Source organism: Streptomyces hokutonensis (assembly GCF_042751305.1).
GTDB classification, from domain to species: Bacteria; Actinomycetota; Actinomycetes; order Streptomycetales; family Streptomycetaceae; genus Streptomyces; species Streptomyces hokutonensis_A.
In genome coordinates, this window is sequence record NZ_JBHYWD010000006.1 from 10,939 (window position 1) to 64,615 (window position 53,677).

General features: G+C 70.0%; 56 protein-coding genes (1 of these 56 cut by a window edge). 28 read left to right on the forward strand and 28 right to left on the reverse strand.

Going from position 1 to position 53,677, the window contains the following annotated elements; all coding sequences use genetic code 11:
• Nucleotides 1–202: 202 nt before the first annotated feature.
• Together ACFXC1_RS17410 and ACFXC1_RS17415 are read right to left on the reverse strand one after the other, a co-directional pair.
• Nucleotides 203–1,564, reverse strand: a complete 1,362-nt coding sequence (locus tag ACFXC1_RS17410) for a S53 family peptidase (protein ID WP_381243583.1) — start codon at nucleotides 1,562–1,564, stop codon at nucleotides 203–205.
• Between the two features lie 406 nt (nucleotides 1,565–1,970).
• Nucleotides 1,971–2,597: a TetR/AcrR family transcriptional regulator gene (locus ACFXC1_RS17415; protein WP_381243585.1), complete on the reverse strand. Its 627-nt coding sequence runs from the start codon at nucleotides 2,595–2,597 to the stop codon at nucleotides 1,971–1,973.
• 89 nt (nucleotides 2,598–2,686) lie between these two features.
• Between ACFXC1_RS17415 and ACFXC1_RS17420 the strand changes: the two genes are divergently transcribed.
• Nucleotides 2,687–3,625 carry an oxidoreductase gene (locus ACFXC1_RS17420; protein ID WP_381243586.1) on the forward strand — a complete coding sequence of 313 codons (939 nt, stop codon included), beginning with the start codon at nucleotides 2,687–2,689 and terminating at the stop codon, nucleotides 3,623–3,625.
• On the opposite strand, the gene ACFXC1_RS17425 is transcribed toward ACFXC1_RS17420, so the two are convergent.
• Entirely contained in the window at nucleotides 3,588–4,202 is a 615-nt protein-coding gene (locus ACFXC1_RS17425) for a TetR/AcrR family transcriptional regulator (RefSeq protein WP_381243588.1), read from the reverse strand. The two genes, ACFXC1_RS17420 and ACFXC1_RS17425, sit on opposite strands and share 38 nt — an antisense overlap.
• 56 nt (nucleotides 4,203–4,258) lie before the next feature.
• Between ACFXC1_RS17425 and ACFXC1_RS17430 the strand changes: the two genes are divergently transcribed.
• Nucleotides 4,259–5,020, forward strand: a complete 762-nt coding sequence (locus ACFXC1_RS17430) for an SDR family oxidoreductase (RefSeq protein ID WP_381243589.1) — start codon at nucleotides 4,259–4,261, stop codon at nucleotides 5,018–5,020.
• 30 nt (nucleotides 5,021–5,050) lie between these two features.
• Here ACFXC1_RS17430 and ACFXC1_RS17435 read toward each other — a convergent pair whose 3' ends face one another.
• Together ACFXC1_RS17435 and ACFXC1_RS17440 are read right to left on the reverse strand one after the other, a co-directional pair.
• Entirely contained in the window at nucleotides 5,051–5,434 is a 384-nt protein-coding gene (locus ACFXC1_RS17435) for a VOC family protein (RefSeq protein ID WP_381243591.1), read from the reverse strand.
• Nucleotides 5,427–5,705 (reverse strand): DUF397 domain-containing protein, encoded by a 279-nt coding sequence (locus ACFXC1_RS17440; protein ID WP_381243593.1) that lies wholly within the window; start codon nucleotides 5,703–5,705, stop codon nucleotides 5,427–5,429. Before ACFXC1_RS17440 ends, ACFXC1_RS17435 begins: the two co-directional genes overlap by 8 nt.
• 190 nt (nucleotides 5,706–5,895) lie before the next feature.
• Here ACFXC1_RS17440 and ACFXC1_RS17445 point away from each other — a divergent pair, with 190 nt between their 5' ends.
• The 3 genes from ACFXC1_RS17445 (at nucleotide 5,896) to ACFXC1_RS17455 (ending at nucleotide 8,688) form a co-directional block, all read left to right on the forward strand.
• On the forward strand, nucleotides 5,896–6,684 hold the full coding sequence (locus ACFXC1_RS17445; protein ID WP_381243595.1) for a trypsin-like serine peptidase: 789 nt from the start codon (nucleotides 5,896–5,898) through the stop codon (nucleotides 6,682–6,684).
• Between the two features lie 180 nt (nucleotides 6,685–6,864).
• On the forward strand, nucleotides 6,865–7,809 hold the full coding sequence (locus ACFXC1_RS17450) for a C40 family peptidase (RefSeq protein ID WP_381244303.1): 945 nt from the start codon (nucleotides 6,865–6,867) through the stop codon (nucleotides 7,807–7,809).
• Between the two features lie 168 nt (nucleotides 7,810–7,977).
• A complete protein-coding gene (locus ACFXC1_RS17455) occupies nucleotides 7,978–8,688 on the forward strand; it encodes a phosphatase PAP2 family protein (protein WP_381243596.1) in 711 nt (236 codons plus the stop codon).
• A gap of 108 nt (nucleotides 8,689–8,796) precedes the next feature.
• Here the strand turns inward: ACFXC1_RS17455 and ACFXC1_RS17460 are convergent, their stop codons facing one another.
• The gene (locus tag ACFXC1_RS17460) at nucleotides 8,797–10,356 is read right to left on the reverse strand and encodes an FAD-binding oxidoreductase (protein ID WP_381243598.1); all 1,560 of its coding nucleotides are present in this window, start codon (nucleotides 10,354–10,356) and stop codon (nucleotides 8,797–8,799) included.
• Nucleotides 10,357–10,751: 395 nt separating this feature from the next.
• On the opposite strand from ACFXC1_RS17460, the gene ACFXC1_RS17465 reads away from it, so the two are divergent.
• The gene (locus ACFXC1_RS17465) at nucleotides 10,752–11,597 is read left to right on the forward strand and encodes an SCO4651 family lipoprotein (protein WP_381243600.1); all 846 of its coding nucleotides are present in this window, start codon (nucleotides 10,752–10,754) and stop codon (nucleotides 11,595–11,597) included.
• A gap of 105 nt (nucleotides 11,598–11,702) precedes the next feature.
• Nucleotides 11,703–11,882: a hypothetical protein gene (locus tag ACFXC1_RS17470; protein WP_019073694.1), complete on the forward strand. Its 180-nt coding sequence runs from the start codon at nucleotides 11,703–11,705 to the stop codon at nucleotides 11,880–11,882.
• A gap of 3 nt (nucleotides 11,883–11,885) precedes the next feature.
• Here ACFXC1_RS17470 and ACFXC1_RS17475 read toward each other — a convergent pair whose 3' ends face one another.
• On the reverse strand, nucleotides 11,886–12,239 hold the full coding sequence (locus ACFXC1_RS17475; protein WP_381244305.1) for a metal-sensitive transcriptional regulator: 354 nt from the start codon (nucleotides 12,237–12,239) through the stop codon (nucleotides 11,886–11,888).
• A gap of 197 nt (nucleotides 12,240–12,436) precedes the next feature.
• Between ACFXC1_RS17475 and ACFXC1_RS17480 the strand changes: the two genes are divergently transcribed.
• Nucleotides 12,437–13,057, forward strand: coding sequence for a DUF47 domain-containing protein (locus ACFXC1_RS17480; RefSeq protein WP_026151758.1), 621 nt, complete (start codon nucleotides 12,437–12,439; stop codon nucleotides 13,055–13,057).
• A 7-nt stretch (nucleotides 13,058–13,064) separates the two neighbouring features.
• On the forward strand, nucleotides 13,065–14,063 hold the full coding sequence (locus tag ACFXC1_RS17485) for an inorganic phosphate transporter (RefSeq protein WP_381243603.1): 999 nt from the start codon (nucleotides 13,065–13,067) through the stop codon (nucleotides 14,061–14,063).
• 192 nt (nucleotides 14,064–14,255) lie between these two features.
• On the opposite strand, the gene pstB is transcribed toward ACFXC1_RS17485, so the two are convergent.
• The 11 genes from pstB to ACFXC1_RS17540 all read right to left on the reverse strand — a co-directional run bounded on the left by pstB (nucleotide 14,256) and on the right by ACFXC1_RS17540 (nucleotide 26,260).
• Nucleotides 14,256–15,032 carry a phosphate ABC transporter ATP-binding protein PstB gene (gene pstB / locus ACFXC1_RS17490; RefSeq protein ID WP_381243605.1) on the reverse strand — a complete coding sequence of 259 codons (777 nt, stop codon included), beginning with the start codon at nucleotides 15,030–15,032 and terminating at the stop codon, nucleotides 14,256–14,258.
• A gap of 47 nt (nucleotides 15,033–15,079) precedes the next feature.
• Nucleotides 15,080–16,141 carry a phosphate ABC transporter permease PstA gene (pstA, locus tag ACFXC1_RS17495; RefSeq protein ID WP_381243606.1) on the reverse strand — a complete coding sequence of 354 codons (1,062 nt, stop codon included), beginning with the start codon at nucleotides 16,139–16,141 and terminating at the stop codon, nucleotides 15,080–15,082.
• Nucleotides 16,138–17,148, reverse strand: a complete 1,011-nt coding sequence (gene pstC, locus ACFXC1_RS17500; RefSeq protein WP_381243607.1) for a phosphate ABC transporter permease subunit PstC — start codon at nucleotides 17,146–17,148, stop codon at nucleotides 16,138–16,140. Before pstC ends, pstA begins: the two co-directional genes overlap by 4 nt.
• 108 nt (nucleotides 17,149–17,256) lie before the next feature.
• Nucleotides 17,257–18,387 carry a phosphate ABC transporter substrate-binding protein PstS gene (pstS, locus tag ACFXC1_RS17505; protein WP_381243609.1) on the reverse strand — a complete coding sequence of 377 codons (1,131 nt, stop codon included), beginning with the start codon at nucleotides 18,385–18,387 and terminating at the stop codon, nucleotides 17,257–17,259.
• Nucleotides 18,388–18,748: 361 nt separating this feature from the next.
• A complete protein-coding gene (locus tag ACFXC1_RS17510; protein ID WP_381243611.1) occupies nucleotides 18,749–19,189 on the reverse strand; it encodes an NUDIX hydrolase in 441 nt (146 codons plus the stop codon).
• 41 nt (nucleotides 19,190–19,230) lie between these two features.
• Complete coding sequence (locus ACFXC1_RS17515; RefSeq protein ID WP_381243613.1) at nucleotides 19,231–20,343, reverse strand: CHAD domain-containing protein; 1,113 nt, start codon at nucleotides 20,341–20,343, stop codon at nucleotides 19,231–19,233.
• Nucleotides 20,324–22,555 carry an RNA degradosome polyphosphate kinase gene (locus tag ACFXC1_RS17520; RefSeq protein WP_381243615.1) on the reverse strand — a complete coding sequence of 744 codons (2,232 nt, stop codon included), beginning with the start codon at nucleotides 22,553–22,555 and terminating at the stop codon, nucleotides 20,324–20,326. The genes ACFXC1_RS17515 and ACFXC1_RS17520 overlap by 20 nt, the downstream gene beginning before the upstream one ends.
• Before the next feature lie 310 nt (nucleotides 22,556–22,865).
• Nucleotides 22,866–23,825 (reverse strand): hypothetical protein, encoded by a 960-nt coding sequence (locus ACFXC1_RS17525; protein WP_381243617.1) that lies wholly within the window; start codon nucleotides 23,823–23,825, stop codon nucleotides 22,866–22,868.
• Nucleotides 23,822–24,844, reverse strand: coding sequence for an ABC transporter permease (locus ACFXC1_RS17530; RefSeq protein WP_381243619.1), 1,023 nt, complete (start codon nucleotides 24,842–24,844; stop codon nucleotides 23,822–23,824). The genes ACFXC1_RS17525 and ACFXC1_RS17530 overlap by 4 nt, the downstream gene beginning before the upstream one ends.
• A 151-nt stretch (nucleotides 24,845–24,995) precedes the next feature.
• Nucleotides 24,996–25,877, reverse strand: a complete 882-nt coding sequence (locus tag ACFXC1_RS17535; RefSeq protein ID WP_381243621.1) for an ABC transporter ATP-binding protein — start codon at nucleotides 25,875–25,877, stop codon at nucleotides 24,996–24,998.
• On the reverse strand, nucleotides 25,874–26,260 hold the full coding sequence (locus ACFXC1_RS17540; protein WP_019073708.1) for a GntR family transcriptional regulator: 387 nt from the start codon (nucleotides 26,258–26,260) through the stop codon (nucleotides 25,874–25,876). The genes ACFXC1_RS17535 and ACFXC1_RS17540 overlap by 4 nt, the downstream gene beginning before the upstream one ends.
• Before the next feature lie 124 nt (nucleotides 26,261–26,384).
• Between ACFXC1_RS17540 and ACFXC1_RS17545 the strand changes: the two genes are divergently transcribed.
• The 5 genes from ACFXC1_RS17545 to ACFXC1_RS17565 all read left to right on the forward strand — a co-directional run bounded on the left by ACFXC1_RS17545 (nucleotide 26,385) and on the right by ACFXC1_RS17565 (nucleotide 30,859).
• Nucleotides 26,385–26,927, forward strand: coding sequence for an RNA polymerase sigma factor (locus tag ACFXC1_RS17545; RefSeq protein ID WP_019064514.1), 543 nt, complete (start codon nucleotides 26,385–26,387; stop codon nucleotides 26,925–26,927).
• Nucleotides 26,924–27,760: a cupin domain-containing protein gene (locus ACFXC1_RS17550; protein WP_381243622.1), complete on the forward strand. Its 837-nt coding sequence runs from the start codon at nucleotides 26,924–26,926 to the stop codon at nucleotides 27,758–27,760. The genes ACFXC1_RS17545 and ACFXC1_RS17550 overlap by 4 nt, the downstream gene beginning before the upstream one ends.
• A gap of 68 nt (nucleotides 27,761–27,828) precedes the next feature.
• Complete coding sequence (locus ACFXC1_RS17555; protein ID WP_381243623.1) at nucleotides 27,829–28,689, forward strand: ABC transporter ATP-binding protein; 861 nt, start codon at nucleotides 27,829–27,831, stop codon at nucleotides 28,687–28,689.
• Complete coding sequence (locus ACFXC1_RS17560) at nucleotides 28,686–30,212, forward strand: ABC transporter permease (protein ID WP_381243625.1); 1,527 nt, start codon at nucleotides 28,686–28,688, stop codon at nucleotides 30,210–30,212. Before ACFXC1_RS17555 ends, ACFXC1_RS17560 begins: the two co-directional genes overlap by 4 nt.
• Nucleotides 30,203–30,859 carry an ABC transporter gene (locus tag ACFXC1_RS17565; protein WP_381243627.1) on the forward strand — a complete coding sequence of 219 codons (657 nt, stop codon included), beginning with the start codon at nucleotides 30,203–30,205 and terminating at the stop codon, nucleotides 30,857–30,859. The genes ACFXC1_RS17560 and ACFXC1_RS17565 overlap by 10 nt, the downstream gene beginning before the upstream one ends.
• A 9-nt stretch (nucleotides 30,860–30,868) precedes the next feature.
• Here ACFXC1_RS17565 and mshD read toward each other — a convergent pair whose 3' ends face one another.
• Nucleotides 30,869–31,798, reverse strand: coding sequence for a mycothiol synthase (mshD, locus tag ACFXC1_RS17570; RefSeq protein ID WP_381243629.1), 930 nt, complete (start codon nucleotides 31,796–31,798; stop codon nucleotides 30,869–30,871).
• 144 nt (nucleotides 31,799–31,942) lie between these two features.
• Here mshD and ACFXC1_RS17575 point away from each other — a divergent pair, with 144 nt between their 5' ends.
• Together ACFXC1_RS17575 and ACFXC1_RS17580 are read left to right on the forward strand one after the other, a co-directional pair.
• On the forward strand, nucleotides 31,943–33,751 hold the full coding sequence (locus ACFXC1_RS17575) for a bifunctional metallophosphatase/5'-nucleotidase (RefSeq protein WP_381243631.1): 1,809 nt from the start codon (nucleotides 31,943–31,945) through the stop codon (nucleotides 33,749–33,751).
• A 1,059-nt stretch (nucleotides 33,752–34,810) separates the two neighbouring features.
• Nucleotides 34,811–36,658, forward strand: coding sequence for an ABC transporter ATP-binding protein (locus ACFXC1_RS17580; protein WP_381243633.1), 1,848 nt, complete (start codon nucleotides 34,811–34,813; stop codon nucleotides 36,656–36,658).
• Between the two features lie 3 nt (nucleotides 36,659–36,661).
• Here ACFXC1_RS17580 and ACFXC1_RS17585 read toward each other — a convergent pair whose 3' ends face one another.
• Together ACFXC1_RS17585 and ACFXC1_RS17590 are read right to left on the reverse strand one after the other, a co-directional pair.
• Nucleotides 36,662–37,393 (reverse strand): response regulator transcription factor, encoded by a 732-nt coding sequence (locus ACFXC1_RS17585; RefSeq protein WP_381243635.1) that lies wholly within the window; start codon nucleotides 37,391–37,393, stop codon nucleotides 36,662–36,664.
• Between the two features lie 44 nt (nucleotides 37,394–37,437).
• On the reverse strand, nucleotides 37,438–37,989 hold the full coding sequence (locus ACFXC1_RS17590; protein WP_381243637.1) for a PH domain-containing protein: 552 nt from the start codon (nucleotides 37,987–37,989) through the stop codon (nucleotides 37,438–37,440).
• Nucleotides 37,990–38,168: 179 nt separating this feature from the next.
• On the opposite strand from ACFXC1_RS17590, the gene ACFXC1_RS17595 reads away from it, so the two are divergent.
• Both ACFXC1_RS17595 and ACFXC1_RS17600 read left to right on the forward strand, forming a co-directional pair.
• Complete coding sequence (locus tag ACFXC1_RS17595; RefSeq protein WP_381243639.1) at nucleotides 38,169–38,519, forward strand: hypothetical protein; 351 nt, start codon at nucleotides 38,169–38,171, stop codon at nucleotides 38,517–38,519.
• Entirely contained in the window at nucleotides 38,516–38,875 is a 360-nt protein-coding gene (locus tag ACFXC1_RS17600) for a hypothetical protein (protein ID WP_381243640.1), read from the forward strand. The genes ACFXC1_RS17595 and ACFXC1_RS17600 overlap by 4 nt, the downstream gene beginning before the upstream one ends.
• Before the next feature lie 315 nt (nucleotides 38,876–39,190).
• Here the strand turns inward: ACFXC1_RS17600 and ACFXC1_RS17605 are convergent, their stop codons facing one another.
• The 4 genes from ACFXC1_RS17605 to ACFXC1_RS17620 all read right to left on the reverse strand — a co-directional run bounded on the left by ACFXC1_RS17605 (nucleotide 39,191) and on the right by ACFXC1_RS17620 (nucleotide 43,234).
• Nucleotides 39,191–40,603 (reverse strand): sensor histidine kinase, encoded by a 1,413-nt coding sequence (locus tag ACFXC1_RS17605; RefSeq protein WP_381244306.1) that lies wholly within the window; start codon nucleotides 40,601–40,603, stop codon nucleotides 39,191–39,193.
• A gap of 62 nt (nucleotides 40,604–40,665) precedes the next feature.
• A complete protein-coding gene (locus ACFXC1_RS17610; RefSeq protein ID WP_200713942.1) occupies nucleotides 40,666–41,403 on the reverse strand; it encodes a response regulator transcription factor in 738 nt (245 codons plus the stop codon).
• A gap of 311 nt (nucleotides 41,404–41,714) precedes the next feature.
• The gene (locus ACFXC1_RS17615) at nucleotides 41,715–41,921 is read right to left on the reverse strand and encodes a hypothetical protein (protein ID WP_381243642.1); all 207 of its coding nucleotides are present in this window, start codon (nucleotides 41,919–41,921) and stop codon (nucleotides 41,715–41,717) included.
• A 47-nt stretch (nucleotides 41,922–41,968) separates the two neighbouring features.
• On the reverse strand, nucleotides 41,969–43,234 hold the full coding sequence (locus tag ACFXC1_RS17620) for a S1C family serine protease (RefSeq protein ID WP_381243644.1): 1,266 nt from the start codon (nucleotides 43,232–43,234) through the stop codon (nucleotides 41,969–41,971).
• Nucleotides 43,235–43,601: 367 nt separating this feature from the next.
• On the opposite strand from ACFXC1_RS17620, the gene ACFXC1_RS17625 reads away from it, so the two are divergent.
• Nucleotides 43,602–45,359 (forward strand): trypsin-like serine protease, encoded by a 1,758-nt coding sequence (locus ACFXC1_RS17625; RefSeq protein WP_381243646.1) that lies wholly within the window; start codon nucleotides 43,602–43,604, stop codon nucleotides 45,357–45,359.
• A 27-nt stretch (nucleotides 45,360–45,386) separates the two neighbouring features.
• Here ACFXC1_RS17625 and ACFXC1_RS17630 read toward each other — a convergent pair whose 3' ends face one another.
• Both ACFXC1_RS17630 and ACFXC1_RS17635 read right to left on the reverse strand, forming a co-directional pair.
• Entirely contained in the window at nucleotides 45,387–46,412 is a 1,026-nt protein-coding gene (locus ACFXC1_RS17630; protein WP_381243648.1) for a LacI family DNA-binding transcriptional regulator, read from the reverse strand.
• 138 nt (nucleotides 46,413–46,550) lie between these two features.
• Complete coding sequence (locus ACFXC1_RS17635) at nucleotides 46,551–47,351, reverse strand: response regulator transcription factor (RefSeq protein ID WP_381243650.1); 801 nt, start codon at nucleotides 47,349–47,351, stop codon at nucleotides 46,551–46,553.
• A 193-nt stretch (nucleotides 47,352–47,544) separates the two neighbouring features.
• On the opposite strand from ACFXC1_RS17635, the gene ACFXC1_RS17640 reads away from it, so the two are divergent.
• The 9 genes from ACFXC1_RS17640 to ACFXC1_RS17680 all read left to right on the forward strand — a co-directional run bounded on the left by ACFXC1_RS17640 (nucleotide 47,545) and on the right by ACFXC1_RS17680 (nucleotide 53,005).
• Complete coding sequence (locus ACFXC1_RS17640; protein ID WP_381243652.1) at nucleotides 47,545–48,429, forward strand: alpha/beta hydrolase; 885 nt, start codon at nucleotides 47,545–47,547, stop codon at nucleotides 48,427–48,429.
• 37 nt (nucleotides 48,430–48,466) lie between these two features.
• Nucleotides 48,467–48,721 carry a MoaD/ThiS family protein gene (locus ACFXC1_RS17645; RefSeq protein WP_019073733.1) on the forward strand — a complete coding sequence of 85 codons (255 nt, stop codon included), beginning with the start codon at nucleotides 48,467–48,469 and terminating at the stop codon, nucleotides 48,719–48,721.
• 8 nt (nucleotides 48,722–48,729) lie between these two features.
• Nucleotides 48,730–49,845, forward strand: coding sequence for a hypothetical protein (locus ACFXC1_RS17650; protein ID WP_381243654.1), 1,116 nt, complete (start codon nucleotides 48,730–48,732; stop codon nucleotides 49,843–49,845).
• A 131-nt stretch (nucleotides 49,846–49,976) separates the two neighbouring features.
• Complete coding sequence (locus tag ACFXC1_RS17655; RefSeq protein WP_381243656.1) at nucleotides 49,977–50,717, forward strand: LmeA family phospholipid-binding protein; 741 nt, start codon at nucleotides 49,977–49,979, stop codon at nucleotides 50,715–50,717.
• Nucleotides 50,718–50,915: 198 nt separating this feature from the next.
• On the forward strand, nucleotides 50,916–50,996 hold the full coding sequence (locus ACFXC1_RS17660) for a putative leader peptide (protein WP_353963781.1): 81 nt from the start codon (nucleotides 50,916–50,918) through the stop codon (nucleotides 50,994–50,996).
• 114 nt (nucleotides 50,997–51,110) lie between these two features.
• Entirely contained in the window at nucleotides 51,111–51,950 is an 840-nt protein-coding gene (locus ACFXC1_RS17665) for a sulfurtransferase (protein WP_093628219.1), read from the forward strand.
• Between the two features lie 34 nt (nucleotides 51,951–51,984).
• The gene (locus ACFXC1_RS17670; protein ID WP_019064558.1) at nucleotides 51,985–52,272 is read left to right on the forward strand and encodes a DUF1416 domain-containing protein; all 288 of its coding nucleotides are present in this window, start codon (nucleotides 51,985–51,987) and stop codon (nucleotides 52,270–52,272) included.
• A 78-nt stretch (nucleotides 52,273–52,350) separates the two neighbouring features.
• Complete coding sequence (locus tag ACFXC1_RS17675) at nucleotides 52,351–52,611, forward strand: DUF3099 domain-containing protein (protein ID WP_381243659.1); 261 nt, start codon at nucleotides 52,351–52,353, stop codon at nucleotides 52,609–52,611.
• Between the two features lie 10 nt (nucleotides 52,612–52,621).
• Entirely contained in the window at nucleotides 52,622–53,005 is a 384-nt protein-coding gene (locus tag ACFXC1_RS17680) for a VOC family protein (protein ID WP_381243661.1), read from the forward strand.
• A 9-nt stretch (nucleotides 53,006–53,014) separates the two neighbouring features.
• Here the strand turns inward: ACFXC1_RS17680 and ACFXC1_RS17685 are convergent, their stop codons facing one another.
• A protein-coding gene (locus ACFXC1_RS17685) for an MBL fold metallo-hydrolase (RefSeq protein ID WP_381243663.1) crosses the window boundary here: on the reverse strand, nucleotides 53,015–53,677 show its 3' portion. 15 nt of this gene lie beyond the right edge of the window; the window shows 663 of its 678 coding nt (coding positions 16–678); the start codon falls outside the window, past its right edge; the stop codon is at nucleotides 53,015–53,017.

A 53,677-nucleotide genomic window follows, 5' to 3' on the forward strand; every position in this document is an offset into this window, starting at 1 on the left:
TTTTTCTCATTTTTTGTTTTGACATAAAACACACCCCATTTGTTTTCGTGGGGGGGGGGGGGGGGGGGGGCCCCCCCCCCGGGGGGGGGCGCGGGGGGGGGGCCCCCCCCCCCCCTTCGCCACTTGCTCCGCCGAGGGGACCCCACGTCCCCCTCTGCCGGCGGCTCCCCGTGACCCGACGGGGAGGCTCTGCGGGAGTGCCTCAGCCGGTGAAGGCCGAGATGCCCTCCGGGGTGCCCCAGCCGGTCGGGCCGTCGTAGCCCGACTTCGCGGTGCAGTAGTACGAGGTGGAGCAGGTGCCGTTGTTGCCGCTGGTCACGTCGTTCAGCGCGGAGGTGCCGGCGGAGGCGTAGGGGAAGCTGGCCGGGTAGGAGCTGCTGGACGGGGTGCCGGCCAGGGCGTAGACCGAGGCGATGATCGGGGACGAGGCGCTGGTGCCGCCGTAGGTGCCCCAGCCGGTGCCGTCGGCGCCGTAGGTGTCGTAGACCGAGACGCCGGTGGCCGGGTCGGCGACCGCGGAGACGTCGGCGATCATGCGCTTGGTGCAGGTGGTGTCGGTCTGCCAGGTGGGCTTCGCGTCGTAGGCGGAGCAGCCGGAGCCGGTGCCCTCGGTGCTGCTGGTCTTCCAGACGCTCTCGGTCCAGCCGCGGGAGTTGGAGGACGTGGAGAGCTTGGTGCCGCCGACGGCGGTGACGTAGCGGGAACCGGCCGGGTACTCGGCGCCGTAGGCCTCGTCGCCCGCGCTCGCGGTGATGGCGACGCCCGGGTGCTTGTAGTACGAGGTGTCGTACGACGTGTCCGAGGAGGACTCGGAGCCGCCGTAGGAGTTGGAGACGAACTTGGCGCCCAGCTTGACGGCCTCGTTCACCGCGGTGCCGAGGTTGGCGTCGCTCGCGGACTTGGCCTCGACCAGGAGGATGTTGCAGTTCGGGCAGGTCGCGCTGACCATGTCGAGGTCGAGGGACTCCTCACCGGCCCAGCCGCTGTCGGCGGAGGGGAGGGAGGTCGTCGAGCCGGTCTGGCTGACCTTGGTGAAGCAGCCGTTGTCCGTGGTGCAGTCCGAGAGGCCGTAGTACGACCGGTACGTCGCGAGGTCGGCCTCGGCGTTCGGGTCGTCGTAGGCGTCGACGATCGCGACCGTCTCGCCGGAGCCGTCGGAGGCGGCGGCGTCGGCCAGGCCGTAGGCGGACTGGATGTCCGAGGGGCCGTAGCCGGTCGGGTCGTCGGTGGCGGCCTTCGGGGAGATGGTCTTGGGCGCGATGCCCTTCAGCGCGGCCTGCTTCTCCATGAAGGCGGTGGTGCCGCCGGTGACGCGGAGGGCGTTACACGCGGCGAACCCCTTCTTCGGGGTGGCGCCGCAGGCGGCCTTCTCGTACTGCACATGGGCCTTGGCGACCTGGGCGGCGATCGTCTTGGCGGTCACCTTGTGGGGGCTGGTGGCGGCGCTCGCGTGGGCCGCGGTGCCGAGTCCGGCGATCAGGAGCGCGGCGGTCGCGGCGGCGGCAGAACCGATTCTGCGCCAGTTGCCGCGTATGTGGGGGGAGTTGGGGGGTGACGTACGCAACGTACAGCCTCCAGGGAGAGGTGGGCAGAGGCCTGCGGGTGGGGGATCCACCGGTGAGGTTCCCGGTGGGGGCGGCGGCCCGTGACGACCTTCTCTTGTTGAGTACGTGACAACAAGGAGCATTCCGGAACTCTGACTTCCGCGTTACTCAAGGGGGTTGGGGGATTGCTGATCAATGGCGCCGGGATGGCGTGGCAATGGGGCGGGCTTGACTCTCTCCACGGAAAATCCACAGCGTGACGCGCGTTGACAAGGGGGGATGGCCGGATTGGGGGTGGGTGGTGCGGGTTGGTCGCGCGGTGCGGGTGGATGGGGGCTGGTCGCGCAGTTCCCCGCGCCCCTCGGGGTATCGGGGCGGGGCGGGGTGAAGGGGGGGTGCCCCTACACGACCCGGCCGGAATCACCGTCAAGTAGTTGTCGCTCGCCGCTCGTTCTCGCGGGGCGTGAGGCCGTTCAGCAGATGGTGGATCAGGGTCGGGATGCCCGCGACCGCGGCCTCCGGGGTGAGGGTGCCCTGGGCCGCGAAGGAGGCCGTGCCGTGCAGGGCGGCGCCGACCACCAGGCTGACGGTCCACGGGTCGCCGGCGACGATCTCGCCGCGCTCCTGGGCGTCGGCGATGATCCGCACGAAGGGGACCGTGGTGCTCTCGACGGCCGCGCTCAGCTGCTCGGAGATGTCCGGGTCGTGCTTGCGGGTGTACATGACCTCGAGCAGCTCGGCGTTGGACGCGGCGAAGTGCACATAGGTCGTCGCCAGCGCGACGAGGCGGTCCTCCAGCGGTGCCTGCGCGTCGTCGGCGCCGTTCAACACCTGGGCCATGCGCTCGAAGCCGGACAGGGCGAGCGCGTCGACGAGGGCCTGCTTGTCCTTGAAGTGGCGGCCGGGCGCGGCATGGCTGACCCCGATGTCCCGGGCGAGCTCACGCAGGGACAGGGCCGCGACGCCCTTCTCCAGCAGGGTGCGCTCCGCGCTCGCGAGCAGGGCGGAGCGCAGGTCTCCGTGGTGATAGGGGCGTGCAGGCATGCGAACCATCGTATCCCGATGTAGACGACGGCAGCATTGTTGCTACCGACATCATTGTTGTCATTGACAGCATTGTAGCCGTTGCCTACATTGGGGGCATGGACAACACGGACAAGACCATCAGTGGCAAGGGCCCCGGCAAGGCGCCCAAGTGGGACGCGAGCCGGATCCCCGACCTCTCCGGGCGGACGGCGGTCGTCACCGGCGCCAACAGCGGCATCGGCTTCGCCGCCGCCGCCGAGCTGGCCCGCGCGGGCGCGCACGTCGTGTTCGCCGTACGGGACCCGGAGCGCGGGCGGGCCGCGGCGGCGAGGGTCGGCGGCAGCACCGAGGTGCGCCGGCTGGACCTCGCGGACCTGGCGTCCGTACGGGAGTTCGCCGAGGCGTGGGACGGCCCGCTGGACCTGCTCATCAACAACGCGGGCGTGATGATGCTCCCCGAGGGACGCACCCGGGACGGCTTCGAGACCCAGTTCGGCACCAACCACCTGGGCCACTTCGCCCTCACGAACCTGCTGCTCCCGCACATCACCGACCGCGTGGTGACCGTCTCCTCCGGCGCGCACAAGATGGGCGACGGCTACATCCACTTCGAGAACCTGAACCTCGACGGCATCTACGGCCCGCAGCGCGCCTACTCCCAGTCCAAGCTGGCCAACCTGCTGTTCACGCTCGAACTCCAGCGCAGGCTCGCCGAGTCGGGCTCCCGCGTCCGCGCCCTGGCGGCCCACCCGGGCTGGGCGGCGACCAACCTCCAGAGCCACACGGCGAACCCGGTCGGCCGCGCGCTGATGGCCGTCGGCAACAGGGTCATCGCCCAGGACGACAAGGGCGGCGCCCTGCCGACGCTGTACGCGGCGACCCAGGACCTGCCGGGCGCGAGCTACGTCGGCCCGAGCGGACTGGGCGAGATGCGCGGGGCGCCGACGCTGGTCGGGCGGAGCGCGGAGGCGAGTGACGTGGAGGCGGCCGGGCGGCTGTGGACGGCTTCGGAGGACCTCACCGGGGTGCGGTTCCCGGTGGGGGCGGTGGCGTAGCGGGTACCGGCTCCTGGGTGCCGAAGGTGAGCGCCGACCGCACCCGCTCCGGTTCCTCACAGGCCAGGAGGTCCAGCAGGAGGCCCCGGACCAGTGCCAGGGCCCGTGTCGCCCGGGCCTGTGCGAGGGCGGGCGGGGTGCCGGGCGGCTGGGCGCGCGCGAGGAGGTCGAGCCACTCCCGGGCCGCCTCGCCGGCGAAGCCCGCCCACGGGCCGGGATCGTGACTCAGGGACATCAGGAAGGCCTCGTACGTCAGCCGCACCATCGGGCGTTGCTCCGGCTCGGAGAGAAAGGCCCAGAGGCGGTCCACGAGGGCGTCGAAGTCGTCGCCTCCGGCCTCGGTGAGCACTACGGCCATCGTCCCGACCTGCTCGTGCCGTGCCCTGGCGAGCAGTTGCCGCAGCAGCTCGTCCTTGCTGCCGAACAGGTAGAGCAGGACGCGCGGGCTGGTGCCCGTGGCGGCGGCGAGGGGGCGCAGGGACAGACCGGTGAGGCCGTGTTCGAGGAGGTAGGCGTAGCAGGCGTCGAGGAGTTCGGTGCGCCGCGGAGAAGGCGCTGATGACGGTGTCGTGCCCACTGCGCTACCGTAACTGAAACGAGTGTTTCAGTGCCAACCGTGGTGGAGGTCGCGGGATGGGTGCTCACGACGCCTTCTCGCTCGCCGGCCATACGGCCCTGGTGACCGGCTCGGTGCGCGGACTGGGCCTGGAGATGGCCCGGGGACTGGCCCGGGCGGGCGCGCGGGTACTGGTCAACGGGCGGGACCGGGCCACCGTCGGCGCGACCGTGCGGGCGCTGCGCGACGAGGGGCTGGACGCCTCGGCCGCGGTCTTCGACGTCACCGAGCGGGCGGCGGCGCGGGAGGCGGTGAGCGGGCTCGGGGACATCGACGTCCTGGTCAACAACGTCGGCCGGCGCGACCGGCGAGGGCTGTACGACATGACCCCGGACGCGCTGGCGCACATGCTGGACGTTCACCTCACCTCGGCGTACGCGCTGAGCCGGACCGTCGCCGAGGGCCTGGCCGCCCGTCGCACCCCCGGCCGCATCATCAACGTCTCCTCCGTCATGGGCCAGTTGGGCCGCACCGGGGACATCGCCTACGCCACGGTCAAGGCCGGCCTCGACGGGCTGACCCGGGCCCTCGCCGCGGACCTGGGGCCCAGCGGCACGACCGTCAACTCGGTGGCTCCGGGGACGTTCGCGACCGAGGTCAACGCCGGTCTCGCCGACGACCCCGAGTGGGGCCGGTGGCTCAAGACCCGTACCGCCCTGGGGCGTTGGGGGCGGCCGGCCGAGATCGCGGGAATCGTGGTGTTCCTGGCGGGCGACACGGCATCGTTCATCACGGGGCAGACGATCGCGGTGGACGGCGGGATGACGACGACGTTCTGAGCGGTTCCGGGCCCGTCAACCCCGGTCCCGTCAACTCCAGCTGCGTGCCCCGGCGTTGAAGACGTCGGCGTCGCTGTGCACCGGCAGGACGCACAGCAGGTGGCCGCCGGGGGCGCGCAGGGTGCGGCACTCCAGCCAGCGGGAGACCGGGGTCGCGCCGAGGGCGAGAAGGCGGGCCGTCTCCGCCTCCACGTCGTCGGTCTCGATGTCGATGTGGAAGCGGGGGTTGGGATCGTCGATCGACTGAACCGCCGTCACCAGACCGGGGATTGCCTCGTGGAGGGAGATGAACTGCTCCTCCGAGGGGACCGGCGTGGCGGGGGCGCCGAGGGCCGCCGACCAGAAGGCCGCAGCGGCGGCGGCCTCCGGACCGGGGGTGTCGATCAGGAGGGCGAAGACGCGGCTTCTATGCATGGGGCCCGTTTCCCGGGGCTGTTGGGTCCGCCGCCTCCTCCACGCCCTCCACGAAGTGGTCGAACTCGCCTGCCTGGACGCCCAGCACGAAGGCGTCCCACTTGCGGCGGTTGGTGGTGACCACGTTGTCCGGGTCGCTGGTCTCGCGGATGTAGACCGGGGCCTCGCCGTCGTCGCCCTCGCCGAAGGCGATTTCGATCCAGGGGCCGGGTCCGGTGGCGTCCGGTGGGGCGGCGCGTTCCCAGGTGAGGTCGGGGGGGATGTCGGACACGGGAGATTCCTCTTTCTGGCAGCCGGGGGCGGCATCGAGTATCGCTCAGGGGGCAGAAGAGACGGGAGGACAGTACGGTGGACTGACCGCCGAACGAAGCGCCGAACGAGTCGTTGCACGAGCCGTTCACAGCGAAATCTCAGCAAACGTCGACGTCCTTTCTCACCTTCGTGGGACAAAGTGGGGGCCGATGAAGCGCAGCTCACGCATCTCCCGTTCCGCTCGCCTCGCGGGCAACCGCCGGTACGCGCTGTTCGTCGCCGTGGTGACGCTGGCCCTGACCTCGGCGTCCGTGGCGACCGCGGACGACGGCCCGGGGCCCTTCGGCGTGACCACCGTGACCGAGGTGAACAAACAGAGCGTGCGGGTCGGAGCCCTGTTCGGGTCGGACCACGCCACCAGCCTGGCCGGCGGCCACCACTGCACCGCGTCCGTGGTGCACAGCGCGGGGCACAACCTCATCGTCAGCGCGGCCCACTGCCTGGACGGCGACCCCGGCGACGTCTTCGTGCCCGGCTACCGGGACGGCAAGGCGCCGTACGGGGTGTGGAAGGTCCTGCAGCGGTACCTGCCGGACGGGTGGAACCAGGGGCAGGGCGAGGACAGCGACATCGGCTTCGCCACGGTCGCCGAGGTGGACGGCAAGAACATCGAGGACGTGGTCGGCGCCGACCGGTTCACCACCGGGACGGAGACCGGGGCCACCGCCGTGACCATCACCGGCTACCCATCTGCGACCGACCAGCCCATCAGCTGCACCAACAAGCCCACCCAGCACAGCGCCACCCAGCAGCGCATCGACTGCCCGGGCTTCACCGGCGGCACCAGCGGCAGCCCTTGGGTGAACGGCGACCAGCAGGTCGTGGGCGTCATCGGCGGACATGAACAGGGCGGACTGACGCCCGATATCTCCTACAGTGTCGTGCTCGGTAAAGAAGCGGCCGAGTTGTACAAGGACGCCACGAGCGACCCGGAATAAAGGCCGCCGCGCCATCCGGCCCGCTCGCTGAATACGCGTCACATCCGGCGGAAACACAGCGAAATGCCGCCACCCTGCCCCGAAATGGCCTTGAACAGGGCTGACATGGGGGAGGGTTGAGCCGTGCGAAAAGTATGGGTGATCGGTGGGATCGCGGCCGGGCTCGGGCTCAGCTTCGTGATGCTGCTCGTCGTCGGGGTGTACCTCGTCGCCGGGAACCTCGCAGGCGGAGCCGGCGGAGGCAGCATCGCGCTCGCCAAGGGCGCGGTGCCGGCGGCCTATTCGTCACTCGTGCAGAAGTGGGGCAACCTCTGCCCCGCCCTCAACCCCGCACTGCTCGCCGCCCAGCTCTACCAGGAGAGCGGCTTCAACCCGAACGCGAAGAGCCCCGCGAAGGCGGAGGGGATAGCGCAGTTCATCCCCGGGACCTGGGCCACGCACGGGATCGACGGCAACGGCGACGGCGTCCGCAACGTATGGGACCCGAACGACGCGATTCCCTCGGCCGCGAGCTACGACTGCCAGCTCGCCTCCTATGTGAAGGACGTGCCGGGCAACCAGAGCGAGAACATGCTCGCCTCGTACAACGCGGGCGCGTACGCCGTCATCAAGTACCAGGGTGTGCCGCCGTATGCGGAGACCAAGAACTACGTGAAGACGATCACGTCCCTGGAGCAGAGCTTCGCCGCGCCGGTCAGCCGGGTCGATCCCTCGCAGCAGGCCGCCACCGCCATCAACTACGCCCAGAAAAAGCTCGGCACCCCCTATCTGTGGGGCGGGAACGGCACCGCCGACCAGGGCGGGCGCTTCGACTGCTCGGGGCTGACCAAGGCCGCGTTCGAGAGCGCGGGAATCACGCTGCCGCGCGTTGCGAACGACCAGTACAACGCGGGACCGCATCCGCAGCGGTCCGAATTGCTGCCGGGAGATCTGGTGTTCTTCTCGGACGACCTCACCAATTCCCGCGCCATCCGGCATGTGGGGATTTATGTCGGCGGCGGATACATGATCGACGCGCCCCGGACGGGTGCTGTGATCCGGTTCGACCCCATTGACACCCCCGATTACTTCGGCGCCACCCGGGTCACCGAAGATGGCGCGAAAGCACTCCCCACGACGGTGTGAACCGAGCGTGAACCCACCCCCTGAGCTGGGGCGATGAGTCTCTCTTCGATAACGTCTGCGTGATCATTCGGTGGAGTGTGGAACGTATGAAGTGAGGCCGTGCGTTCCTGTTTCAGTGATGCGCACGAGAGGGTGCGCCCGGAACAACGACGAAGGAGCCGCAGCATCATGGCTGTACTCGCCGAATCCGGGTCCAACCCCGACGTCGATCTGCTCTACGACATCAATGGCCTCGCCAAGGACGCGCCGCACTGGTTCGACCGGATCGTGGAGTTCGTCGGCGAGTACGGACTGCTGATCGCCATGGTGCTGCTCGTGGTGTGCTGCTGGTGGTCCGTGCGACGGCGCGCGGACGAGGACTCCGCCCAGTCCGTCGCGGCGCTCGTCTGGACTCCGCTGGCCGCGGCGGTCGCCGTACTTGTGAACGTGCCCATCCGCGGGTTCGTGGAGCGGCCCCGGCCCTTCGTCGACCACACCGGCATCGATGTCCTCGTCTCCGGGAAGACCGACTACTCCTTCGTGAGCGATCACGCCACGATCACCATGGCGATGGGCGTCGCGCTGTTCGTCGCCAACCGGCGGTTCGGGTTGCTGGGGATCGGGCTCGCGCTGGTGGAGGGGTTCTGCCGGGTCTATATGGGCGTGCACTATCCGACCGACGTGATCGGTGGGTTCGCGCTCGGTACGGCTGTTGCCCTTCTGCTGTCTCCGCTGGCGATGGCTCTGCTCACGCCTGTGCTGAAGGCTGTCGAGAGCTCGCGGTGGGGTGCGTGGCTGGTGCGGTCCGGTGACGCTCGGCGGCTGGCCCGGGACGCGGTGATCCCGGGGGCTCGGACGGAGGCTTCGGGGACGACGGAGGAACGGGACTTGGCGGCGTAGGCGTCGTGTTTCGTCTGCGGGCTCGTTGTGGCTGGTCGCGCCCACGCGGCGGAGCCGCAAATGGATACAGCCCCGCGCCCCTCAGGGGCGCCCTGCAGAACTGCCTGTTTACAAGCCCTGTGGGTATGTGAAGAACCGGTTCGGGTCGTACTGCTTCTTCAAAGTCGTCAGGCGGGTCGCCGCGTCGCCGTAGTACGCCTTGCGCCAGTCGGTGAGGGTGGGGTCGGTGTAGTTCTGGTAGGCGGCGCCCGAGGCGTACGGCTTCATCGCGGTGTGGAAGCGGGTCAGCCAGGACTGGGCGGCGGTGCCCGCCGTGCCGGCCGGCCAGGAGACGAGGTACTGGGCCAGCATGCGGGAACGGCGGTGCACGAAGGCCGTCGCCGTGGGGGAGACCCGGTTGACCGCGCCGCCCAGCGCCGTGAGCGCGATGTCGCCGTTGCCGCTGACCGACCGCATCTGCGCGAGCATCGTCTGGATGCCCGCGTCGGAGATCGAGCGGTCGAAGAAGTCCGAGCGGCCCGTATAGGTCTCCCTGGACAGCGCGCCCTGCGGGTTACGGCCCGGGGTCGTACCCGGCAGATGGCACTGGGCGTCCGTCGAGAACGACGAGCAGCCCGCGTAGGCGTTCATCGACTCCTCGTACGTGTGCCGCTTGAGCGAGACGCTCGACGCGTTGCCGCCGACGAGGTGGGCCAGTTTGTCGACCGCGTTCTGGAGTTCGTTGTAGGTGCCCAGGGAGAAGGCGGCGACGGAGACCCTGGGGGTGCCGCCGGGGGTGTTCGAGAGATGGCAGGACGACCAGATCTCGTCGGGCTGGTCCGGGCCCCACTCCTGCCAGGCCTTCACCACGGCCGCCGCCATCGACGACGGCCAGGTCAGATAGCCGGATACGGCCTGGGGTGCGGGGTGTGTCTTGAACTGCAGCTCCGTGACGACGCCGAAGTTGCCGTTGCCCGCGCCGCGCAGCGCCCAGAACAGCTCCTTGTTCTCGCTCGCGTTGGCGATCAGCTGCTTGCCGTCGGCGGTGACGAGGGTGGCCTGGGTGAGGCTGTCGCAGGTCAGGCCGTACGCCCGGGAGACCACGCCGTGGCCGCCACCGAGGGTGAGGCCGGAGACGCCGACCGTGGGGCAGGAGCCGGCGGGTATGGTCACGCCCTTCGCGGCGAGGCCCCGGTAGACGTCGATCAGTTTGGCGCCGGCGCCGACGACGGCGCTGTTGCCGCTCGCCCGGATCTTGTTCAGCTTCGACACGTCGACGATCAGCCGGTTGTCGCCGGAGGACCAGCCGGCGTAGGAGTGGCCGCCGTTGCGGATCGCGACCTTGACGCTGTGGGCGCGGGCGTAGGAGAGGACGGAGCGGATGTCGTCGGCGTTGGCGACATAGGCCACCGCGGCCGGCTTCAGGTTGTCGAAGCGGGTGTTGTAGAGCTGGTGGGCCGTCTTCCAGGAGGCGTCACCGGGGCGCACCAGGGTGCCGTCCAGCTCCCGGGCCAGGGCGGCCCAGTTGGCTGCGGCGGCGGGCAGCCTGCCGATGCCCGTGGACTTGGCGGCGTTGGCCACGGTGGAGGTGTCACCACTGCCGATGCCCGGGCTGCCGCCGCTGCATCCGGCCGTGGCCACCGCCGCTATCGCGGCCGCGCCGCCGCCTATGAACGTACGCCGTTCCATTTCGCCTCCTGTGGGGGTTCCGTGAGGTGAGATACGTCCGGCGCCCCACAAGTTCTCGCGTTCATGTCACGGGTTCGGAACAGAGAGATGTCCCGCCGCGTCCGTTCTGGCCTGGCTTCTCGCCCGTCTCGCCGGGCCGCGCCAGCCGCATATGCACCGGCCGAAGCAGAAAGGACCCTGCTCGATCAGCGTCGTGCGGTGTTCCGGATGTACGGGGGGAGCCTCTCGGCCGTCCTGCTGCGCCACTCCGACAACGTTACCGAGGTTCCGTAAAGGGTTCGTATGGCGGCCGGAAGTCGTTGTACCCGGCCCGGATACGCGTGACGGGGCCACCCGCCCGCTCGTTAGGCGCAGCGACAGGGGGCCCGTGACGACGTACCGGGGGTACGGCAGCGATGGAGGAGCGGCAGCGCAGGCGAGCCGGTGGGGCGGTCGTCGCGGCGGGGCTCGTGGTCGGGGTCTGTGCCGGGACCGGTGGGTGCGGTGGTGGCGACGGGGCGGCCACGGCGGACGCGCGCGGTGGCGGGGACGCGGTCGCGGTGGTGCGGCGCGCGGCCGACACCCTTGTCGCGGCGGGGAGTTCACAGGCCCGTACGTCCATGGAGATGGCCACCGGCGGCACCCGCGTGACCATCCGGGGCGCGGGCGGCTACGACTTCCGGCGCCGGCTCGGCCGGCTCACCGTGCAGTTGCCGCAGGATCCCGCCGGTGCAAGTGAACACCGGCCGATCACCGAACTCCTCGCGCCGGGCTCCCTGTTCATGAAGAACCGGGGCGCCGGGGTGCCCGCCGACAAGTGGGTGCGGGTCGACACCGGGACGCTGTCCGACGGCAACCTCGTGACCGGCGGGGCCACCGACCCGTACGCCGCCGCCGAGGTGCTGCGCGGGACGACTGCGGCGACGTATCTGGGGAAGACGGAGGTGGCCGGGGCCCTGGTGCGTCACTATCGGGGGGTCGCCGATCTCTCCGTCGCCGCGAGGAGTGCTTCGGCGGGGAACGAGGCGGCCCTGCGGTCGGCGGCGAAAGGGTTCGCCACTTCCCGGGTGCCCTTCGACGTCTACCTCGACGACCAGGGGCGGATCCGCAAGCTCCGGCAGCAGTTCAGCTTCGTCAACGGGCAGCGCCGCAGCACCGTGGCGGTCGCCTCGACGACGCTGCTGTACGACTTCGGGGCCCCCGTGGACGTACGGCTTCCGGTGTCGAAGGACATCTACGCCGGGCAGATCGCCGAGAAGTGACCTGAACCGATCGGTGACGAGTCGGTGTGAGAACTAGCCCGTCCGTGCCATGCGCGGTGTGTAGACCGCTCCCTACTCTAGGAAGTCGGTGACGGCAGAGAAGAGGTGACGCACGTGGCTCCGGTCGGCGGTACGGCAGTTCAGGACCACGTGGCACTCGCCGAGATCGAGCTGTGCGGAGACCTGATCATCGCGGCCTCGGCCGCCCAGGACCGGCTCAGCCTGGAGAGCATCGACGAGGTGCTGAAAGTGGCCGAGGAGCGGGACGCCTCCAACAGGGCCTAGTCGCTAGGTACGCAGGAGTCGGGCGATCGCCTTCGTCGCCTCTTCGACCTTCGCGTCGATCTCCGCGCCGCCCTTGACGGCAGCGTCGGCGACGCAGTGCCGCAGGTGCTCCTCCAGGAGCTGCAGTGCGAACGACTGCAGGGCCTTCGTGGAGGCGGACACCTGGGTGAGTATGTCGATGCAGTAGACGTCCTCGTCGACCATGCGCTGCAGTCCGCGGATCTGGCCCTCGATCCGGCGCAGGCGCTTGAGGTGCTCGTCCTTCTGGTGGTGGTAACCGTGCGTCACCGGTTCGGTGGCCGGTTCGACGGCCGGCTCGGAGGGCGTCGTCGCCGCGCCGGCCTCGGTGGTCGTCATCGCGTCCATGGCGTCCTCCAGACATATACCCCTAGTGGGTATATCGTAACGAACTTTGCTGGGTATAGGGCCCTTGGTACGCCCCCGTGCGGATCACTGTGCCTCATGGGCGACACTGGGGGACGGCCCATTAGCCGTGGCCGGATGATGCACTTAGCATCAGCCTGACCGAAACCGATGCATCCCGAGGACCCCTTGTGCGCTTTCGTCTGACCCCCAGGGAGACGAGCTTCTACGACATGTTCGCCGCGTCCGCGGACAACATCGTCACGGGCTCGAAACTCCTCATGGAACTGCTCGGGGCGGACACCGCCGGCCGGGCCGAGATCGCAGAGCGTATGCGGGCCGCTGAACATGCCGGTGACGATGCCACGCACGCGATCTTCCATCAGCTGAACTCCTCGTTCATCACGCCCTTCGACCGCGAGGACATCTACAACCTCGCTTCCTGCCTCGACGACATCATGGACTTCATGGAGGAGGCCGTCGACCTGGTCGTCCTCTACAACGTGGAGGAACTGCCCAAGGGCGTCGAGCAGCAGATCGAGGTACTGGCGCGGGCGGCGGAGCTCACCGCGGAGGCCATGCCGAACCTGCGCACGATGGACAACCTCACCGAGTACTGGATCGAGGTCAACCGGCTGGAGAACCAGGCCGACCAGATCCACCGCAAGCTGCTGGCCATGCTCTTCAACGGCAAGTACGAGGCCATCGAGGTGCTCAAGCTCAAGCAGATCGTGGATGTGCTGGAGGAGGCGGCGGACGCGTTCGAGCACGTGGCGAACACGGTGGAGACCATCGCCGTCAAGGAGTCCTGACCTCTCCATGGACACCTTTGCTCTGGTCGTGACCATTCTGGTCGCGCTCTTTTTCACGTACACGAACGGTTTTCACGACTCCGCCAACGCCATTGCCACGTCCGTCTCGACGCGGGCGCTGACGCCGCGCGCGGCGCTGGCCATGGCCGCCGTCATGAACCTCGCCGGTGCCTTTCTCGGTTCCGGGGTCGCCAAGACGGTGAGTGAGGGGCTGATCGAGACGCCCGACGGGTCGAAGGGGATGGGGATCCTCTTCGCGGCACTGATCGGCGCGATCACCTGGAACCTGATCACCTGGTACTTCGGGCTGCCGTCCTCGTCCTCGCACGCGCTGTTCGGCGGGATGGTGGGGGCCGCGCTGGCCGGCGGTACCGATGTCATCTGGCACGGGGTCGTCGACAAGGTCATCGTGCCGATGTTCGTGTCGCCGGTCGTCGGTCTCGTCGCCGGTTATCTGGTGATGACCGCGATCATGTGGATCTTCCGGAAGGCCAATCCGCACAAGGCGAAGCGGGGATTCCGTATCGCGCAGACGGTGTCTGCGGCGGGGATGGCTCTTGGCCACGGCCTCCAGGACGCGCAGAAGACCATGGGTGTCGTGGTGATGGCACTGGTGATCTCCGGGCATTCGACCTACGGCGATCCGATCCCGGTGTGGGTGAAGATCGTCTGCGCGCTGATGCTGTCGCTGGGGACGTACGCGGGTGGGTGGCGGATCATGCGGACGCTGGGGCGGAAGATCATCGAGCTGGATCCACCGCAGGGGTTTGCCGCGGAGACGACCGGCGCGGCGATCATGTTCACCACGGCGTATCTGTTCAAGGCGCCGGTTTCCACTACGCATGTCATCACCTCGGCGATCATGGGTGTGGGGGCGACGAAGCGGGTGAACGCGGTGCGGTGGGGTGTCGCCAAGAACATCGTGCTGGGGTGGTTCATCACGATGCCGGCGGCTGGGCTGGTCGCCGCGGCGAGCTTCTGGGTCGTGAACCTGGCGTTCCTGTAGGGCGCCGTACCAAGGGGCTCCGCCCCTGGACCCCTGTTTCCACCCTCCCACCCGTTTACGGTGGGTTGAGGGGTGAGCGATTCAAGACAGAACGAACGGGCCCGCCCCCGGGAGCCAGGGGCGGGCCCTTTTCGTCCTCGCGGTGGCACCGCCATGCAGCACCGCGAGGGGTTTCAGAAGAGGACTCCCGGTTTAGCCGAAGCGGCCCGAGATGTAGTCCTCCGTGGCCTGGACCGACGGGTTGGAGAAGATGCGCTCCGTGTCGTCGATCTCGATGAGCTTGCCGGGCTGGCCGACCGCCGCGAGGTTGAAGAAGGCCGTACGGTCCGAGACGCGGGCCGCCTGCTGCATGTTGTGCGTCACGATGACGATCGTGAAGCGTTCCTTCAGCTCGCCGATCAGGTCCTCGATCGCGAGGGTGGAGATGGGGTCGAGGGCCGAGCAGGGCTCGTCCATCAGCAGGACCTTCGGCTCCACCGCGATCGCGCGCGCGATGCAGAGGCGCTGCTGCTGACCACCGGACAGGCCCGAACCGGGCTTGTTGAGGCGGTCCTTGACCTCGTTCCAGAGGTTCGCGCCCTTGAGGGACTTCTCGACGACGTCCGACAGCTCGCTCTTCTTGTAGGAGCCGTTCAGACGCAGGCCCGCCGCCACGTTGTCGAAGATCGACATGGTGGGGAAGGGGTTCGGGCGCTGGAAGACCATGCCGATCTCGCGGCGCACGGACACCGGGTCGATGGCGTGGCCGTAGAGGTCCTCGTCGTCCAGGAGCACCTTGCCCTCGACCCGGCCGCCGGGCGTGACCTCGTGCATACGGTTGAGCGTGCGCAGGAAGGTCGACTTGCCGCAGCCGGAGGGGCCGATGAAGGCCGTCACTGTGCGGGGCTCGACCGTCATCGAGATGTCTTCGATTGCCTTGTGGGAGCCGTAGTAGGCGGTGAGCCCACTGACGTCGATTCGCTTGGCCATGACTGCTTCACTTCCAGAGATTCAGAACGGTCGCTGAGGGGGTCGCGTCAGCGACCGGTCTTGGGGGCCTTCCAGCGGGCGATGCCGCGGGCCACCAGGTTGAGGATCATCACGAAGGCGATCAGCGTGAGGGACGCGGCCCAGGCACGGTCGTAGGCCGCACCGGAACCCGCGCTCTGCGCGAACTGCTGGTAGATGTACAGCGGCAGCGACGCCTGCGCCCCGTGGAACGGGTCGTTGTTGATGAACGGGTTGCCGAACACCAGCAGCAGGACGGGCGCGGTCTCACCGGCGATGCGTGCCACCGACAGCATGATGCCCGTGGTGATGCCGCCGATAGCCGTCGGGAGGACCACCTTCAGGATCGTGCGCCACTTCGGGATGCCCAGGGCGAGGGACGCTTCACGCAGCTCGTTCGGGACGAGCTTCAGCATCTCCTCGGTGGAGCGGACCACGACCGGCATCATCAGGATGGCCAGGGCGCAGGAACCGGCGAAGCCGGAGGGCCCCATGTCCCACATGAGCATGAGGGACAGGATGAACAGACCCGCGACGATCGACGGGATGCCCGTCATGACGTCGACGAAGAACGTGATCGCCTTGGAGAGCTTGCCCTGCCCGTACTCGACCAGGTAGATCGCGGTGAGCACCCCGATCGGGGCGCCGATCAGGGTGGCGAGGGCGACCTGCTCCAGGCTGCCGATGATGGCGTGGTAGATACCGCCGCCGGGCTCGGTGTCGCCGACCACACCCATCGAGTGGGTCAGGAAGTAGACGTTGAGGACCTTCACACCGCGCGCGATCGTCGTCCAGAGCAGGGAGACGAGCGGGATGACGGCGAGGAGGAAGGCGACCCAGACGAGGCTGGTCGCGACCCGGTCCTTGGCCTGGCGGGTGCCCTCGATGCGGGCGGCGATGACGTACGTGCCGAGGACGAAGAGGATCGCCGCGATCAGGCCCCACTGGATCTTGCTGTCCAGGCTGCCGACCAGTCCGATGAGGACGGCCACCACGATGGAGCCGCCGGCGATGGCGTACGGCGACCACTTGGGGAGGGTCGCGCCCTGCAGGGTGCTCACGGGCTTGTCGGCTACGGCTGCGTTGCTCATGCGTTGGCCCCCGAGTACTCCGCACGGCGGGCGATGATGAGCCGGGCCGCACCATTGACCAGCAAGGTGATGACGAACAGGACGAGACCGGACGCGATCAGTGCGTCACGGCCGAACGGTGTCGCCTCGCTGAACTTGCTGGCGATGTTCTGGGCGAAGGTTCCGCCGCCCGGGTTGAGCAGGCTGGCGTGGATGATGAAGTCCGGGGAGAGCACGGTGGCGACGGCCATCGTCTCGCCGAGCGCGCGGCCGAGGCCGAGCATCGAGGCGGAGATCACGCCGGAGCGGCCGAAGGGGATCACCGCCATGCGGATGACCTCCCAGCGGGTGGCGCCGAGGGCGAGGGCCGCCTCCTCGATCATCTGCGGGGCCTGGCGGAAGACCTCACGGCTGACGTTGGTGATGATCGGCAGGATCATGATCGCGAGCAGGATGCCGACGGTGAGCATCGAGCGCGGGGCGCCCTCTTCCCAGGAGAAGATCCCGGTCCAGCCGAAGTAGTCGTTCAGCCAGCCGAAGAGGCCGATCATGTGCGGTACGAGGATCAGGGCGCCCCAGAGGCCGTACACGATGGACGGTACGGCGGCCAGCAGGTCGATCACGTAGGAGACCGGGCCGCGGAGCCTGCGCGGGGCGTAGTGCGTGGTGAACAGGGCGATGGCGACCGCGATCGGGACCGCGATGACCATGGCGATGATCGAGGACACCACGGTGCCGAACGCCAGGACGGCGATGCCGAACTTCGGCGGGATCAGGCCGGTGTTCCACTCGAAGGTGGTGAGGAAGTTCGCGTGGTCCTTGCTGATCGCGAGCGAGGCGCGGTAGGTGAGGAAGACCGCGATGGCGGCCATGATCACCAGCAGCAGGATGCCCGACCCGCGGGAGAGACCGAGGAAGATCCGGTCACCGGGTCGGGTGGCGCCGCGGGCGGTGCGCTTCTGCTCCGCGGCGGAGGGCTCAGGGGTGGGAGGGGGTGCTTCTGCAGGGTTCTTTGTCGATATATCCATCGGGATTCTCCGGTCTGCGGGTCCACACGTGCGGTGTGCGGTCCGTGGCGGCGGTGCACCGGACGGTGCGGCCGGGCCCCTGGAACGGGACCCGGCCGCACACTCGGACTAGCTGATGCTCGCGATGGTGGTGCGAACCTTGGCGATGATCGCGTCGGGGATCGGCGCGTAGTTGATGCCGGAGAGGACCTTCTGGCCGTCCTCGCTGGCGATGTAGGTGAGGAACGCCTTCGTGGCGGGCAGCGTGTCGGCCTTGTTGCCCTTGTCGCAGACGATCTCGTACGTCACCAGGGTGATCGGGTACGCGCCCTCGGCCTTGGTGTTGTAGTCCAGCTGCAGCTTCAGGTCGTTGCCGGTGCCGACGATCTTGGCGGCGGCGATGTCCTTGGTGGCGCTGTCGGTGCTGGGCGCGACCGGGGCCGAGGCGCCGGTGTTGATGCTGACGGCCTTGACGCCGTCCGCGACGTAGGAGAGCTCGAAGTAACCGATGGCGCCGGAGGTCTGCTTGACGCCCGCGGCCACACCCGCGGAGCCGGCGGCGGACTGGCCGCCCTTGGCCTGCCAGGCCTTGCCGCCGGAGTACTTCCAGTTGTCCGGGGTGGTGGCGATCAGGTACTTGGTGAAGTTGTCCGTGGTGCCGGACTCGTCCGAGCGGTGGAACGCCTGGATCTTGAGGTCGGGCAGCGTGGCGGACGGGTTCAGCTTCTTGATCGCCGCGTCGTTCCACTTGGTGATCTTGCTGTCGAAGATCTTGGCGAGCGTCGGGGCGTCCAGGACCAGGTTGTCGACCCCCGGGACGTTGTAGCCGAGCGCGATCGGGCCGCCGACCATCGGGAGGTCGATGCCCTGGCCGCCGGAGCAGACCTGCTTGGAGGCGGTGACCTCTTCGGGCTTCAGCGCCGAGTCGGAACCGGCGAAGGCCAGCTGACCCTGGTTGAAGGAGGTGACACCGGCGCCGGAGCCGCCGCCCTTGTAGTTGATCTGGACGCCACAGGCCTGGCTGAACGCCTTGACCCACGCGTCGATCGCGTTCTTCTGCGCGGACGAGCCGTCGGCGAGCAGCTGCTGGCCCTTCTTCGCGTCGCCGCAGATGGCCGAGCTGGCGTTGGTCGTCGAGGAGCTGCTGCTGCTCGACGAGCCACCGTTGTCGTCCGAGCCGCACGCCGTGAGGGCCAGGGCGCCGGAGACCGCGAGAGCACCGAGGGTGAGGGCCCGCCGGTTCATGCGCTGAAGCTTCACTTGAGGGAGTTCCTTCCAGGAGCCGCCGGCCTGAATAACGGCGGCGTGCGAAGACGAAGACTGGGTGACGCGGGTAGCGACCCCCAGGTCGCGGCTCGCATCGCGTAAGGCCGAAAGTAGGCAGAACAGGTGAAGGCGCCTATGGGCATAAGTGAACGGAGGGTGAACCCCTGTGGGCGGTGCGGTTAGGTCACGGAACGCTCACGTCGAGGACACGACCCGATTCCGGACTATGCCAGGTTCGGCGGGCCCGGAAGCGCGTCCACGAGCGGGCGTTCCCTCGGTTGGGCGACGGCCCTGCTGCGGCCGTCTTCTCGCAACGTAACGCGAGGTGGGCGGCACGGCAGCCCAGGAGACGGGGTCAGCCGGGCGGGTCCTCGTCCGTCCCGACGGCCATCAGCGCGAGGGAGATCAGGTCCCGGTCCCGCTCGTAGGTGAGCCGCTCGCGGGCCTCGGCCGGCCTCAGCCAGACGACCGCGTCGACCTCGTCGTTGGGCTCGAAGGCCCCGCCGGTCGCCTCGGCCGCCCAGTAGCGGACCTCCTTGGGCCGCCCGTGGTGGTCGGTGTACCGGGCCGACGGGAGCCCCGTGCCCAGCCGGCAGGTGTGGCCGGTCTCCTCCAGGACCTCGCGGCGGGCCGCCTCCTCGAACGTCTCGCCGCGCTTGAGCTTGCCCTTGGGCCAGGACCAGTCGTCCCACTTGGGCCGGTGGACCAGCGCCAGTTCGAGGTCCCCGGCGGACCGGTGCCGCCACAGGACGCAGCCGGCCGCCTGGACGATGGTGTCGTTCGTCGAGGAAGTCACTGAAGGTTCACCGTCTCCTTCGCGCGGGTTGGTGCAGGGCGTCAGGCGGTCCCCACTGCCCGTTTCTGCCACGACTGCTGGAAGGCGAAGCGGGCCGCCTCCACCTCGTGGCGCTGGTCGGCGTGGAGCACCCCGAGCGCGTACGCGGTCGCCGGGGCGATGCGCGGGGTGCGGGCCGCGGAAGCCGCCGCGGCGGCGGCCTCCGAGGCGTCCCGGTGCAGATTGAGGGCCTGGCCGGCCGCGAGCAGCCGTACGTCCAGGGGCGGGTCGTCGCCGTGCAGGACCTCGACGGCGTAGCGGTGCAGCCGCAGCAGCAGACGGACCTGGTGCCAGGGGCCGTCCTGGGGGTGCGGGGCCGGGTCGGGGGAGAGGCCGTGGATGAGGGCCTCCGCGTTGTACGGGTGCCCGGCGGTGACCAGCGGCAGCGCGGCGACCGCGTCGTTCAGGCGCTCCCCGGCCGCGGCGGCCAGCGGGCGCAGGTCGGCGCCGCCGGCGGTGGGGGTGAGAGGGACCTCGCTGGCCAGTACGGCGACCTTGTCGGCGACCGCGTGGAAGCGGGAGGAGCCGAGGGCCTGCAGCGCGGTGGAGTGGGCCCGGGTCCGGGCCAGGGTGAGCTGGCGCTCCAGGAGGGCGCCCGCCTTGGCCGCGCCCACGGTGAGGTTGCCGCGCTCGGCGGTGGCGGAGGGGGGCGCGGCCGGGCCTGTGCCGCGGCCGTTCGCGGGCGCCGGTACGCCCCGGCCCGCGCCGGTGACCCGGCCGCCCACGGCCGAGGCCGCCGACTGCGCGGGGAACGCGGCCGAGCCGGAGAGCCGGTGCAGGGCGAGCAGCAGCCGCTCGAGCCGGGCCGCGCACGCGTGCTCCAGCGCCAGCGTGCCCGACAGCCACGCCAGTTCGGGGCGCATCTCCTCGGACCAGCCGGCGTCCAGGAGCGGCCGGAAGGTGTGCAGGCTGCCGCTGATCCGGCGGGCCGAGTGGCGCAGGGCGCGCGCCGCGTCGACGGATTCCTCCGTGCCGTTCTGGCCGCCCCCGGTCTCCCGGTGCAGTCGAAGTGCCCGGAGGAACTCCGTGGCCTGGCCGCGCAGGTAGTCCGCCAAGGCGTCACCTGTCACGGCCCTGGCCGTGGGATCCGTCGGGTCAAGGTGTTGCTGTGCCACGCCGGCGCCTCCGGGCGTCTATGAGCATCTCCTGGACGTTGCGCAGGGGTTGGCCTTCCGCGTCGGTCGCGTGCCGGGTCCACTCGCCGTCCGGGCCCAGGTGCCAGGACGAGGTGGTGTCCGACATGCCGGTCTCCAGGAGCCGGCTGATCGTGGCGCGGTGGGCCGGGTCGGTGACCCTGACGAGGGCCTCGATCCGTCGGTCGAGGTTGCGGTGCATCATGTCGGCGCTGCCGATCCACACCTCGGGCTCGCCTCCGTTGCCGAAGACGAAGACACGGGAGTGTTCGAGGAAGCGGCCGAGGATGGACCGTACGCGGATGTTCTCGGACAGTCCCGGGACGCCGGGCCGCACTGCGCAGATGCCGCGCACCCACACGTCGACCGGGACGCCCGCCTGGGACGCGCGGTAGAGCGAGTCGATGATCGCCTCGTCCACCATCGAGTTGACCTTGATGCGGATGAACGCGGGGCGTCCGGCACGGTGGTGCTGGACCTCCTTGTTGATCCGGGCGATCAGGCCGTCGCGCAGGGACTTGGGGGCGACCAGCAGGCGGCGGTAGGTCTCGCGGCGCGAGTATCCGGACAGCCGGTTGAAGAGGTCCGAGAGGTCGGCGCCGACCTGGGGGTCCGCGGTCAGCAGGCCGAGGTCCTCGTAGAGTCGGGCCGTCTTCGGGTGGTAGTTGCCGGTGCCGACATGGCTGTAGCGGCGGAGCGTGTCGCCCTCCTGGCGGACGACGAGCGACAGCTTGCAGTGGGTCTTGAGTCCGACCAGGCCGTAGACGACATGGCAGCCCGCCTCCTCCAGCTTGCGCGCCCACTTGATGTTGGCGTGCTCGTCGAAGCGGGCCTTGATCTCGACCAGGACGAGGACCTGCTTGCCGGCCTCGGCCGCCTCTATCAGCGCGTCCACGATCGGGGAGTCGCCGGAGGTGCGGTACAGGGTCTGCTTGATGGCGAGGACGTCGTCGTCGTTGGCCGCCTGCTCCAGGAACCGCTGCACGGACGTGGAGAACGAGTCGTACGGGTGGTGCAGCAGTACGTCCTTGTTGCGCAGGGCGGCGAAGATGTCCGGCGCGGACGCGGTTTCGACCTCGGCGAGGTCGCGCTGGGTGCCCGCGATGAACTTGGGGTACTTCAGCTCGGGCCGGTCGAGGGAGCCGATGCGGAAGAGACCCGTGAGGTCGAGCGGGCCCGGCAGCGGGTAGACCTCGGCCTCGCTGATCTTCAGCTCGCGCACCAGCAGGTCGAGCACCTCGCGGTCGATGGACTCCTCGACCTCCAGGCGCACCGGCGGCCCGAAGCGGCGCCGCATGAGCTCCTTCTCCAGGGCCTGGAGCAGGTTCTCGGCGTCGTCCTCCTCGACCTCGAGGTCCTCGTTGCGGGTCAGCCGGAACGCGTGGTGCTCCAGGATCTCCATGCCCGGGAAGAGTTCCTCCAGGTGGGCGGCGATGACGTCCTCCAGGGGGACGTACCGGCCCGGCGAGGACTCCAGGAAGCGGGAGAGCAGCGGCGGCACCTTGACGCGCGCGAAGTGGCGGTGGCCGGTGACCGGGTTGCGGACGACGACCGCGAGGTTCAGCGAGAGGCCCGAGATGTACGGGAAGGGGTGCGCGGGGTCGACGGCCAGCGGGGTCAGCACGGGGAAGATCTGGTGCCGGAACAGGGTGAAGAGGCGGGCCTGTTCCTTCTCGGTCAGCTCGTTCCAGCGGACCAGGTGGATGCCCTCCTCCGCGAGCGCGGGGGCGACGTCCTCGTGGTAGCAGGCGGCGTGCCGGGCCATCAGCTCGCGCGAGCGGGCCCAGATCATCTCCAGCACCTCGCGCGGCTGCAGGCCGGACGCGGAGCGGGTGGCGACACCGGTGGCGATACGGCGCTTGAGGCCCGCCACCCGGACCATGAAGAACTCGTCCAGGTTGCTGGCGAAGATCGCGAGGAAGTTCGCCCGCTCCAGGAGGGGCGTGTTCGGGTCCTCGGCGAGTTCCAGGACTCTCTCGTTGAACGCGAGCCAGCTCCGCTCCCGGTCCAGGAAGCGGCCCTGCGGAAGCTGGGGCCCGTCGTACGGCGACTCCTCGTACTCGTCGAGGTCGGCGTCGATGTCGGGTTCCAGATCGGAGACCGCCGCCGACACGGTGTGCGGGCGGTGGGCGGCTATGGAGCCCACGGAGGGCTGCGCGTGCTGGACCTGTGCCTGGGCGTTGGGCTGACTCATGGAGCCATTCTTCCGCGTCACGGGCGAAACGGGCGCGTCGGAGAGGGCCGGGGGGAGCGTGGGGGACGTGGAGAACGCCCCGGTCGTGTGCAGCCGGGACTGCGGGAGGGCGGTCCCGTTCTCCCCGTTCACCTCGGGAGGCGGCGAAGGCTCTGGCACGACGGGTTTCATTCGCCGAGCGTCGCAAGCCCGTCTGAACCAATGGTTACGGGGACATGGCGTGCGGGATATCGGGGGGCGGCTCCCGGACGTCTACGCCACCGAAACGAACGTAACGGATGCCCGGGAGCCACCGTGAGGCGGGATCCGGTCAGGAGGTGCGGCGGCGCAGCAGGGTGAAGGCGGCGGCGGTGGCCAGGGCGGCGACCGCGAGGATCAGGGCGGTCTGGGTGAGCTGGAGGGACCAGAACTGGGAGGAGGGGTGGTACTCGCTGTAGTAGCCGACGATGTCGTGCGCGGCCGGGCAGGCCTTTCCGGTGCCGACGCACGGGTCGGCGATGTGGGCGCCGGTGGAGGTGACAGCGCCCTCGCCGCCGTAGATGACGTCGGCCGGTGCCGCGTAGCCCTCCTTCAGGTCGCCGACGCTGGTCTTCCACGGCACGAGGTGCGGGCCGGCCAGGCCGATGAGGGTGGTCGCGCTCGCCGTGGCCAGGAAGCCGCCGATGAGACCGGGCACCGCCCGGCCCGCGATCAGGCCGGAGAGGGCACCTACGGCGAGGGCGAGCAGCGGGAACGCGATGGCGATCGTGCCGTTGGCGTAGAAGGTCTCACTGTCGTTCCAGGACCAGCTGTCCTTGATCCGGTGGGCGTCGAACAGCAGGCGGTGCAGCAGCACGAGCAGGGTGCTGCCGGCGGTGATCACCACGGCCGGGAGGCTGAGCTTGGCGGCGAGCCAGCGGGCCGGTGAGACGGACTGGGTCCAGGCCAACTGGGCGGTCCCGCGCTCCAGTTCACGGCCGATCAGCAGCCCGCCCGCCCAGAGGGCGACGACGACCGGCACGAAGTGGATCAGGGCCTCGCTGACCGAGTGGACGAGGTCGTACCCGGTGAGGGCGTCGCTCCAGTCGCACACGTCGTCCGTGGTGCACTCTCGCTCCCACGCCGAGTGCGCCGCGTCGCCGAGCGGGCCGTAGGCCCACAGGAGCGCCGCCGAGACCACGGCGACGAAGGCCCCCCAGGAGATCAGCGCCGGCCGGTGCAGCCGCAGCACGGCACGGCCGGCGCGGGCCGGTCTCGGGTGGGCCGTCGGGGTGGCGGCCAGGGCGGTCATACGGCGGCTGCCTTTCGTGCGGGCGTCGAACCGGTGCGGCGCTTGAGGAGGTGGAAGGCGGCCACGGTGAGGGCGGCGGTGACGGCGAGGATGAACGCGGTCGCGGTCAACTGGAGTGGCCAGTAGTGGGATTGGGGGTGGTAGTCGTTGTAGTAGCCGACGGCGTCGAGCTTCTCGTAGCGGATCCGGCACTGGGCGTTGGTGTCGCTGCCGCACAGGTGGCCGGAGAGGTGCTTGCCGGTGGAGGTGACCAGGCCCTGGTCGACGACGATGCCGGACCCGGCCGGGACGCTGTGCTTGAGGCTGCTGACCGTGGTGACGGTGGGCCACAGGTGGGGTGTGGCGATGGCGACGACGCTCCACAGGAAGCCGGTGCTCGCCAGTGAACCGACCAGCGCGCCAAGGGAGTTGTGCTTGAACAGGCCCCAGAGGACGCCGCTCGCCAGTCCGGCGAGGGCCATCGCGGCGGTGGCCGTGCCGTTGGCGGCGTAGGTGCCGAGGTCGTGCCAGCCCTTGACGGTGTCGATCCGGCCCTGTCCCGTCGACCAGGCCCAGTGGTGCAGTCCCGCGAGGAGGCCGGAGCCGGCGGTGATCAGCACGGCCGGGACGGCGAGCTTGGCGGCGAGCCAGCGGGCCGGGGAGACCGCCTGCGTCCAGGCCAACCGGGCGGTGCCGCTTTCCAGTTCGCGGCTGACCAGCGCGGCACCGGACCAGGCGGCGACCAGGAACGGGGCGGCGATGACGGCGATGGTCGTGTAGTTGTACCAGTCCTTGTAGCGGCCGATCGCGCCCGCGTCGTAGGAGCAGCCTTCCGCCCCGCAGGCGCGGTACTGCTTCCAGGCCTCGGCCGACGCGTCGGTGAGCGGGCCGCCCACCCACAGCAGGAGCGCGCCGACGACGAGTACGAAGGCGATCCAGGAGAGCAGGGCCGGCCGGTGCAGCCGGACCAGCCAGCGCAGCAGTCGCGGTGACCGGGCCGGGCGCGAGGTGAGCGTCGGCGGGGTGGCGAGGGCGGTCATGCGGCGGTCTCCGGGGTCTCGGGGGTGGGTACCTGCTGGAGGCTGGGGGTGGATCTAACTGCTGTACCGGCCGGTGAATGGTTAGAAAAGACCCCACACTCCAGAAGGTGCATGGCCGGGCGCAGGGCGGCTGCCCGTGTGGCGAGGGCGGTCACGCGACGGTCTCCGGGGTCTTGGTGGTGGGGGCCTGGGGGTTGCGGAGGTAGGAGAGGACCAGCTCCTCCAGGGTGGGTGTGCCGGTCTGCCAGTCGGCGGTGAGGGGGGCCAACGGGCGGATCAGGGCGGTGAGTTGGCGGCCGGTGGTGCGGGACTCGACGACCGTGTGCGGGTCGAGGACGGTGTCGGCGGGGGCGGACACGCGCCGGTGCGCGGCCAGCAGTTCGTCGATCTCGCCGGCGATCCGGACCTGGCCGCCGTCGACCAGGAGCAGGTGGTCGCAGGAGTCCTCCAGTTCGGCCAGCACGTGCGAGGACATCACGATCGTGGTGCCGTACTCGGCGGCCTGCGCCATGAGGAGGCCCATCATCCGGTGCCGGGCGAGCGGGTCCAGGTCGGCCATCGGCTCGTCCAGGAGCAGCAGTTCGGGCCGCTTGGCCAGCGCGAGGGCGAGTGCGACGCGGGTGCGCTGGCCGCCGGAGAGGGCGCGGATGCCGGACTTCGGGTCGAGGTCGCCGTCGGCGACGATCCGCTCGGCGACGGAGGCGTCCCAGCGGTCGGTGTTGAGGTCGGCGCCCATGCGCAGCGTCTCGGCGACCGTGAGCTGCGGGTAGAGGGGCTTGTCCTGGGCGACGTAGGAGACCCGCTCGCGGGCCGCGCCCGGGCGTCCGCCGAGGACGGTGATCTCGCCCTCGGTGGGGGCCAGCAGTCCGGCGGCCAGGGCGAGGAGCGTGGACTTGCCTGCGCCGTTGGGGCCGACGACCGCGCAGACGCGCCCGGCGGGCAGCCGGAACGCGCAGTCCCGCAGCGCCCAGCCTCCCCGCCGGCCGAACCGCTTGCCGAGCGCGGCGGCCTCTATCGCGGCGGTGCCTGTCATGAGGGTTCTCCTTGGAAGTGCTTTTCGAGTACGGCGGTGAAGAGCGCGGCGATGTCGTCCCGGCCGAGCCCGGCTTCCCGGGCCCGCTCGGCCCAGTCGTCCAGCTCCAGGCGCAGGGGCGAGTCGGCGGGCGTGGTGCTCAGCCCCTTGCGGACGAAGGTGCCCAGGCCCCGGCGGGCCTCGACCAGTCCCTCGCGCTCCAGCTCGCGGTAGGCCTTGAGGACGGTGTTGGGGTTGATGGCGGTGGCCTCGACGACCTCGCGGGCCGTGGGCAGCTTGTCGCCGGGCTCCAGCATGCCCAGGCGCAGCGCCTGCTTGGTCTGCTGGACGATCTGGACATAGGTGGCCACGCCGCTGTGCCGGTCGATGCGGTACTCGACCACTGGGGTTCCACCACCCTTTCACTAATTAAGTAGTGAAAGGGTGGTGCAGAGGGGCTGAGAAAGTCAAGAGAGATCTGTGCGCCGATCCGTGAACCGGTCGGCGGGGCTCGTGCGATGAGGAGATGTGAGCGATACGGGAAGCGACGGGGAGCTGCTGCGGGCCATCGCGGCGGACGGTGACCGGCGCGCGTTCGAAGAGCTGTACCGGCGGTACGCGCCGTGGCTGACCGCGCGGCTGCGCGGCCGGTGCGCCGACGCCGGGATGGTCGACGACGTCGTACAGGAGACGTTTCTCGCGGTGTGGCGGGGCAGTGCCCGCTACCGGGAGGACGGCGATGTGGCCGGGTGGCTGTGGCGGATCGGGTCGCGGCGGCTGATCGACGTGCTGCGCGGCGACGGGGCGCGCGGCCGGATGCGGCAGGCGCTGGCGCGGCTGCGGCACCGGGACGAGGCGTCGGCGGAGGAGCGCGTGCTCGCGGGGGTGGAGCACGGGGACCTCGCCGGCGCCCTGGTCCGGCTCTCGCCCGAGCTGCGGGCGGTCCTCCAGGCCACCGTGATCGACGGGCTGACCACCCGGGAGGCGGCCGTCCTGCTGGGCATCCCGGCCGGCACGGTCAAGACACGGGCCATGCGCGCCCGTAAGCAACTGCGGGAGGAGCTGGCATGACCTGGCATGTGGCCGAAGACGACGTACGCGCCTATGCGCGGGGCGAGTTGGCACCGCCCATGCTCTGGTCCGCCGACACGCACCTCGCGGGCTGCGCCGAGTGCCGCGACCTGTTGGCGTCCGTCACCGACCCCGTCGCGCTCGACGCGGGCTGGGAGCGGCTCGACGCCGAACTCGACGCTCCCAAAAGGGGGTTGGTGGAGTCGCTGCTCGTGCGGATCGGTGTCGCCGACCACACGGCACGGCTGCTGGCGGCGACGCCGGTGCTGCGCCGCTCGTGGCTCGGCGCGGTGGTCGCGCTGCTGGTGATGACGGTGCTCGTCACCAACTCCCTGAAGACCGCGGCCTCCCCGACCCTCTTCCTGGGCCTGGCCCCGCTGCTCCCCCTCGCGGGCGTGGCGCTGTCCTACGGCCCGAAGTTCGACCCGACGTACGAGATGGCGGTCGTCGCCCCGCTGCACGGCTTCCGGCTGCTGATGATCCGTACGGTCGCCGTCCTGGTCGCCGGGCTCGGCCTCAACGGCCTGGCCACCCTGGCCCTGCCGGAGTACGGGCTGCGCGCCCTGGCCTGGCTGCTGCCCGCGCTGGCCCTGACCACGACCGGTCTGGCGCTGATCCCGCGCCTCGGCCCGGTGCTCGCGCCGTCCCTGGTCGGCGGCGGCTGGGTGGCGTGCCTGGTGGTGGCCAACAACGTGCACGGCGGCACGCTCGCGCCGTTCACCCCGGCCGGGCAGGGGGTGGCCGCGGCGGTGGCCGCGCTCGCGGCCGGACTCCTGTACCTGCTGCGGGACCGCTTCGACGCCCGCCCGACCGCCTTCGGCGACCTCGCCTGAATCCCACGCGTTCCGTCACCTTCGGGCCCCTCGTCCGAACCTCTCGAACCCTGACTGGAGTTCCGTACATGACCACCACCGTCTCCGCGGCCGGGCTCAGCCTGCGCTACGGCTCGACGCACGCCCTCGACGACGTGTCGCTGCGGCTCGGCGAGGGCGTCACCGGACTGCTCGGCCCCAACGGGGCCGGCAAGACCACCTTGTTGAGGGTGCTCGCCACCGCGCTGCCAGCCGACTCCGGCGCGTTCACCGTGCTCGGCCACGACCCCGGCACCATGGCCGGACGCCAGGCGGTGCGGCGCGTCCTCGGCTATCTGCCGCAGACGCCCGGCTTCCACCCGGACTTCACCGCCTTCGAGTTCGTCGACTACGTCGCGATCCTCAAGGAACTCACCGACCGCGAGGGACGCCACCGCGAGGTGCGGCGGGTGCTCGCGGAGGTCGACCTCTCCGACGTGCGCGGCAAGCGCATCAAGAAGCTGTCCGGCGGCATGCGGCAGCGCGTCGCGCTCGCGGCGGCCCTCGTGGGCGACCCGGGCTTCCTCGTCCTCGACGAACCGACCGTCGGCCTCGACCCCGAACAGCGCATGCGCTTCCGGGAGTTGATCGCGCGGGCCGGCGAGGGCCGTACGGTCCTCCTCTCCACCCACCAGACCGAGGACGTCGCGATGCTCTGCAACCGCGTCGTCGTCATGGCCGGCGGCACCATCCGCTTCGAGGGCACCCCGGCCGAACTCACCGCACGGGCCGCAGGCCGGGTATGGAGCGGCACGGAACGCGACCCCGCCGCGATGGCCGGCTGGCGCACCGGACTCGGCGCCTTCCGCAACGTCGGCGACCCGCCCCCCGGCGCTGAACTCGTCGAACCCACCCTGGAGGACGGCTACTTGATCGCGCTCGACGGCGTGGCCGCGGAGGTGGCGGCATGAGCGCCGTACTGGAGAAGGCACCCCCGGCCGAGCGCGCCGACGAGCAACGCCGTTCCTGGCCAGCGGTGTTGGCGCTGGCCCTCTTCGAGACACGCAGACTCCTGCTCCGCGTCCCCGTGTTGCTGATGTTCGCCCTCTACGCCGCCTGGATCGGCTGGACCATGCGCGACGCCTGGACCGGCTACCCGGCCCTCCAGGACGTCGACCGCGCCACCCAGACCGGCCCGCTGCTGCCCGCCCTGGCCGTCCTGCTCTGCGCCAACCAGGCCGTCCTGCGCTCCCGACGCCAGGACACCGACCGGCACTTCGACGTGCTCGTCCTCGAACCCTGGCGCCGTACGGTCGCGTTCGTGCTGTCCGTCGTACCGGCCGCCGCGCTCACCGCGCTGCTGGTGGCCGCCCAGTTCACCTGGGGTGTGCTCGCGCCCGGCTCGGTCGGCCACGGTTCGGTCGGCGAACTCCTCGTCGGACCGCTGACGGTGCTGCTCGCCGGGACGGCCGGGGTACTGCTGGCCCGGGTCGTACGGTCACCCTTCGCGGCACCGATGCTCCTGGTGCTGGCGTTCTTCTCGACCCTCTTCCTCGGGGCGGTCCCGAGTGACGACAACGGCAGCGCGACGAGGTGGCTGGTCCCGGTCATCGGCGACGCGAGCAGCAAGACGCTCCCCTCCGACCTGCTGGGCCGCCCCGCCGCCTGGCACGCCCTCTATCTGTTCGGCCTCGCGCTGACCCTGGCCCTCGCCGCGGTCCTGGTCAACGGCGGTCGTACGAAGACGGTGGCGGCGGCACTCGTAGTGGCGGTGGGCCTCGGTACCTGGGGTGCGGTGGGCCAGGCGGCCAAGGTGCCCGCGGACACCGTAAGTGCCCGCGCGCTGGCCACCCTCAACCCGGCGAAGGTCCAGTCCTGCGCCCGGCACGGCAACTCCACGTACTGCGCGTTCCCCGAGTGGATGCCCCGTACCGGCACTTGGGCGAAGGTCGCCGACAGTGTCCAGTCCCTGGCCGGCGGCACCGCCGCCCAGGAGAAGCTGCTCGTACGGCAGCGCGTCGACGCCCGCTACGGCATGGACGGCGACGGAGCCATCGACCCGTCCACGGTGCCCTACCAGGTGACCGTCGGCACGCGCTGGGGCGGCCCCCGGGTACCGGAGTTCGCCGCGGCGGTCTCCTCCGTGCTGGTCACCGGCAGCGAGAAGGCGTCCGATTCGCTCTGCGACGGCCGCATGGTCACCATCATGTGGCTGGCCCTCGGCTGGCAGTCCGACCCGCTGACCCAGCTGCGCGCGGTCCGGCTCGACGACAGCATCAGCGGCTCCGCGATCGTGCTCTCGCCGACCGACCCGATGTCGATGACGGCCGGACAGACCACGGTGGTACGGGAGTTGCTCACGGCCGGCAGGACCACGATCGCCCCCAGGGTGAAGGCGCACTGGGCGGAACTGACGGCACCCAAGGTGACCACGGCGAAGGTGGCCGAACTGCTGGGCGTCAAGGCACCGAAGGGGGCGGACAAGTGCGAGTGACGACAGGGGTGTTGGGGCAGCTGGTACGCCCGGTACTGCGCGCCCTGCCCCGGCGGGCGCTCGGCGCGGGCGCCGTAGCGGGACTGCTGCTGGCCGCGCTGCCGCGCCTCACCTCGGCCGACTTCGACCCGCGGTCGGCACTGCTCCTGCTGCGTGGCGCCGTGCTCGCCTTCGCCCTGGGCCTGACGTTCCTCCTGGACGACCCGGCCCGCCAGGTGACGGTCGCGGTCCCGACCCGCCGTATGCTCCGGGCCGCCCTGCGCACCGCCCTGGTCGCCCCGCTCGCCGCGCTGTGGTGGACCGCCGTCGTGCTGCTGATACCGGCGCAGGCACGGCCCCCGGTCGGCGACACCACCCTGGAGGCGGCCGCCGCCGCGGTCGTGGCCCTCGCGGCCTCGGCCGCCGCGATCCGCCTCACCGACGAGGCCGAACCGGGCCAGCGGCTGGCGATCGCCCTCCTCGCCACGTCCATGGCGGCGGCCCTGCTGTTCCCCGAGAGCTGGGGCCTGTTCGCCATGCCGAAGGAGAAGTGGTGGGCGACGGGCCACGACCACTGGGCGTTCGTCCTGGCGGGGGCGGCGCTGGTGTGGACGGCTTGCGGGCCGGAGCCGGTGCGGCGCAGGCGGTTGAGGCTCACCCCTTCCTGACCGGGCTCCTCACGACTCCGAGCGGTACATCAAGTCCGTCTCGTACGTCGTGAACCCCAGCCGCTCGTACACCGACACCGCCGCCTTGTTGTCCGCGTCGACGTACAGCATCGCGGTCGGCAGCCCCTGCGCGGCCAGGTGTCGCAGGCCGATCGTCGTCAGGGTCTTGCCCAGGCCGCCGCCCTGGGCGCCGGGGAGGACCCCGACGACGTAGACCTCGCCGCGCTGTTCCTCCGCGTGGACCTTCGTCCAGTGGAAGCCGATGAGTTCGCCGTCGCGTTCGGCGAGGAAGAAGCCCTGGGGGTCGAACCAGGCCTCGGCCTTGCGGTCGTCGAGGTCCCGCTGGGTGAGGGAGCCCTGCTCGGGGTGGTGGGCGAAGGCGGCGGCGTTGACGGCGAGCCAGGCCGCGTCGTCGGCGCCGGGGACGAAGGTCCGTACCGTGACGCCCGCCGGAAGGACCGGCTCGGGCAGCTCCAGATCCGCCAACGACCGCCGCAGCTGGCGCAGTTCGCGGAAGAGGGCGAGTCCGAGGACCTGGGCCAGATGGCGTGCGGCGGGATGCCCGCCGTGCGCCCAGACCCGCAGCCGCTTACCGGACGCGGCCAGCAGCGCGGCGCCCAGCGCCCGCCCGTGCCCGTGCCCCCGGTCCGAGGGGCGGACGAGGAGTTCGGCGGCCGGCGCCTCCACCGGGTCGGTGTCCTCCAACTGCCCGTAGCCGACGAGCTCTTCGCCCAGGGTGAGCAGCAGATGCGAGACCCCGGGCCGCGCACCGCCGCGCAGCTGCAGCCGCCCCTGCTCGGACACCGCGGGCTGCCCGTCGGTCCTGGCGGCCTCGGCGATCAGCGCGAGGACGGTCCCGGCCTGGTCCGGGGTGAGCTCGGAATAGGTCTCGATGGAGCGGGAGATGGGCGCGGGCCGTGCGGTGTCGTCGCTGGTCATGGCCTCAGGGTAAGCGGACCCACCAGCAAAGTGGCGGCAAAGAAGAAACCAGGATGTAACCAAGAACCCCCTGTCACGCTACGCGCGTTGACCCTAGGCTGCGCCGGAACGTGGTGACTTCTCAGCCGACTCACAGGGGGGCTCATGCCAGCCACTTCCCAGCCGTTCCGCCCGCGCAGACGCCGTGTCGCAGGCCTGCTCGCCGCCGCCGCGAGCCTGGCCACGGCCGGTGCGCTGGCCGCCGCGCTGCCCGCCGACGCGCACACCGGCCCGGGCGGTCACGGACACAAGCCGAGCCGCTACCAGGACGTCCAGCTGCTGTCCTTCAACGACCTGCACGGCAACCTGGAGCCCCCGTCCGGTTCCTCCGGCCGGGTCACCGAGCTCCAGGCGGACGGCACGACGAAGACGATCGACGCGGGCGGTGTCGAGTACCTCGCGACGCATCTGCGCGAGGCCCGCAAGGGCAACCCGTACTCGATCACCGCGGCCGGCGGCGACATGGTCGGCGCCTCCCCGCTGATCTCGGGCCTGTTCCACGACGAGCCGACCATCGAGGCCCTCAACAAGCTCGACCTGGACGTCACTTCGGTCGGCAACCACGAGTTCGACGAGGGCGCCAAGGAGCTGGCCCGCCTCCAGAACGGCGGCTGTCACCCGGTCGACGGCTGCTACAACGACGGCGAGACCTTCGAGGGCGCCGACTTCCCCTACCTCGCGGCCAACGTCCTCGACGAGAAGACGAAGAAGCCGATCCTCAAGCCGTACTGGGTGTGGAAGAAGAACGGCGTCAAGGTCGGCTTCATCGGCGTCACGCTGGAGGGCACCCCGGGCATCGTCTCCGCGGACGGCGTCAAGGGCCTGCAGTTCAAGGACGAGGTCGAGACGATCAACAAGTACGCCAAGGAGCTTCAGAAGCAGGGCGTGAAGTCGATCGTCGCGCTGATCCACGAGGGCGGCTTCCCGGCCTCCGCGTCCTACAACTACGACTGCGACGCCTCCGGCGGCGGCTCCGGCATCTCCGGCCCGATCGTCGACATCGCGAAGAACGTCACCCCGGCCGTCGACGCCCTCGTCACCGGCCACACCCACAACGCGTACGTCTGCACGATCGACGACCCAAGTGGCAAGCCCCGTATGGTCACTTCGGCCGCGTCCTTCGGCCGCCTCTACACGGACACCACGCTGACGTACGACCGCTGGACCGGCGACATCGCCCGTACGGCGGTCAAGTCCGCGAACCACGTGGTCACCCGGACCGTGCCCAAGGCCGCCGACATGACCGCCCTGATCGGCAAGTGGAACACCCTCGCCGCTCCCATCGGCAACCGCGCGATCGGCTACATCTCCGCCGACGTCAACAACACCGGCACCGAGTCCCCGATGGGCGACCTCATCGCCGACGCCCAGCTCGCCTACGGCAAGGAACTGGACCCGGAGACCGACCTCGCGCTGATGAACCCGGGCGGGGTGCGGGCGGGCCTGACCTACGCGGCCAAGGGCGCGGAGGGCGACGGTGTGGTGACGTACGCCGAGGGCTTCACGGTGCAGCCGTTCGCGAACACCGTGAACCTCCAGGACTTCACCGGCGCGCAGGTCGTCCAGACGCTCAAGGAACAGGTGAGCGGCACGAACGCGGCGGCACCGAAGATCCTCCAGCCCTCGTCCGGTCTGACGTACACGCTGGATCTGACGAAGACCGGCGCGGACCGCGTGGTGACGGACTCGATCCGCCTGAACGGCGCGGCGATCGACCCGGCGGCCACCTACCGTGTCGCGACGAACAGCTTCCTCGCGGGCGGCGGTGACGGCTTCCCGACGCTGGGGCAGGGCACCGGTGACCTGGTCGGCACGGACGACCTGAGCGCGCTGGCGCAGTACCTGACCGCCCACTCGTCGGCGGCGAGCCCGCTCACGCCTCCGGCGGCGAACCGGATCACGGTCGTGCAGTAGCAGTCAGCAGTTCCTCCCTCCTCAGGGGGCCCGGTGCCGCAGGTCGGCGCCGGGCCCCTTCCGTTTTCCCGGGGCCTGGGCCGTTCTAAATTCTGTGTAAGGGCGGGTTCGGTTCCGCGAATTCCATAAGAATTATCCATGGCAATCGCACAGGAAGGTCTAAGCGAAAATCGCTTTTCCTGCTCCGGAAGTCCAGTAGTGTTTTCCATGTCGAAAGCGAACAGCGCAAACGACAGAGGCAGCACAAGACAAAGGAGAGCACCATGAGCTTCCACAAGATCGTCCCGGTCAAGAAGCACCACAAGCCCGCCCCGGCCCCCAAGAAGGCCCCGAAGAAGCCTGCTCCGGCCCCGAAGCGCCGCCCGGTCGGCCACAAGTAAACAACCCATAAGACGTCGCAACAGGGAGGGAATTAATCATGAGCTTCAATAAGATTCACCCCATCAAGAAGACCCGCAAGCCCGCTACGGCCCCCAAGAAGCCGGCGCCGAAGAAGCCCGCCCCGAAGCGTCGCCCGATCTCCCACAAGGGCTGACAAAGAATTTACAGGCGTAATTCAAAGGCAGTTGCAGCAGATCGGTAGAGGAACTGTTGCAGAACCGCAGCAGACACCGCGAAAGCCGTACCAGAGAGGGAAACCGTCATGAGCTTCCACAAGATCGTCCCCGTCAAGAAGCACCGCAAGCCCGCCCCGGCCCCGAAGAAGCCCGCGCCGAAGAAGCCGGCGCCGAAGCGTCCGGTCGGGCACAAGTAAGCAGTCCGACGAGCCGCAGAAGAAGACCCGCACCACCCCCCACCCGGCCCCAGCGCCGAACCCCCGGAAAGGGAACCCACCATGAGCTTCCACAAGATCGTCCCGGTCAAGAAGCACCGCAAGCCCGCCCCGGCCCCCAAGAAGCCCGCGCCCAAGAAGCCCACGCCGAAGCGCCCCGTCGGGCACAAGGGCTGAGCCGGTACCCAGTGAGGCGGGGCCGCCGGTTGGCGAGTTCGCTCGCGCCGGTGGCTCCGCCTCGGCCACGTCCAGGCCGCAATCCGTAGTCCCGAAGGGAGTTGTTGACCATGAGGGAAGCCCGTGAGGCCTTCCGCCGTTTCTGGCCGCTGACCCGCGGTGACCGCAAGTGGCTCGCGGTGATCATCACGTGCGTCATCGTGTCGGCGCTCGCCGAGACCGCCGCGATCCTGCTCTTCGCGGAACTCACCGACAACGCCCTCAAGGCCGGTTCGCTGTCCGCGTTCTGGGGCCCGGCCGCCGCCTGGCTCGGCGTCGCCGTACTCGGCGCGCTCGTCGGCTACTTCGGCAACTCCCTCGCCACCTGGACCGCCGAACGCTTCGTCCTGCGCCTGCGCGCGAACGTCTTCCGCCACGTCCAGGACCTCCCGCCCCACTTCTTCCAGAAGCACCGCCAGGGCGACCTGGTCGAACGCCTCACCGGAGACGTCGAGGCCATCGAGCAGATGGTCGTGTCCGGCGTGGTCGGCACCATCTCGGCCGCGTTCTCCGCGGTCTTCTACGCCTGCGCGGCCCTGTACCTCCGCTGGGACCTGGCCCTGGCCACGTTCGTCCTGGCCCCCCTCTTCCTGCTGGCCGCCCGCCGCTTCTCCGGCCGTATCAAGCAGGCCTCGCAGGACGAGCGGTCCGCGGACGGCGCGATCACCTCGGTGGTCGAGGAGTCCCTCGGCAACGTCGTGTTGACCCAGGCGTACAACCGCCGCCGGGACGAGGAGAAGCGCCTCGACATCGAGGCCCGCGCGTGGATGAAGGCATCGGTGCGAGGCGCCCGCCTCAGCGAGATGTACGAGCAGTTCGTGGAGGTGGTCGAGACCCTCTGCGTGCTGGCGGTCATCGGCCTCGGCGTCTGGGAGATCTCCGCCGACCGCATGACCCTCGGCGCGCTCCTCGCCTTCGCCGCCTTCATCGGCTACCTCTACCCCCCGGTCCGCAACCTCGGCCAACTCGGCCTCACCCTCACGGCAGCGACCGCGGGCGCCGCCCGCATCAACGAGATCCTGGACGCCACCCCGTCCGTAGGCGACCCCCGCGAACCCGTCCCCGCCTGGCCCGTCCACGGCTGGGTCAGCTTCCACGGCGTGACCTTCCGCTACCCCGGCGCGGCCCGCGACACGGTGAACAACGTCACCTTCAGGGCGGACCCGGGCGAACTGGTGATCGTCACGGGCGAGAGCGGAGCGGGCAAGTCGACCCTCTCCAAGCTCCTCACCCGCTTCTACGACCCCTCCGAGGGCGTGATCTGCCTGGACGGCGTCCCGCTCCGTGACGTACCGCTCGAATTCCTGCGCGAGAACGTGGCGTTGCTGCCACAGCAGACCCTGATCCTCAACGGCACGATCCGCGAGAACATCGAGTGCGGCCGACCGGGCGCGACGGACGAGGAGATCGAGCGGGCGGCGCGGGCAGCGGCGGCCCACGACTTCATCACAGCCCTCCCTCAGGCCTACGACACGGAGATCGCCCCCGGCACGGCGGCACTCTCGGGCGGACAGCTCCAGCGGATCGCGATCGCTCGCGCGATGCTGCGCCAGGCCCCGGTCCTGGTCCTGGACGAACCGACGGCCGGCCTCGACTCGGTGGCCGCCCGCCAGGTGATCCAGCCCCTGCGCCGTCTGATGTCCGGCCGTACGACCATCATGATCACCCACGACCTGAGCCTCGCCCCCGACGCCGACCGCATCCTGGTCGTGGAGGGTGGACGCCTGGTGGAGACGGGAACGCACGCGGAGTTGGTGTCAAGGGGCGGCGCGTACGCGCGACTTGCGGGCCCGCTCCCCGAAATGGCGATCACGGGATCGGGCACGGGGCGGCACCGCGCGGACGACACGATGATCCTGCGCCAGGTTCCGCCACCGGCACCCGACGAGACGATGATCCTGAGGCTGCCGCTCAAGTAGCCGTCAACCGGCGGGAGTTGCCCGGAGGGTGTACCCGAGCCCCCGCACGGTGTGGATGAGCCGCGGTTCGCCGCGGCTCTCCAGTTTCCGGCGCAGATACATGACGTAGACGTCGAGGGTGTTGGACGCGGGCTCGAAGTCGAAGCCCCAGACGTGCCGGTGGAGCCGGGCCCGGGTGAGCACGGTGCCCGGATGGTGGAGCAGGTACTCCAGCAACAGGAACTCGGTCCGCGTGAGTTCGAGCGGCCGGCCGCCGCGGGTGACGGTACGGGTGCGCGGGTCCATGACGAGATCGTGGAAGACGAGCTGTTCCAGCTCGGGAACGGGCGGCTGCTCATCGACCGCCCGCCGCCCACTCCGCCGCAGCAACGCCCGTACCCGGGCCAGCAGTTCATCCACCGCGAACGGTTTGCTGAGGTAGTCGTCGGCGCCGTTGTCGAGGGCGACGATACGGTCGCCGACGGCGGTCCGCCCGGTGAGCATCAGGATCGGCACGGTGGAGCCCGAGGCGCGGATGCGCCGGGTGGCGGCGAGCCCGTCCAGCTCGGGCATGGAGACGTCCATCAGCACGAGGTCGGGCGCGGCGGGGTCGTGAGGTACGCCGAGCAGATCGATGGCGGTACGCCCGTCTCCCGCGAGGACGGTCTCGTACCCCTCGAACCTGAGCAGCCGCCCGATCCCTTCGCGTACGTCCGCGTCGTCGTCGGCCAGCAGGATCTTCCGCGCCAGCGCCATTCGAACACGGTGTGACCGGGGGCTGTGGCGGGGCTGGCAGAGGCCTATGCGTGGGCTGGGGCTCGTCGGGCCGCGAGCCGGCGGAGGAACGGGAGGAGGAGGGCGTAGACGGCGAGGGGAACGCAGAGGAGCAGGAGGAAGGGGTGGGGTTCGCCGCCGGTGGTCACCTCCCACATCAGATACACGAGGCCGGCGAAGAAGGCGAGCAGAGCCCAGGTGATCGCCCGTTCCTGTGCTTTGCGATGCCCCGCGCGCAGCCTGATCCGGGCCTCGACCTCGGGCCGCGGCTCCCATGCCATGCCGCGGTGCGTGGCGGCGACGGTACGCAGATCGTCGATCTCGGCCCGGAGATCCGGGAGTTGCCAGTCGTCCACGTTCGGGAGGAGCAACCTGCGGCCGTCGTTGTCGTAGAGCCAGGTCCACCACCGGACGTCCGCGCGGGTCTGCTTCGGACGTTCCTCGACGCGCAGATCGTAGATGTCGGGCCAGGCCAGCCTGCGCACGCGGAAGGCACCGCGGACGGTGACGCCGTCCCCCGCCGCCCGCCCGTGGATCCTCGCGGCCGTGTCCTGGGCCGTATTCGTGGACGGGGTCAAAGCCGGGGCGGCCGTGCACACGTTCGGGTGACGTGGGGCGGAAGGCCTGACGTTCGTCGCCGCGCCTCCCGCATCGTTGATCTTCCGGTCGAATGCACGGCCGGGAGACCAACCACTGAGAGGGAACGGACGAGCCGGTTATGGTCGTAGACACGACGCGTCGAAGGAGGGCACCGGCCATGACTGCTCACGCTGCCGAACCCGAGCCGTCCGTCCCGCCGATGCCCGAGCGGACGCCGAAGGCGCTGCGCAGGGCCATCGCGCAGCACACTCCCGAACTCCTCCCGGACTTCGACGCCCACTGGAAGTGGGCGATCGCCGACGCGTACGACGTAGGTCCCGTGCCCGCGTTCATGGCCCGCTGGTGGGGTGAGTACGCCCTCGCCCGTGATCCCAGGCTGGACGCGCACGTCCGCGACCTCGAACACCGAGCTGCGTACGAGTGCACCGACAGCGCCGAGGCGAAAGCCCTCCTCGAAGAGGCGGCGAAGATTCACTACCGGGTCCGAGACCTGGAGCCCGGCGAGTGACCGATGGGTTCATGGGACCGCCTTGGCAGGCGGATTGGCGAACCGATGCCCTTGCCACCTTCGAGGCACTGCCCGACCACGCTCGTGAGATCGTCCTTGCGGCGCGAGCCGAACTGGTCACCGCGAAGGATCCGTACTTCCGTGGCATCAACGCCGACGCCGGGTTACCCGAGGGCATGAGCGTCATGCCGGGCCGGTCCACCGAACCGAAGGGCCGCCACCTCTGCTTCTTCGACGGTGGAAACGGCTGGCTGAAATACACCTTCGTCCGCCGAACCGAAGATCCCCAGATCGTGGTCGAAGAGGTCTTCTGGCAAGAACCTGAGCCTGTTGCTCTGCCTCCGGCGGAGGACTAGCCATGGCAGAGACCACGACCATCCGGGTCTCCCAGCAGACTCTGGATCATCTCGCCCGCGTCGCCAAGGACCGATGCGTGTCCGTCAGGCAACTGGTCGAGCAACTGGCCGCCGACCGGCAGGTCGTCCGGGACCTGATCGGTCTGGACATCAGCGATGAGGAGTACGACGGGGCGCCTGACATCCGCGGCGGCATTCACAAGATCGCTGCCGAGAAGGTCCGTAGGGCGCGAAGCGCGGCGCCGCCCCCACGACCCCACCCCCGAAAATGTGTGTCACTTCCCACCAGAAGTGACACACTTTTTTTTAACTCGCCTACTGAGAGGCGGAGCCCTCCGGCGGTGGAGTCGGCGCCCCCGGCAGTCGTACGGTCGCCACCGTGCCGCCGCCCGGTGCGCGGGACAACGTCACCTCGCCGCCCGCCTGTTGGACCGTGCGGGCGACGATCGACAGGCCCAAGCCCGAACCGGGTAGGGCGCGTGCCGACGGCGAACGCCAGAAGCGGTCGAAGACGTGGGGGATCTCGTCCTCGGGGATGCCGGGGCCGTGGTCGCGGACCGTGAGGACACCGCGGGTGAGCTGGACCTCGATCGTGCCGCCCTCGGGGCTGAACTTCACCGCGTTGTCGAGGATGTTGACCACGGCGCGTTCGAGCGCGGAGGGCTCCGACTGGACGTACCAGGGCTGGACGTCCGCCGTGATCGTCAACTCCGGGCCGCGCAGGCGCGCTCGGCGCAGGGCCGCTTCGACGGTGTCCTGGAGCGAGACGATCTGGACGCGCTCGCCCCGCTGACCCTCCGAACGGGACAGTTCCTGCAAGTCGCCGATCAGGGACGCCAGTTCGGTCATCTGCGCCTTCACCGAGGCGAGCAGCGCCTTGCGGTCCGCCGGGGGGATCGGGCGGCCCGTCTCCTCGCTGCGGGTGAGGAGCTCGACGTTGGTACGGAGGGAGGTGAGGGGGGTACGGAGTTCGTGACCTGCGTCCGCGATGAGTTGCTGCTGCAGCTCGCGGGAGTTCGCGAGGGAGGTCGTCATCGAGTTGAAGGAGCGGGAGAGACGGGCGACTTCGTCGTCACTGTCCTTGTCCACCGGGATGCGGATGGCCAAGTCCTCAGTGCGGGCTACGTGTTCGACGGCCTCGGTGAGCTTGTCGACAGGGCGCAGGCCCGCACGCGCCACCGCGAGTCCGGCCGCGCCGGCACCGACCACTCCGATGCCGGAAACGAGGAGGAGGATCAGGGCCAGTTCGTTCAGCGTGTCCTGGGTGCTCTTGAGAGGGACGGCGACGAGGAGTCCGACATTGGGCCCGGGAGCTCCGGAGGCGGTGTTGGTGGTGGGGGCCACGAAGCGCGTCATCACGCGTACCGGGTTGCCGTCCGTGTCCGTGCCGTTGCGGAAGTAGGCCTGGCTCGCGTCGCCCTTCTTGATTTCGTTCTTGTCGGCCTGGGTGACCTTGACGACCCCCGTGGAGTTGTCCTGGACGCAGACCTTGCCCTTCTCCGTGACCACTTGGGCGTAGGCGTTCCGGACGAAGTTGTTGTTGTCGTCCTGCGGGGACGTGGTGCAGTTGAGCAGGGCGATCTGGACCTGTTGGTTCTGACCGGGTCCCCTCATCCCGGACCTCGTAAGGTCAGTGTTCAACTGGTCGTACAGCTTCCCCTGCACGATGAACCAACAAGTAACCGAAACCGCCGCCACCCCGAACGCCACCGCCGCCGCGACCAGCATCGCCAGTCGGGACCGGATCGGCAGGGTGCGGAAGCGGTGCAGGAACCGGTCGAGGACCTTCTTCACTCCGCGCCACCCTGCCGAAGGACATACCCCACTCCACGAACCGTGTGCACGAGCCGCGGCTCGCCCCCCGCCTCGGTCTTGCGGCGCAGGTACATCACGTACACGTCGAGGGAGTTGGAGGACGGCTCGAAGTCGAAGCCCCAGACCGCCTTCAGGATCTGTTCGCGGGTGAGGACCTGGCGGGGGTGGGCGAGGAACATCTCCAGCAGCGTGAACTCCGTGCGGGTCAGCTCGACCTGGCGCCCGTTCCGCGTCACCTCGCGCGTCGCGAGGTCCATGCGGAGGTCGGCGAAGGTGAGGGAGTCGTCCTCGGGTGCCTGCCCGGCAGCCGCGGCCGCCGCGTACGAGCTGCGGCGCAGCAACGCCCGTACCCGCGCGAAGAGTTCGTCGAGTTCGAAGGGCTTGACGAGGTAGTCGTCGGCGCCCGCGTCGAGCCCGGTCACGCGGTCGCCGACCGTGTCGCGGGCCGTGAGCATGAGGATCGGGGTCGTCGTGCCCGCCCCGCGCATGCGGCGCGCGGCGGTGAGGCCGTCCATGCGCGGCATCTGGATGTCGAGGACGACCAGGTCGGGCTGGTAGGCGGTCGCCTTCTCCAGCGCGTCCGCGCCGTCGACGGCGACCTCGGTGTCGTACCCCTCGAAGGCCAGACTGCGCTGGAGTGCTTCACGCACCGCCGGCTCGTCGTCGACGATCAGGATGCGCTGGGTGTCACGGTCGCCTTCGGCGGGGCTCATGGGCTGGATTCCTCGGGTGCGGTGGGACGGGGAGACAACGATCGGCTGGTCGCAATCAGCCTCGCATGTTTCCCGGCTGGCGCGTAAAGGAGGAGGGGAGGGGATAAAGGGTGAGATCGGCCGCGCGGCGCCCGGAGTCACCTCGCGGTGCCCGAGCCGGTCCGCCGGGCGGAGCGGCCTCGCGGTGTCGGAGTCGGAGCGCCTCGCGGTGTCCGGAGCCGGCCCGCCGCCCAAGGCGGCCTCGCTGTCTCCGAGCCACTCGTCTTCCGTGACGACCGCGTCGTTTCCCGCATCGACCCCGTCCTTCGGGCTCAGGCCCGCATCGTCGCGAGCCGGCTCAGCGGCACCTTCCGGTGGTGCGGGTGGGCCGCGCCGGTGCGGAGCCCCATCAGCTCCGGGGCGGGCGCCAGTTCCGGTGCCCGTGCCGCCGGCGCGTGCAGTTCGTACGCCACCCCGAGGGCCAGGCCGAGACCGGCCGCTCCGGCGTCCGTCACCGTGTGCGAAACCTGCTTGATCATGACGTACTCCCTAGTGATCACTGAACACTGATCGTTGGACTACGGACTCAGCTGTCGGAACCGCCCGCCCGCAGCGAAGCCAGGTCCGCCTTGACGGTGTTGATCGGGATGGCGAAGCCGATGCCGATGCTGCCGGCGTCGGACGACGAGGACGAGGACGAACTCGACGAGTACATCGCGGAGTTGATGCCGATGATGTTGCCGTTCGCGTCGATCAGGGCACCGCCGGAGTTGCCGGGGTTGAGGGACGCGTCGGTCTGGATGGCCTTGTACGTGGTCGTGGACGAACCGGTGTCGCCGTTGAACTGCTGGCCGCCGAACTGGAAGGGCCACTGTCCGTTGCCGCTGCCGGAACCCTGGCTCTGGCTCTCGTCGGTCGAGACGGTCACGTCACGGTTGAGGGCGGAGACGATGCCGCTGGTGACCGTGCCGGTGAGGCCCTCGGGGGAGCCGATCGCGACGACCGTGTCGCCGACCTGGACGCCGGAGGAGTTGCCGAGGGTGGCGGCCGTCAGGCCGGAGGCGTTCTCCAGCTTGAGGAGCGCGAGGTCCTTCTTGCTGTCGGTGCCGACGACCTTCGCGGTGTACGACTTGCCGTTGCTCGTCTTGACCTTGACGGACGTGGCGCCGGAGACGACGTGGTTGTTGGTGACGATCTCGCCGTCGGCGGTGATGATCACGCCGGCGCCGGTGGAGGTGCCGTTGCTGAGGGTGGCCTCGACCTCGACCACGCTAGGGCTGACGGTCGCGGCGATGGTGGCGACGTCGCCCCGCTTGCTGGAGGGCACGACCGCCGTGGTGGTGCTGGTGGTGGCGACGGTGTCCTTGCCGGTCAGCTGCTGGAAGGCGTACGCGGTACCGCCGCCGACGGCCGCCGCGACGATCGCCACGGCGGCGAGCAGCGCGATCGGACCGCGGGTCCGCTTCTTGGGCTTGGGCGCTTCCGCCTGGACGGGGGTGAGGAGAGCCGTGTCGCCGCCACCACCGGAACCGCCGCCGTATCCGTCCGAGCCGAACGCGGCCTGCGGCGAGGGCGAGGGCGCGGGCGTCTGACCGCCCGGCCACACCGTCGTACCCGGCTCGACGGTGACTGGCTGCTGGGCCGAGTCAAAGGGCTGAGCAGACTGAACGGGCTGAGCAGACTGAACGGGCTGAGCAGACTGAACGGGCTGCGCCGGCTGCGGCTGGTACGCCGGCGGGGGCGGCCACTCCGGGTTCACGGGGGAAGAGGCGTGCTGCTGCTGGGGGTACGCCTGCGGCTGGTCGCCCTGGGGGGTCTCGTACTCGCCGCTGCGGCGGAAGCTCTCGGTCATGGAAAAGAGACTGTCGCGCGATCATGAGAGGTACCTGAGTCCCCGCTGAGAAGCCCGACAGAACCTCGTATGCCCGATATAAAGATGCCGGAGGCCCGGAAACTCGGGGAAACGGGAGGTTGCGGGGGAGTGAGGGCACGGCACGGGGCGGACGAATACTTGTGTGACCCCTGTGGGACACGTGTGGGAGGTGGCAGGCGGGGCCTACGATCTCCGGGCCGGAGGGGGGCTCCGCGAACAGAGCCGGTACGTGCGCCGTGACGGAAAGCATTACGAGAAGCATCACGGAAAGCATGTTGTCGGCCCTGCGTGGTCGCGTCGTACGCCCTTCTCGGGCCCACTACGACACCCACACCAGGAGTCCCGAGTGATACGTGTCCTGCGCGGCCGACTGAGACGCCCCACGACGGCGTTCCCGGCCGCCGCCCTCGCGCTGGCGCTGAGCTGCGCCGGCGTTCTCGCGGCCCAGCCCGCCACCGCGGCCGACGGCCCGCCCGGACTGCCGTCCGCCGCCGCTGCCGCCGCCCAGGCGGGGCTGACCCAGCCCACCGCCTCCGACAAGGAACTGCGCTCCCGCGTCGTCGACGCGGCCAGGACCCAGGCGACCGCCAAGAAGACCGCGACCAAAACGCCGTACATCATCGGCGGCACCGAGACCACGATCTCCAGCGCGCCGTGGATGGTCCAGCTCGCCTACTACGACGACACGACCGGCGACGGCTACTTCTGCGGCGGCACCCTGGTCGCCCCGAACAAGGTCCTCACCGCCGCGCACTGCGTCGCGGGCCTGAACTGGACGAAGAACGGCGCCGTCCTGGCCGGTGCGACCGGCCTCTACGACGACACGTCCGGCACGGTCGCGGGCGTCGCGCGCCAGTGGAACCACCCGCGCTACAACGCGACCACCACGCAGAATGACATCGCTGTCCTCACCCTGGACCGCCCCCTGGACCAGCAGACGATGCGGCTGGCCTACCTGAACGACCTCGGGTACATCACCCCGGGCGCGAAGGCCGCGGTCTACGGCTGGGGCCTGACCTCCGGCACCGGCACCGAGCTCTCCGCGAACCTGAAGAAGGCCACGCTGCCGGTCGTCGACGACGCGACCTGCGACAGCGCGATGAAGACGGTCCTCGGGGACGACGAGTTCATCGAGGGCTCGATGTTCTGCGCGGGCACCCCCGCCTCCGGCACCGACGAGGGCACCACCAGCCCCTGCAACGGTGACTCCGGCGGTCCGGTGATCGTCGACAACAAGGTCATCGGCATCGTCTCCTGGGGCGTGGCCGGCTGCACCGCCAAGGGCGCCTACCCGGTCTTCACCAAGGTCGGCTCGTACACCTGGGCCGCGCAGCCGCGCATCGACGACACCGACCTGTCCTTCGACGGCCGCGCCGACCTGGTGGCCCGTACGCCCTCGGGCGGGCTGTTCGAGCAGGACAGCAAGGGCACCTCGCTCGCGCGGCGCGCCTACGTCGGCAGCGGCTGGCAGGCGGCGAGCTGGGGTCTCCAGGCCGACCTGGACCGGGACTCGTACCAGGACCTGATCGTCCGCGACAAGACGGACGGCACCCTCTGGCGCGACTACCTGAACCACTCCACGGGCGAGTTCGACTGGATGCAGATCACCTCCGTGTGGGGCGGCTACAAGTCGTACGCGATCCCCGGCGACCTGACCGGTGACGCCCGCCCCGACCTGGTCGCGGTGGACGCCGACGGCTCGGTCTACCTCTACCCGGGCAAGGGCAACGGCCAGTTCTACGGCAAGGTCAAGGTCGTCAACAAGGCGTGGAAGAACGTCAAGATCTTCGGCCACGGCGACCTGACGGGCGACGGCCGCGCCGACCTCCTGGTCCGCAACTCCTCCGGTGTCCTCTACCTCTACGCGGGCACCCAGGTCGAGAAGGCCCCGTGGAAGGCCCGCGTCCAGGCCCGTACCGGCTGGAACTTCACCTCGTACGTCGCAGCCGGTGACGTCACGGGCGACGGCATCGCGGATGTCATCACCCGCGACTCGGGCGGCACGCTGTGGCTTTACCCGGGCACCAACAAGGCGACGACCGCGCTCTTCGGGACGCGGATCAAGCTGGGTACCGGCTACAACCAGTACAACCTGCTGTTCTGATCAGAAAACCGTGAACCGGCGGTCCGGTCAGGCTTCGCAGCCGCAGGACCGCCGGGTCACCAGGCGGGAGGGGAACACCTTCAGCCGCTCGCGACGGGAGCCCGCCACGCGCAGCCCGTCGTCGAGCACGAGGTCCACGGCCGCCCTGGCCATCGCCGGACGGTCCGAAGCGATCGTTGTCATCGGCGGATCCGCCAGGGCGGCTTCCTTGATGTCGTCGAAGCCGATCACGCCGAGTTCGCCCGGCACGTCGATGCGCAGCTCGCGCGCGGCCCGCAGCAGGCCGATCGCCTGGTCGTCGGTGGAGCAGAAGATCGCGGGCGGCCGCCGGGGTCCGGAGAGGATCCCCAGGGCGACCTGGTAGGCGTCGTAGCGGTTGTACGGCGCCTCGAAGAGCCGGTCCTCGGTCGGCAGGCCGGCCTCGGTCATCGCGCGCCGCCAGCCCTCGACGTGGTCGGAGACCGGGTCGCCGACGGCAGGTGTCTCGGCCGTACCGCCCATACAGGCGACGTAGTCGTAGCCGTGCTCCAGGAGGTGGCGGACGGCGAGCTGGGCGCCGCCGAGGTCGTCCGTGACGACGGCGACGTCGTCTATGGCCTCGGGGCGTTCGTGGAGAAGGACCACGCGGGCGTCCCAGGCCTCGATCTCGGCGGCGGCGAGGTCGTTCAGCGCGTGGCTGACGAGGATCAGGCCGGAGACGCGCATGCCGAGGAACGCGCGCAGGTAGTGGACCTCGCGCTCGGCGACGTAGTCGGAGTTGCCGACCAGCACCATCTTTCCGCGCTCGGACGCGGCCTGTTCGACCGCGTGCGCCATCTCCCCGAAGAAGGGCTGGCGCGCGTCCGGCACGATCAGGCCTATGAGGTCCGTGCGCCGGGACGCCATGGCCTGGGCCACCCGGTCCGGTCGGTACCCCAGTTCCTTGATCGCGGCGAGGACACGCTCGCGCGTGGCCGGGGCAACCGGCCGGGGTCCGTTGTTGATGACATAGCTGACGACGGCAGTCGACGTCCCTGCCAGTCGCGCTACATCATCCCGAGTCACCTTGGCCACGCGCGGAGTCTACGCGGATTGACCCGCTCTGGGCAGGGCGTTTCGAAGCTTCTCGTCGCTTCCGCACAGCATCTCCGTGCGGAAGCGACGAGAACCGACGAGTAGCCGTGCGGAAGCGATGCCCTGCCCGGACGCGGGTTAAGCCTGTGCCGGGATCTCGGTCGCGTCCAGGGCGGTCGAGTCGGCCGTCTCGTCCGCATCCTCCGGCTTTGCACCTGCGAGAGCGGCGCTCGCCTTGAGCTTCGCCTCCTCGCCGCCCCGGTCGCCCTTCTCCGGGGTCACGAATCGATAACCGACGTTCCGGACGGTCCCGATCAGCGACTCGTGCTCGGGGCCGAGCTTGGCGCGCAGCCGTCGTACGTGGACGTCGACCGTCCGCGTACCGCCGAAGTAGTCGTAGCCCCAGACCTCCTGCAGCAACTGGGCGCGCGTGAAGACGCGGCCCGGGTGCTGGGCGAGGTACTTGAGGAGCTCGAACTCCTTGAAGGTCAGGTCGAGGACCCGGCCCTTGAGCTTGGCGGAGTACGTCGCCTCGTCCACGGAGAGGTCGCCGTTGCGGATCTCCATGGGGGAGTCGTCGTTGACGATCTGCTGGCGGCCCATGGCCAGGCGCAGCCGAGCCTCGACCTCGGCCGGGCCGGCCGTGTCGAGCAGTACGTCGTCGATGCCCCAGTCGGCGGTGACGGCGGCGAGGCCGCCCTCGGTGACGACGAGGATGAGCGGGCATCCCGGTCCGGTGGAGCGGAGGAGCTGACACAGGCTGCGTACCTGGGGCAGATCACGGCGGCCGTCGATGAGGATGACGTCGGCACCGGGGGTGTCGACGAGAGCGGGGCCTTCCGCCGGTGCCACGCGCACGTTGTGCAGCAGCAGGCCGAGGGCCGGAAGCACCTCCGTAGACGGCTGGAGGGCATTGGTCAGGAGCAGCAGAGAACTCATAAGTCTGGTTCCTCCTCGGTCCCTGCGAGGACGTGTGTCGTGCGGCACAGCGTTTGCGGTCCCGGGGGCCCTGTATGACCTGCGGCCACCTGTGGTTTCCCGTGGTGTACCGCTTCGTATACAACGCTCCTGGAAGCACAAAAGGACCCGGGGGCTTCTCTGCCCGAGTCCTCTGTCGAGCAGAATAGCCCACATGAGCGCTGGTACGGCAGGTCATGTGGCACGATCCACCGTTCGTCCGAACTCTGAGACGATCAGACGCACACCTTTGCGGACGTTTCTGCACACCGACGACGGGGTGACGATCGATTCCGTATACGACCCGGCAGTGGTCGTATACGACGCCTCCCCGCCACCTTCCGGTGACCTGGTGTTCGTCGTCGCGCACGGTTTCACGGGCGACGTGGACAAGCCGCACGTGCGCCGGGTGGTCGAGGCGTTCGCCCAGTACGGGGCCGTGGTCACGTTCTCGTTCCGGGGTCACGGAAGGTCCGGCGGACGCTCAACCGTCGGCGACCGCGAGGTCCTCGATCTGGCCGCGGCGGTCGCCTGGGCGCGCGAGCAGGGGCACGCGCGCGTGGTCACCGTCGGCTTCTCGATGGGCGGTTCGGTGGTGCTGCGGCACGCGGCGCTCTACGGCCCGGAGGGTGAAGCGGACGGTCAGGGGCGCAGGGGGCGCACGGAAGCGCGCACGGACGCGGTGGTTTCGGTGAGTGCGCCGGCCCGCTGGTACTACCGGGGCACCGCCCCCATGCGGAAGCTCCACTGGCTGGTGACCCGCCCCGAGGGCCGCCTGGTCGGCCGCCTCGGCCTCAAGACCCGTATCGAGCGCGGCGGTTGGAACCCGGTCCCGCTCTCCCCGGTGGAGGCGGTCCCGCGCATCGCGCCGACCCCGCTCCTCGTCGTGCACGGCGAGATCGACGGCTACTTCCCACTCGACCACCCCCGCATGCTGGCCGACGCCGCGGGTGACCACGCCGAACTCTGGCTGGAGCCCGGCATGGGCCACGCCGAGCACGCGGCCAGTGACGACCTGCTGGCCCGCATCGGGCGCTGGGCCGGTTCACAGGAGAGCTAGCCTGGCGGTTGCAGCCCCCGATCGATTGAGGAAGCGGATGCCAAAGGTCACGGTGCGCTACTGGGCCGCCGCGAAGGCCGCGGCCGGGATCGCCGAGGAGCCGTTCGACGCGGCCACCCTCGCCGAGGCCCTCGCCGAGGTGCGCGAGCGACACCCCGGGGAACTCGCCCGCGTACTGCTGCGATGCTCCTTCCTCGTCGACGGTGACCCCGTGGGCACCCGCGGGCATGAGACGGTACGGCTGGCCGAGGGCGGCACGGTCGAGGTGCTCCCGCCGTTCGCAGGAGGATGAGCGAAGCGATGAGCAACCAGCCGTACGAGGGCTATGGCGAGGGCTACGACCCCTACGCCCAGCAGCAGCAACAGCCGCAGCAGGCCCAGCAGCAGGCGCAGGCCTGGCCCGGGCAGCAGCAGGCCTACGACGACCCGCACGCCGCGCAGCAGTACACCCAGCAGTGGCAGGGCCAGACCTGGGACACCCAGGTCCAGCAGTCCAGACCCTCCGCGTCCGACCTGGCGTACTTCCCACCGCAGAACTACCAGGCGCCGACGCCGAGTTACGACCCCTACGCGCAGGCCCCCGTGACCGCGCCCCCGGCTCCCGCCGCCCCGGAGGAGGCGGTCGCCTACGGCCCGCCCTCCCTCGCCGGGAACGCCCGGATCACCGACGCCCAGCGGGCCCGGCTGGAAGGCCGCTCGCCGATCATCGAACCCGGGATGCAGCCCGCCGGCCTCACCGCCCTCCTGGCGATCCTCCTCTCCGTCACCGCGCAGATCGGCTTGTACGCCCTCGTCGTACCGCTCGTCGTGCTCCAGGCGGTCACGGCGGCGGGCTGGTTCCGGCTGAACGGGATGTGGCCCGCCCGGCAGGGCATCGCGCTGGCCTTCGCGGGCGCGCTCGTCGCGGACGTGGCACTGCTGGCGGCCGGCCGGGACAACGGACCGGCCGCGATCCTCGGCACCCTCGGCGTCTGGGTCCTGCTCTCCCTCGTCATGCAGTTGCGCTCGCACGCCGACCCGGACACCCGGATCACCAGCCTGATGGCGACGGTCGCCTCGGCGGCCCTGGCCATCGTCGCGACCGGCCACCTCGCGGCCGACCCGGACGCGGTCACCGTCGGCGCGGCTGCCGTGGCGGTCGCGATCCTGGCCCGCGCGCTGCCGCTGCCGACCGTCGCCTCAGTGGTCGTCTCCCTGCTCGCCGCCGCCGGCGCGGGTATCGCGGTCGGCGGGATGACCGGCCTCGGCGCGAAGGGCGCCCTGCTCGGCGCGGTCGCGGCGGGCTGCGCCCTCATCGGCCACCGCGTCGCGAGCTACGACTACCCGTCCCGCTTCGTCCACTTCACGGCCGGTGTGGCCCTCCCGCTCGCCGCGGCGGCCCCGGCGGTCTACGTACTGGGGCGCGCGCTGGCGTAATCACGCCCCCCTGTCACAGGTGATCGACAATTTCCCACTGCACGCATCTCGCGGGACTACGCTCGCGATTCGCGGCCACCCGGTCGTTGTACCGCTCTCTTCGACGACCGCCAGGTGGGGGAACACCGTAAATGCGTGGGCTACGAATACTTCTGACCGTCGTGGTGATTCTGGGCGTCCTGTTCGTGGTCGTGGACCGGGTCGCGGTCTACTTCGCGCAGGACGAGGCGGCGGGCAAGGTGCAGACGAGCGAGAACCTCGCCTCCGCCCCCGACGTCTCCATCAAGGGCTTCCCCTTCCTCACCCAGGTCGCCTCCGGTGAGCTGGACGACGTGGCGCTCACCATCAAGACCTACGAGGCGACCACCGCGAACACGACCGGCAGCGGCACCTCCACGATCCGGATCGACAACCTCAAGGCCGACATGAAGGACGTCAAGTTCTCCAACGGCTACAGCTCCGCCACCGCGGCCAGCGCGACCGGCTCCGCGAGCATCGCCTACGACCAGCTGCTCAAGGCCGCCAAGTCCCAGCCGACGGACATCTTCACCGGGGTCAAGGCCCAGGTCGTCAACCTCTCCGACGGCGGCGACGGCAAGATCAAGGTCGACGTCAAGATCTCGGCCGCCGGCCAGGAGACGACGTACCCCGTGCTCAGCACGGTCACCGTCGACGGCGACACCGTGAAGGTGCACGCCGACAACCTGCCCAAGCTGGTCATCGATCTCGCCGACTCCCGGATCCGCTCCATCACCGACTTCCAGCAGACGATCGACCAGCTGCCGGGCGGGGTGAAGCTGGCCAGTGTGCAGGCCGCGAAGAACAGTGTGGAGATCAAGGTGAAGGGTTCGAACGTCCGCCTGGCCGGGTAGGACGAGGTCCGGTGGACGACGGCTGTCCGAAGGGCGAGACGGCAGTGTCCGTACGGCAGTTGTGCGGACGGCAAAGGGCGGACGGATTCCCGACGGCGGGGCCGTTGTTGGTCAGCTGATCTCACATCACGGACGATCGCGTCTCAAAATACGACACACCGGTGACATGTCCCGCCGTCCGTCCCTACGATCGACCCTATGAGGCAACAGGCGGATCTCACGAAGCGGCGGGCAGTGGACCTGTGCCGCGTCGCCGCCATGCTCTGTCGCACTTTCTGAGCGGAAGCGCAGGCTTCCGACTTCCCCCGTGCCCTTGATCTCTGGGCACCCGCGCGAGCGCGCACCCCTCTCTCACGCACCGCACCGCCGTAACTGCCCCGGAGGAGAAACAGCATGAGCCGCAGTGACGTCCTGGTCGACGCCGACTGGGTCGAGGCCAACCTCGACAACGCGGACATCGCCATCGTCGAGGTCGACGAGGACACGTCCGCGTACGAGAAGAACCACATCCGCAACGCCATCCGGATCGACTGGACCAAGGACCTCCAGGACCCGGTACGCCGTGACTTCATCGACCAGGAGGGCTTCGAGAAGCTCCTCTCGGCCAAGGGCATCGGCAACGACACGCTGGTGATCCTCTACGGCGGCAACAACAACTGGTTCGCCTCGTACGCCTACTGGTACTTCAAGCTGTACGGCCACGACAGCGTCAAGCTGCTCGACGGCGGCCGCAAGAAGTGGGAGCTGGACGCCCGCGAACTGGTCGAGGAGGTCCCCACCCGGGCCACCACCGACTACAAGGCCAAGCCGCAGAACAAGTCGATCCGCGCCTTCCGCGACGACGTCGTGGCGGCCATCGGCTCGCAGAACCTGGTCGACGTCCGTTCGCCCGACGAGTTCAGCGGCAAGCTCCTGGCCCCCGCCCACCTCCCGCAGGAGCAGTCGCAGCGTCCGGGCCACGTCCCGTCCGCCCGCAACATCCCGTGGTCGAAGAACGCCAACGACGACGGCACCTTCAAGTCGGACGACGAGCTCAAGGAGCTCTACGCCGAGGAGCAGGTCGACCTCGCCAAGGACACCATCGCGTACTGCCGTATCGGCGAGCGCTCGGCCCTGACCTGGTTCGTGCTGCACGAGCTGCTCGGTGTCGAGAACGTCAAGAACTACGACGGCTCGTGGACCGAGTACGGCTCCCTGGTCGGCGTCCCGATCGAGCTCGGCGCCAACAAGTAAGCCCCGACCAGCCCCAACCCCGTAAGGACAGACCATGTGTGGAGCGAAGGCCGGCGGCCCCGACGCCTCGACGATCAAGCCCGGTGAGACCACCATCCAGGGCCAGGTGACCCGCAACGGCGAGCCGGTGACGGGCTACGTCCGTCTCCTGGACTCGACCGGCGAGTTCACCGCGGAGGTCCCCACCTCCGCCACGGGCCAGTTCCGCTTCTACGCGGCCGAAGGCACCTGGACCGTCCGCGCCCTCGTTCCGGGCGCCACTGCCGACCGCACGGTCGTCGCCCAGACGGGCGGGCTGGCGGAGGTGGCGATCGCGGTCTGATCGCCGACCCACTGCCGAAGGGCCGCACCTTTTTTCCTGGGTGCGGCCCTTCGGCGTGCCCAGGCCTACCCTTGAGACATGCTGGCACGTCGCCGTCGCGTGTACTTCGTCATGATGGGCATCTGCATCGGACTCTTCGTCCTGGCCTGGGGAGTCGTGCGGATCTGGTCGGTGCCCGCGGCCGTCGGAATGTGCGTGGTCGCGATGGTGATCCCGCCCGTCGCCGCCATGGTCGCCAACCGCCGGGGCCCCGACGACCGCTGGTGGGACGACCCGTCCGGCGACCCCAAGTCCGACGAGTGGTGGGACGAGCTGGACGGCAAGAAGCGGCGCCAGTAGGAAGGCGGGCATGTCGCCTACGAGACTGTCCACCGTGGTGCTCGACGCGTACGACGCGCACGAGCTGGCCGGCTTCTATCTCCGCCTCCTCGGCTACGAGATCCGCGCCGAGGAACCCGACTGGGTCCTCATCGGCCCGTCCGACGGCGGCACCGGCCTCTCCTTCCAGACCGAGCCGGAGTACGTCCCGCCCGTGTGGCCCACCCGCAGGCCTGGTGACCAGCAGATGATGCTGCACCTGGACATCGAGGTCGACGACCTGGAGGCCGAGGTCGAGCGGGCCGTGGGCCTGGGGGCCGCGCTCCACGACCACCAGCCGCAGGACGACGTACGGGTGCTGCTGGACCCGTCCGGCCACCCCTTCTGCCTCTGGCGGGAGGAGCAGGGGGTGTGACCGAGGGGGTTACGCGGCCGGAGCGACCTTGTCGAGGCGTCGTCGGGTCTCCTCCGCGTCGAGGGGTCCGCCATGGCCGGGGAGCAGGCGCTGCGGACGGCGGTCGAGCTCGGTCATGAGGGCCCTGCGCACTCCGGCGGCGTCCTCGGTGAAGAAATGGCGCTTCGGGCTCCGGGGGCGCAGTACGCCACCGCGGACCAGGTCGCCGACGAGCGTGTCGTCGCCGACGCGGACGACGAGCGAGCCGGGGGTGTGGCCGCCGAACCGCTCGGCGTGCGCGTCGACGCCGTAGGGAGTCAGGTCGAACCTGTCCTCCACCAGGATGTCGGCTTCGACCGGCCGGGCCTTCGCGCGCAGGACCATGGGCTTCAGCAGCGCACCGGCGGGATGACTGATCGGGAGTGCGTCGATGCGTCCGGTACGCAGGAGCTGTTCGTCGCCCAGGCCGACCGCGATCGGTACGCCGGCCTCCGCGAACGACGCCGCCGTGCCGCTGTGGTCGTTGTGGCCGTGGGTCAGGAGGACCAGGGCGATGTCGCGAGGCCGCAGGCCCTGTGCGGACAGCGCGTCGCGCAGTCGGTCGCCGTCCTCCGGTCCGCCCGCGTCGACGAGGACGGCCTGCTCGCCGCGCAGGAGGTAGGCGTTGCTGTTGCCCATGGAGAGCGGGGTGAC

Bases quoted from the DNA above. Each gene is read 5' to 3' on its own strand.
- ACFXC1_RS17415 (WP_381243585.1), bottom strand. From the start codon at position 2,597: ATGGTTCGCATGCCTGCACGCCCCTATCACCACGGAGACCTGCGCTCC.
- ACFXC1_RS17420 (WP_381243586.1), top strand. From the start codon at position 2,687: ATGGACAACACGGACAAGACCATCAGTGGCAAGGGCCCCGGCAAGGCG.
- ACFXC1_RS17430 (WP_381243589.1), top strand. From the start codon at position 4,259: ATGGGTGCTCACGACGCCTTCTCGCTCGCCGGCCATACGGCCCTGGTG.
- ACFXC1_RS17435 (WP_381243591.1), bottom strand. From the start codon at position 5,434: ATGCATAGAAGCCGCGTCTTCGCCCTCCTGATCGACACCCCCGGTCCG.
- ACFXC1_RS17445 (WP_381243595.1), top strand. From the start codon at position 5,896: ATGAAGCGCAGCTCACGCATCTCCCGTTCCGCTCGCCTCGCGGGCAAC.
- ACFXC1_RS17450 (WP_381244303.1), top strand. From the start codon at position 6,865: ATGCTGCTCGTCGTCGGGGTGTACCTCGTCGCCGGGAACCTCGCAGGC.
- ACFXC1_RS17455 (WP_381243596.1), top strand. From the start codon at position 7,978: ATGGCTGTACTCGCCGAATCCGGGTCCAACCCCGACGTCGATCTGCTC.
- ACFXC1_RS17460 (WP_381243598.1), bottom strand. From the start codon at position 10,356: ATGGAACGGCGTACGTTCATAGGCGGCGGCGCGGCCGCGATAGCGGCG.
- ACFXC1_RS17465 (WP_381243600.1), top strand. From the start codon at position 10,752: ATGGAGGAGCGGCAGCGCAGGCGAGCCGGTGGGGCGGTCGTCGCGGCG.
- ACFXC1_RS17475 (WP_381244305.1), bottom strand. From the start codon at position 12,239: ATGACGACCACCGAGGCCGGCGCGGCGACGACGCCCTCCGAGCCGGCC.
- ACFXC1_RS17485 (WP_381243603.1), top strand. From the start codon at position 13,065: ATGGACACCTTTGCTCTGGTCGTGACCATTCTGGTCGCGCTCTTTTTC.
- pstB (WP_381243605.1), bottom strand. From the start codon at position 15,032: ATGGCCAAGCGAATCGACGTCAGTGGGCTCACCGCCTACTACGGCTCC.
- pstA (WP_381243606.1), bottom strand. From the start codon at position 16,141: ATGAGCAACGCAGCCGTAGCCGACAAGCCCGTGAGCACCCTGCAGGGC.
- pstC (WP_381243607.1), bottom strand. From the start codon at position 17,148: ATGGATATATCGACAAAGAACCCTGCAGAAGCACCCCCTCCCACCCCT.
- ACFXC1_RS17520 (WP_381243615.1), bottom strand. From the start codon at position 22,555: ATGAGTCAGCCCAACGCCCAGGCACAGGTCCAGCACGCGCAGCCCTCC.
- ACFXC1_RS17525 (WP_381243617.1), bottom strand. From the start codon at position 23,825: ATGACCGCCCTGGCCGCCACCCCGACGGCCCACCCGAGACCGGCCCGC.
- ACFXC1_RS17530 (WP_381243619.1), bottom strand. From the start codon at position 24,844: ATGACCGCCCTCGCCACCCCGCCGACGCTCACCTCGCGCCCGGCCCGG.
- ACFXC1_RS17535 (WP_381243621.1), bottom strand. From the start codon at position 25,877: ATGACAGGCACCGCCGCGATAGAGGCCGCCGCGCTCGGCAAGCGGTTC.
- ACFXC1_RS17550 (WP_381243622.1), top strand. From the start codon at position 26,924: ATGACCTGGCATGTGGCCGAAGACGACGTACGCGCCTATGCGCGGGGC.
- ACFXC1_RS17555 (WP_381243623.1), top strand. From the start codon at position 27,829: ATGACCACCACCGTCTCCGCGGCCGGGCTCAGCCTGCGCTACGGCTCG.
- ACFXC1_RS17560 (WP_381243625.1), top strand. From the start codon at position 28,686: ATGAGCGCCGTACTGGAGAAGGCACCCCCGGCCGAGCGCGCCGACGAG.
- mshD (WP_381243629.1), bottom strand. From the start codon at position 31,798: ATGACCAGCGACGACACCGCACGGCCCGCGCCCATCTCCCGCTCCATC.
- ACFXC1_RS17575 (WP_381243631.1), top strand. From the start codon at position 31,943: ATGCCAGCCACTTCCCAGCCGTTCCGCCCGCGCAGACGCCGTGTCGCA.
- ACFXC1_RS17580 (WP_381243633.1), top strand. From the start codon at position 34,811: ATGAGGGAAGCCCGTGAGGCCTTCCGCCGTTTCTGGCCGCTGACCCGC.
- ACFXC1_RS17585 (WP_381243635.1), bottom strand. From the start codon at position 37,393: ATGGCGCTGGCGCGGAAGATCCTGCTGGCCGACGACGACGCGGACGTA.
- ACFXC1_RS17595 (WP_381243639.1), top strand. From the start codon at position 38,169: ATGACTGCTCACGCTGCCGAACCCGAGCCGTCCGTCCCGCCGATGCCC.
- ACFXC1_RS17605 (WP_381244306.1), bottom strand. From the start codon at position 40,603: ATGCTGGTCGCGGCGGCGGTGGCGTTCGGGGTGGCGGCGGTTTCGGTT.
- ACFXC1_RS17610 (WP_200713942.1), bottom strand. From the start codon at position 41,403: ATGAGCCCCGCCGAAGGCGACCGTGACACCCAGCGCATCCTGATCGTC.
- ACFXC1_RS17615 (WP_381243642.1), bottom strand. From the start codon at position 41,921: ATGATCAAGCAGGTTTCGCACACGGTGACGGACGCCGGAGCGGCCGGT.
- ACFXC1_RS17620 (WP_381243644.1), bottom strand. From the start codon at position 43,234: ATGACCGAGAGCTTCCGCCGCAGCGGCGAGTACGAGACCCCCCAGGGC.
- ACFXC1_RS17635 (WP_381243650.1), bottom strand. From the start codon at position 47,351: ATGAGTTCTCTGCTGCTCCTGACCAATGCCCTCCAGCCGTCTACGGAG.
- ACFXC1_RS17640 (WP_381243652.1), top strand. From the start codon at position 47,545: ATGAGCGCTGGTACGGCAGGTCATGTGGCACGATCCACCGTTCGTCCG.
- ACFXC1_RS17645 (WP_019073733.1), top strand. From the start codon at position 48,467: ATGCCAAAGGTCACGGTGCGCTACTGGGCCGCCGCGAAGGCCGCGGCC.
- ACFXC1_RS17650 (WP_381243654.1), top strand. From the start codon at position 48,730: ATGAGCAACCAGCCGTACGAGGGCTATGGCGAGGGCTACGACCCCTAC.
- ACFXC1_RS17655 (WP_381243656.1), top strand. From the start codon at position 49,977: ATGCGTGGGCTACGAATACTTCTGACCGTCGTGGTGATTCTGGGCGTC.
- ACFXC1_RS17660 (WP_353963781.1), top strand. From the start codon at position 50,916: ATGAGGCAACAGGCGGATCTCACGAAGCGGCGGGCAGTGGACCTGTGC.
- ACFXC1_RS17665 (WP_093628219.1), top strand. From the start codon at position 51,111: ATGAGCCGCAGTGACGTCCTGGTCGACGCCGACTGGGTCGAGGCCAAC.
- ACFXC1_RS17670 (WP_019064558.1), top strand. From the start codon at position 51,985: ATGTGTGGAGCGAAGGCCGGCGGCCCCGACGCCTCGACGATCAAGCCC.
- ACFXC1_RS17675 (WP_381243659.1), top strand. From the start codon at position 52,351: ATGCTGGCACGTCGCCGTCGCGTGTACTTCGTCATGATGGGCATCTGC.
- ACFXC1_RS17680 (WP_381243661.1), top strand. From the start codon at position 52,622: ATGTCGCCTACGAGACTGTCCACCGTGGTGCTCGACGCGTACGACGCG.